Annotated in this window: 60 protein-coding genes and 4 tRNA genes; 48 read left to right on the top strand and 16 right to left on the bottom strand. The window is 69.0% G+C overall.

Annotated features, from left to right (window positions below):
- The first annotated feature begins 84 nt into the window (after nt 1–84).
- A tRNA-Tyr gene (locus ACWGKT_RS29000) sits at nt 85–166 on the top strand.
- A 246-nt stretch (nt 167–412) separates the two neighbouring features.
- Entirely contained in the window at nt 413–625 is a 213-nt protein-coding gene (locus tag ACWGKT_RS28995; RefSeq protein ID WP_453276009.1) for a hypothetical protein, read from the top strand.
- Nucleotides 626–649: 24 nt separating this feature from the next.
- On the opposite strand, the gene ACWGKT_RS28990 is transcribed toward ACWGKT_RS28995, so the two are convergent.
- Both ACWGKT_RS28990 and ACWGKT_RS28985 read right to left on the bottom strand, forming a co-directional pair.
- Nucleotides 650–1306, bottom strand: coding sequence for an NAD(P)H-binding protein (locus ACWGKT_RS28990; protein WP_453276008.1), 657 nt, complete (start codon nt 1304–1306; stop codon nt 650–652).
- Between the two features lie 106 nt (nt 1307–1412).
- Nucleotides 1413–2696, bottom strand: a complete 1284-nt coding sequence (locus ACWGKT_RS28985) for an amidohydrolase family protein (protein ID WP_453276007.1) — start codon at nt 2694–2696, stop codon at nt 1413–1415.
- Nucleotides 2697–3026: 330 nt separating this feature from the next.
- On the opposite strand from ACWGKT_RS28985, the gene ACWGKT_RS28980 reads away from it, so the two are divergent.
- The 6 genes from ACWGKT_RS28980 (at nt 3027) to ACWGKT_RS28955 (ending at nt 5637) form a co-directional block, all read left to right on the top strand.
- Nucleotides 3027–3099: transfer RNA gene (locus tag ACWGKT_RS28980), tRNA-Thr, on the top strand.
- A gap of 46 nt (nt 3100–3145) precedes the next feature.
- A tRNA-Met gene (locus ACWGKT_RS28975) sits at nt 3146–3218 on the top strand.
- 89 nt (nt 3219–3307) lie between these two features.
- On the top strand, nt 3308–3472 hold the full coding sequence (gene rpmG / locus ACWGKT_RS28970) for a 50S ribosomal protein L33 (protein WP_003948671.1): 165 nt from the start codon (nt 3308–3310) through the stop codon (nt 3470–3472).
- An 87-nt stretch (nt 3473–3559) separates the two neighbouring features.
- Nucleotides 3560–4024: a MaoC family dehydratase N-terminal domain-containing protein gene (locus ACWGKT_RS28965; RefSeq protein ID WP_356148745.1), complete on the top strand. Its 465-nt coding sequence runs from the start codon at nt 3560–3562 to the stop codon at nt 4022–4024.
- 5 nt (nt 4025–4029) lie between these two features.
- Nucleotides 4030–4458, top strand: coding sequence for a MaoC family dehydratase (locus ACWGKT_RS28960; protein ID WP_453276006.1), 429 nt, complete (start codon nt 4030–4032; stop codon nt 4456–4458).
- Between the two features lie 123 nt (nt 4459–4581).
- The gene (locus ACWGKT_RS28955; RefSeq protein ID WP_453276005.1) at nt 4582–5637 is read left to right on the top strand and encodes a UDP-N-acetylmuramate dehydrogenase; all 1056 of its coding nucleotides are present in this window, start codon (nt 4582–4584) and stop codon (nt 5635–5637) included.
- A gap of 70 nt (nt 5638–5707) precedes the next feature.
- On the opposite strand, the gene ACWGKT_RS28950 is transcribed toward ACWGKT_RS28955, so the two are convergent.
- On the bottom strand, nt 5708–6340 hold the full coding sequence (locus ACWGKT_RS28950) for an NAD(P)-dependent oxidoreductase (protein WP_453276019.1): 633 nt from the start codon (nt 6338–6340) through the stop codon (nt 5708–5710).
- A 240-nt stretch (nt 6341–6580) separates the two neighbouring features.
- Here ACWGKT_RS28950 and ACWGKT_RS28945 point away from each other — a divergent pair, with 240 nt between their 5' ends.
- Nucleotides 6581–7213, top strand: a complete 633-nt coding sequence (locus tag ACWGKT_RS28945) for a TetR/AcrR family transcriptional regulator (RefSeq protein WP_453276018.1) — start codon at nt 6581–6583, stop codon at nt 7211–7213.
- A gap of 49 nt (nt 7214–7262) precedes the next feature.
- The gene (locus ACWGKT_RS28940) at nt 7263–7964 is read left to right on the top strand and encodes a hypothetical protein (protein WP_453276004.1); all 702 of its coding nucleotides are present in this window, start codon (nt 7263–7265) and stop codon (nt 7962–7964) included.
- Here ACWGKT_RS28940 and ACWGKT_RS28935 read toward each other — a convergent pair.
- A complete protein-coding gene (locus tag ACWGKT_RS28935) occupies nt 7909–8949 on the bottom strand; it encodes an adenosine deaminase (protein ID WP_453276003.1) in 1041 nt (346 codons plus the stop codon). The genes ACWGKT_RS28940 and ACWGKT_RS28935 overlap by 56 nt on opposite strands.
- A gap of 147 nt (nt 8950–9096) precedes the next feature.
- A complete protein-coding gene (locus ACWGKT_RS28930) occupies nt 9097–10323 on the bottom strand; it encodes a pyridoxal phosphate-dependent aminotransferase (RefSeq protein WP_453276002.1) in 1227 nt (408 codons plus the stop codon).
- Between the two features lie 263 nt (nt 10324–10586).
- Here ACWGKT_RS28930 and ACWGKT_RS28925 point away from each other — a divergent pair.
- The 12 genes from ACWGKT_RS28925 (at nt 10587) to ACWGKT_RS28870 (ending at nt 25760) form a co-directional block, all read left to right on the top strand.
- Nucleotides 10587–10659: transfer RNA gene (locus tag ACWGKT_RS28925), tRNA-Trp, on the top strand.
- Nucleotides 10660–10765: 106 nt separating this feature from the next.
- A complete protein-coding gene (secE, locus tag ACWGKT_RS28920; protein WP_235459177.1) occupies nt 10766–11050 on the top strand; it encodes a preprotein translocase subunit SecE in 285 nt (94 codons plus the stop codon).
- An 80-nt stretch (nt 11051–11130) separates the two neighbouring features.
- Nucleotides 11131–12003 (top strand): transcription termination/antitermination protein NusG, encoded by an 873-nt coding sequence (gene nusG / locus ACWGKT_RS28915; RefSeq protein WP_453276001.1) that lies wholly within the window; start codon nt 11131–11133, stop codon nt 12001–12003.
- Between the two features lie 167 nt (nt 12004–12170).
- Nucleotides 12171–12605 (top strand): 50S ribosomal protein L11, encoded by a 435-nt coding sequence (gene rplK, locus ACWGKT_RS28910; RefSeq protein ID WP_055515278.1) that lies wholly within the window; start codon nt 12171–12173, stop codon nt 12603–12605.
- An 81-nt stretch (nt 12606–12686) separates the two neighbouring features.
- The gene (rplA, locus tag ACWGKT_RS28905; protein ID WP_235459175.1) at nt 12687–13412 is read left to right on the top strand and encodes a 50S ribosomal protein L1; all 726 of its coding nucleotides are present in this window, start codon (nt 12687–12689) and stop codon (nt 13410–13412) included.
- A gap of 171 nt (nt 13413–13583) precedes the next feature.
- Nucleotides 13584–14519, top strand: coding sequence for a hypothetical protein (locus ACWGKT_RS28900; protein ID WP_453276000.1), 936 nt, complete (start codon nt 13584–13586; stop codon nt 14517–14519).
- Nucleotides 14520–14688: 169 nt separating this feature from the next.
- Nucleotides 14689–15501 (top strand): hypothetical protein, encoded by an 813-nt coding sequence (locus tag ACWGKT_RS28895; protein WP_453275999.1) that lies wholly within the window; start codon nt 14689–14691, stop codon nt 15499–15501.
- 290 nt (nt 15502–15791) lie between these two features.
- A complete protein-coding gene (rplJ, locus tag ACWGKT_RS28890; protein ID WP_020941659.1) occupies nt 15792–16322 on the top strand; it encodes a 50S ribosomal protein L10 in 531 nt (176 codons plus the stop codon).
- Nucleotides 16323–16436: 114 nt separating this feature from the next.
- Nucleotides 16437–16826 carry a 50S ribosomal protein L7/L12 gene (rplL, locus tag ACWGKT_RS28885; RefSeq protein WP_356148724.1) on the top strand — a complete coding sequence of 130 codons (390 nt, stop codon included), beginning with the start codon at nt 16437–16439 and terminating at the stop codon, nt 16824–16826.
- A gap of 561 nt (nt 16827–17387) precedes the next feature.
- Complete coding sequence (gene rpoB, locus ACWGKT_RS28880) at nt 17388–20873, top strand: DNA-directed RNA polymerase subunit beta (RefSeq protein WP_453275998.1); 3486 nt, start codon at nt 17388–17390, stop codon at nt 20871–20873.
- Between the two features lie 97 nt (nt 20874–20970).
- Complete coding sequence (locus tag ACWGKT_RS28875) at nt 20971–24870, top strand: DNA-directed RNA polymerase subunit beta' (RefSeq protein WP_356148720.1); 3900 nt, start codon at nt 20971–20973, stop codon at nt 24868–24870.
- Between the two features lie 170 nt (nt 24871–25040).
- Nucleotides 25041–25760: a hypothetical protein gene (locus ACWGKT_RS28870; protein WP_453275997.1), complete on the top strand. Its 720-nt coding sequence runs from the start codon at nt 25041–25043 to the stop codon at nt 25758–25760.
- Nucleotides 25761–25772: 12 nt separating this feature from the next.
- Here the strand turns inward: ACWGKT_RS28870 and ACWGKT_RS28865 are convergent, their stop codons facing one another.
- From ACWGKT_RS28865 to ACWGKT_RS28835, 7 genes are all read right to left on the bottom strand, one after another.
- The gene (locus tag ACWGKT_RS28865) at nt 25773–26690 is read right to left on the bottom strand and encodes a hypothetical protein (protein WP_453275996.1); all 918 of its coding nucleotides are present in this window, start codon (nt 26688–26690) and stop codon (nt 25773–25775) included.
- 59 nt (nt 26691–26749) lie between these two features.
- Nucleotides 26750–28030 carry a M48 family metalloprotease gene (locus ACWGKT_RS28860; protein WP_453275995.1) on the bottom strand — a complete coding sequence of 427 codons (1281 nt, stop codon included), beginning with the start codon at nt 28028–28030 and terminating at the stop codon, nt 26750–26752.
- A gap of 84 nt (nt 28031–28114) precedes the next feature.
- The gene (locus tag ACWGKT_RS28855) at nt 28115–28750 is read right to left on the bottom strand and encodes a Pycsar system effector family protein (RefSeq protein ID WP_453275994.1); all 636 of its coding nucleotides are present in this window, start codon (nt 28748–28750) and stop codon (nt 28115–28117) included.
- Complete coding sequence (locus ACWGKT_RS28850) at nt 28747–29910, bottom strand: PE-PGRS family protein (protein ID WP_453275993.1); 1164 nt, start codon at nt 29908–29910, stop codon at nt 28747–28749. Before ACWGKT_RS28850 ends, ACWGKT_RS28855 begins: the two co-directional genes overlap by 4 nt.
- A gap of 27 nt (nt 29911–29937) precedes the next feature.
- A complete protein-coding gene (locus tag ACWGKT_RS28845) occupies nt 29938–32076 on the bottom strand; it encodes a hypothetical protein (protein ID WP_453275992.1) in 2139 nt (712 codons plus the stop codon).
- On the bottom strand, nt 32073–32912 hold the full coding sequence (locus ACWGKT_RS28840; protein WP_453275991.1) for a hypothetical protein: 840 nt from the start codon (nt 32910–32912) through the stop codon (nt 32073–32075). The genes ACWGKT_RS28845 and ACWGKT_RS28840 overlap by 4 nt, the downstream gene beginning before the upstream one ends.
- 124 nt (nt 32913–33036) lie before the next feature.
- Nucleotides 33037–33744 (bottom strand): Crp/Fnr family transcriptional regulator, encoded by a 708-nt coding sequence (locus ACWGKT_RS28835; protein ID WP_453275990.1) that lies wholly within the window; start codon nt 33742–33744, stop codon nt 33037–33039.
- 369 nt (nt 33745–34113) lie between these two features.
- On the opposite strand from ACWGKT_RS28835, the gene rpsL reads away from it, so the two are divergent.
- From rpsL to tuf, 4 genes are all read left to right on the top strand, one after another.
- Nucleotides 34114–34485 (top strand): 30S ribosomal protein S12, encoded by a 372-nt coding sequence (gene rpsL, locus ACWGKT_RS28830; RefSeq protein ID WP_003948652.1) that lies wholly within the window; start codon nt 34114–34116, stop codon nt 34483–34485.
- Nucleotides 34486–34487: 2 nt separating this feature from the next.
- On the top strand, nt 34488–34958 hold the full coding sequence (gene rpsG / locus ACWGKT_RS28825; RefSeq protein ID WP_003992340.1) for a 30S ribosomal protein S7: 471 nt from the start codon (nt 34488–34490) through the stop codon (nt 34956–34958).
- 39 nt (nt 34959–34997) lie between these two features.
- Complete coding sequence (gene fusA, locus ACWGKT_RS28820; RefSeq protein ID WP_235460612.1) at nt 34998–37124, top strand: elongation factor G; 2127 nt, start codon at nt 34998–35000, stop codon at nt 37122–37124.
- 155 nt (nt 37125–37279) lie between these two features.
- A complete protein-coding gene (gene tuf, locus ACWGKT_RS28815) occupies nt 37280–38473 on the top strand; it encodes an elongation factor Tu (protein ID WP_235460611.1) in 1194 nt (397 codons plus the stop codon).
- Nucleotides 38474–39431: 958 nt separating this feature from the next.
- Here the strand turns inward: tuf and ACWGKT_RS28810 are convergent.
- Complete coding sequence (locus ACWGKT_RS28810; RefSeq protein WP_453275989.1) at nt 39432–40016, bottom strand: DUF6434 domain-containing protein; 585 nt, start codon at nt 40014–40016, stop codon at nt 39432–39434.
- 1026 nt (nt 40017–41042) lie between these two features.
- The gene (locus ACWGKT_RS28805) at nt 41043–41471 is read right to left on the bottom strand and encodes an ATP-binding protein (RefSeq protein WP_453275988.1); all 429 of its coding nucleotides are present in this window, start codon (nt 41469–41471) and stop codon (nt 41043–41045) included.
- A 154-nt stretch (nt 41472–41625) separates the two neighbouring features.
- Between ACWGKT_RS28805 and ACWGKT_RS28800 the strand changes: the two genes are divergently transcribed.
- The 3 genes from ACWGKT_RS28800 to ACWGKT_RS28790 are packed head-to-tail and all read left to right on the top strand — an operon-like array spanning nt 41626 to nt 43377.
- Nucleotides 41626–42501, top strand: coding sequence for a helix-turn-helix domain-containing protein (locus ACWGKT_RS28800; RefSeq protein WP_453275987.1), 876 nt, complete (start codon nt 41626–41628; stop codon nt 42499–42501).
- Nucleotides 42498–42728: a DUF397 domain-containing protein gene (locus tag ACWGKT_RS28795; RefSeq protein WP_453275986.1), complete on the top strand. Its 231-nt coding sequence runs from the start codon at nt 42498–42500 to the stop codon at nt 42726–42728. The genes ACWGKT_RS28800 and ACWGKT_RS28795 overlap by 4 nt, the downstream gene beginning before the upstream one ends.
- Nucleotides 42721–43377, top strand: coding sequence for a hypothetical protein (locus tag ACWGKT_RS28790; protein ID WP_453275985.1), 657 nt, complete (start codon nt 42721–42723; stop codon nt 43375–43377). Before ACWGKT_RS28795 ends, ACWGKT_RS28790 begins: the two co-directional genes overlap by 8 nt.
- Here ACWGKT_RS28790 and ACWGKT_RS28785 read toward each other — a convergent pair.
- Nucleotides 43371–43967, bottom strand: coding sequence for a hypothetical protein (locus ACWGKT_RS28785; protein ID WP_453275984.1), 597 nt, complete (start codon nt 43965–43967; stop codon nt 43371–43373). The genes ACWGKT_RS28790 and ACWGKT_RS28785 overlap by 7 nt on opposite strands.
- 113 nt (nt 43968–44080) lie before the next feature.
- Here ACWGKT_RS28785 and ACWGKT_RS28780 point away from each other — a divergent pair, with 113 nt between their 5' ends.
- Nucleotides 44081–44425 (top strand): hypothetical protein, encoded by a 345-nt coding sequence (locus ACWGKT_RS28780; RefSeq protein WP_453275983.1) that lies wholly within the window; start codon nt 44081–44083, stop codon nt 44423–44425.
- 48 nt (nt 44426–44473) lie between these two features.
- On the opposite strand, the gene ACWGKT_RS28775 is transcribed toward ACWGKT_RS28780, so the two are convergent.
- On the bottom strand, nt 44474–44815 hold the full coding sequence (locus ACWGKT_RS28775; protein ID WP_356148690.1) for a hypothetical protein: 342 nt from the start codon (nt 44813–44815) through the stop codon (nt 44474–44476).
- A gap of 96 nt (nt 44816–44911) precedes the next feature.
- Between ACWGKT_RS28775 and ACWGKT_RS28770 the strand changes: the two genes are divergently transcribed.
- The 18 genes from ACWGKT_RS28770 (at nt 44912) to ACWGKT_RS28685 (ending at nt 54310) form a co-directional block, all read left to right on the top strand.
- Nucleotides 44912–45571, top strand: a complete 660-nt coding sequence (locus ACWGKT_RS28770; protein WP_453275982.1) for a hypothetical protein — start codon at nt 44912–44914, stop codon at nt 45569–45571.
- Nucleotides 45572–45595: 24 nt separating this feature from the next.
- The gene (locus ACWGKT_RS28765; RefSeq protein ID WP_453275981.1) at nt 45596–46063 is read left to right on the top strand and encodes a hypothetical protein; all 468 of its coding nucleotides are present in this window, start codon (nt 45596–45598) and stop codon (nt 46061–46063) included.
- Nucleotides 46064–46146: 83 nt separating this feature from the next.
- Nucleotides 46147–46878, top strand: a complete 732-nt coding sequence (locus ACWGKT_RS28760; protein ID WP_453275980.1) for a hypothetical protein — start codon at nt 46147–46149, stop codon at nt 46876–46878.
- A gap of 526 nt (nt 46879–47404) precedes the next feature.
- Nucleotides 47405–47713: a 30S ribosomal protein S10 gene (rpsJ, locus tag ACWGKT_RS28755; protein WP_003948644.1), complete on the top strand. Its 309-nt coding sequence runs from the start codon at nt 47405–47407 to the stop codon at nt 47711–47713.
- A gap of 17 nt (nt 47714–47730) precedes the next feature.
- Nucleotides 47731–48375, top strand: coding sequence for a 50S ribosomal protein L3 (rplC, locus tag ACWGKT_RS28750; protein WP_020135811.1), 645 nt, complete (start codon nt 47731–47733; stop codon nt 48373–48375).
- Between the two features lie 8 nt (nt 48376–48383).
- Nucleotides 48384–49040 carry a 50S ribosomal protein L4 gene (gene rplD, locus ACWGKT_RS28745; RefSeq protein WP_356148675.1) on the top strand — a complete coding sequence of 219 codons (657 nt, stop codon included), beginning with the start codon at nt 48384–48386 and terminating at the stop codon, nt 49038–49040.
- Nucleotides 49040–49459, top strand: a complete 420-nt coding sequence (gene rplW, locus ACWGKT_RS28740) for a 50S ribosomal protein L23 (protein ID WP_235456333.1) — start codon at nt 49040–49042, stop codon at nt 49457–49459. Before rplD ends, rplW begins: the two co-directional genes overlap by 1 nt.
- A gap of 38 nt (nt 49460–49497) precedes the next feature.
- Nucleotides 49498–50334 (top strand): 50S ribosomal protein L2, encoded by an 837-nt coding sequence (gene rplB, locus ACWGKT_RS28735; protein WP_353600330.1) that lies wholly within the window; start codon nt 49498–49500, stop codon nt 50332–50334.
- A gap of 12 nt (nt 50335–50346) precedes the next feature.
- Nucleotides 50347–50628: a 30S ribosomal protein S19 gene (gene rpsS / locus ACWGKT_RS28730; protein WP_003948639.1), complete on the top strand. Its 282-nt coding sequence runs from the start codon at nt 50347–50349 to the stop codon at nt 50626–50628.
- 44 nt (nt 50629–50672) lie between these two features.
- A complete protein-coding gene (rplV, locus tag ACWGKT_RS28725) occupies nt 50673–51020 on the top strand; it encodes a 50S ribosomal protein L22 (protein WP_003974262.1) in 348 nt (115 codons plus the stop codon).
- Complete coding sequence (gene rpsC / locus ACWGKT_RS28720; protein ID WP_055706471.1) at nt 51020–51838, top strand: 30S ribosomal protein S3; 819 nt, start codon at nt 51020–51022, stop codon at nt 51836–51838. Before rplV ends, rpsC begins: the two co-directional genes overlap by 1 nt.
- A gap of 5 nt (nt 51839–51843) precedes the next feature.
- Nucleotides 51844–52263 carry a 50S ribosomal protein L16 gene (gene rplP, locus ACWGKT_RS28715; RefSeq protein WP_004927269.1) on the top strand — a complete coding sequence of 140 codons (420 nt, stop codon included), beginning with the start codon at nt 51844–51846 and terminating at the stop codon, nt 52261–52263.
- Nucleotides 52263–52487, top strand: a complete 225-nt coding sequence (gene rpmC, locus ACWGKT_RS28710) for a 50S ribosomal protein L29 (RefSeq protein ID WP_018564811.1) — start codon at nt 52263–52265, stop codon at nt 52485–52487. The genes rplP and rpmC overlap by 1 nt, the downstream gene beginning before the upstream one ends.
- Nucleotides 52487–52768 (top strand): 30S ribosomal protein S17, encoded by a 282-nt coding sequence (gene rpsQ, locus ACWGKT_RS28705; RefSeq protein ID WP_263211605.1) that lies wholly within the window; start codon nt 52487–52489, stop codon nt 52766–52768. The genes rpmC and rpsQ overlap by 1 nt, the downstream gene beginning before the upstream one ends.
- Before the next feature lie 99 nt (nt 52769–52867).
- Nucleotides 52868–53236 (top strand): 50S ribosomal protein L14, encoded by a 369-nt coding sequence (gene rplN, locus ACWGKT_RS28700; protein WP_003998823.1) that lies wholly within the window; start codon nt 52868–52870, stop codon nt 53234–53236.
- Nucleotides 53237–53238: 2 nt separating this feature from the next.
- Nucleotides 53239–53562: a 50S ribosomal protein L24 gene (gene rplX, locus ACWGKT_RS28695; protein ID WP_003992365.1), complete on the top strand. Its 324-nt coding sequence runs from the start codon at nt 53239–53241 to the stop codon at nt 53560–53562.
- A complete protein-coding gene (rplE, locus tag ACWGKT_RS28690; protein ID WP_235456329.1) occupies nt 53562–54119 on the top strand; it encodes a 50S ribosomal protein L5 in 558 nt (185 codons plus the stop codon). Before rplX ends, rplE begins: the two co-directional genes overlap by 1 nt.
- 5 nt (nt 54120–54124) lie before the next feature.
- Nucleotides 54125–54310 carry a type Z 30S ribosomal protein S14 gene (locus tag ACWGKT_RS28685; protein ID WP_003948630.1) on the top strand — a complete coding sequence of 62 codons (186 nt, stop codon included), beginning with the start codon at nt 54125–54127 and terminating at the stop codon, nt 54308–54310.
- The last annotated feature ends 95 nt before the right edge of the window (nt 54311–54405 follow it).

Here is a 54405-nt window from a genome sequence, read left to right as displayed (position 1 = left end):
CGAAGCACCCCTGTGCATCGGGTATTGTTTACGTCGTTGCCAGGGAGCACCGCCGAAAAGCGGTGCGACGGGGCAGCAAACCCCGGCGGTGTGCCCGAGCGGCCAAAGGGAGCAGACTGTAAATCTGCCGGCTCAGCCTTCCCAGGTTCGAATCCTGGCGCCGCCACTTTGGGGAAGACCCCCTCCACTCTGCGGAAACGCGGACTGGAGGGGGTCTCTTCGTGTGCGCGGACAATCTTTCGGGCGGATTCACGCAGGGTGACCTGCCTCACGCCGTGCCGCCCGGATTCCGGGGCTGTCAGGAGTGGCGCTGACCGGCTTTCAGTGCGCGCACGAGCCTGCTTTTGCCAGTTGCCGCCTGTGCACCTGCGGTGCCTCGCCGGACACCGGCGGCGCGGGGCACACTGGCCTCATGTCGTCCCGTCGTAGGGCCTGTCCGGTGTGTCGTCGTGAAATCGCCGTGGTCGCGGGGCGGTTCGCGCGGCACGATCCGCCCGGGGCGCGGGAGGGCGGGGAACTCGTCTCGTGTGCCGGGTCGCGGCGGCAGGCGCAACTGGGGGCCGTCCAGCCGGCGTTGGACGGATACGCCGTGCCGGCGTTCCCCGGGCAGCTGCCTCTCTTCTGAACGTCCAACGGCCCGGGGGCAACCTCAGTTCCCGGCCACGGACTTCACCGCCACCGACACCGGCGTCGAGCCGCCGATCAGCTCCAGCGTCAGGCCGGCCGTCGCCGAGGTGTCCACCAGTTCCGCCAGGACCGCAGCCACGTCGTCGCGGGTGACCTGGCCGCGCCCGGTGTGCGCCTCCAGACGGACCAGGCCCGTGCCGGGGTCGTTCGTCAGGGCACCGGGGCGCAGGATGGTCCAGTCCAGGGCGTCCAGGCCGCTGACGTACGCGTCGGCCTCGCCCTTGGCGCGCAGGTACACGTCGAAGATCTCGTCGCCCCGGTGCGCGGGATCCGCGCCCATCGAGGAGACCACCACGAAACGGCTTACGCCCGCGCGCACCGCCGCGTCCGCGAACAGCACCGCCGCGGCCTTGTCCACCGTGTTCTTCCGGGCCGCGCCACTGCCCGGGCCTGCGCCCGCCGCGAAGACCGCCGCGTCCGCGCCCCGCAGCCGCTGCGCGACCTCGTCCACGGAGGCCGACTCCAGGTCGAGCACGACCGGCTCGGCGCCCGCCTCACGAAGATCGTCGCTCTGCTCGGACCTGCGGATGATCCCCGCGACCTCGTCCCCGCGCGCGGAGAGCAACCGCTCCAGCCGCAGCGCGATCTGACCATGACCACCAGCGATGACAATGCGCATGAATCCGACCGTACGCCCGAGAAGCCGCATCCGCCGCACGACTTCAGGGCAGTCACCCGGGGGTTGTTCCGGGGGAATTTCCGTCCTTCGCCCGGATGAGTTTCCGTCAGGACAACTCCCCGCGTCCCTGCCGGGGCAGCCCCAGTTCCACCGCCACCGCCGAGTTGCAGTACTCCCGCACCGCGCTGGTACGGGCCACCACGCGCCCCCGGTGCACCACGATGCGGCTGTAGGCCAGGGACAGGGCGCCGGCGAGGCGGTCGCCGCGTACGGCGAGGAGTTCGGCGGGGAAGCCGGCCTCCACGCGTACCTCGGGGAGGGCGAGGGCCGCGCGCGCGGAGGCGCTCACCGCGTCGTAGGAGTCCTCGGGGCGCAGACCGTGGCGCGAGGCGAGGAGGAAGGCCGCCTCCAGGGGGTCGCCGCGACCCACGGGGTTGGAGACGTCGCGCAGGGCGCCGCTGCCGGCGGCGACCCGGACCCCGGCCGCGCGCAGCAGTCGTACCGGCGCGGTACCCCGCCGGTCGACGGCGCCGCAGCCGCCCTGCGGCAGGCACACCACCGTCACCCCGGCGGCGGCGAGCTGGTCGGCGACGCGGGAGGCCGCCTCGGCGGGCAGCCGGGTCAGTCCGGCGCACGGACCGAGCGTCACGCCGGGGCGCAGACCGCCGGCCATCGCCGCGAGCCGGGACAGGCGGGCCGGGTCGGCGGCGTCCGTGTGCAGGTCGACGGGGCAGCCGTGTTCGGAGGCCAGCTCCAGGACCGTCTCCACATAGCCCGTGGGATCGGGGTCCAGATCCGGACAACCGCCCACGACGGAGGCGCCCATCTTCACCGCGTCCCGCAGCATCGCGAGCCCCTCGGCGCCGGCCACCCCGGTCAGCACCCGAGGCATCGCCACCGCCGTCAGCTCGGCGAGCCCGCGCAGCGACCGCCGCGCCTGCAGGACGGCGGAGAGGGCGTCCAACCCCTGGACGTCGCCCACGCGTACGTGTGCCCGCTGCACCGTGGCCCCGTGCCCGAGCTGCAGCAGCGCCGCCTCCGTGGCCCGGCGCTGGACGTGCTCCGGCTCGTACGAGACCGGTCCGGCGCACTCGCCGGACAGCGCGGTGTCGGCGTGGGCGTGCGGTTCGCACGGGGCGGGCAGCAGCAGATAGCCGCTGAGGTCCACGCGGGCCCCCGCGCCGCGGGCCGGTCCCGGCGCCAGGCTGCCCGCCGTACCGACCGCCTCGATGCGCCCGCCGCCCAGCCGTACGTCCACGGTCCGGCCGTCGGTGAGCCGGGCCCCGCACAGCAGGAGCGCGGCCGCGTCGGACCGACCCGAGGAGCCCGGCGAGTTCGAGCCCGGCGAGTTCGGCGACGAGGGGGGCGGCTGCGGCTGACTGTCGGGCATCGCGCTCCAGGGGCTCGGGGGTCCATCGGTCGGATCCACCGGCTCGGGGTCCACGGCCACGGGGGCCACCGGTTCGGGGATCGTGCTCGGGGGACCCAAGATCACGGAGAGTGAGTCGAGCCTAGGGTGGGGAGGCGCGCGGAGCTGGGAGGAGCGCAATAGTCGTACCGGCGTGGTCCGCCGCGCGGTCGAGGCTCGCGCGCAGGTGGGGCGAACCGCCTGCGGGAGGTGCGTACGAGGCTGCCGGGAAGCCTGCTGAAGAGGCCCCGGAGGGCCGCTGGAAACGGATTTGGGTGAACGGCTGCGGACCGTGTAATGTCTTCATCGCTCGCCCCAATAGCTCAGTCGGCAGAGCGTCTCCATGGTAAGGAGAAGGTCTACGGTTCGATTCCGTATTGGGGCTCTGGTGTGTGAGGTTCCCGTCGCGAGGCGGGACTCGATCACATCAAAGCGGTGTAGCTCAGTCGGTAGAGCAAGCGGCTCATAATCGCTGTGTCACCGGTTCAAGTCCGGTCACCGCTACTGACAGTAGCCGATTGCGGGGTCGGTCCTTCGATCGGCTACTCTTTCTTGCGTTGAATTGACCCATCCGTTCGTCAAGGAGCACTCACGTGGCTGCCACCGACGTCCGCCCGAAGATCACGCTGGCCTGCGTGGAGTGCAAGGAGCGGAACTACATCACCAAGAAGAACCGGCGTAACAACCCGGACCGTCTTGAGATGAAGAAGCACTGCCCGCGTTGCAATGCGCACACCGCGCACCGCGAGACGCGATAAATCAGGCTCGTACATGAGGCCGCCCCCGCAGTTGGGGGGCGGCCTCATGTCGTTTCACACACTGCTCAGACCAGGAGGTGCCGAGCCATGGCGCTCGACCAGTCCTTCGTGGGGCGGACCTACCCGCCCACCGAGCCCTATGAGGTGGGCCGGGAGAAGATCCGTGAATTCGCGGAAGCGGTGGGGGACGCCAACCCCGCGTACACCGACGCGGAGGCGGCCAAGGCGCTCGGCCATCCGGATGTGATCGCGCCGCCGACGTTCGTGTTCTCGATCACCTTCAGGGCCGCCGGCCAGGTCGTCGAGGACCCGCAGCTCGGGCTCGACTACAGCCGCGTGGTCCACGGCGACCAGCGGTTCGTCTACACCCGCCCGGTGCGCGCCGGAGACCGGCTCTCGGTCGTCTCGACCATCGAGTCGATCAAGTCGCTCGCGGGCAACGACGTCCTGGACGTCCGGGGCGAGGTGCGCGACGAGGCGGGCGAGCACGTCGTGACCGCCTGGACCAAGCTGGTGGCGCGCGCGGCGGACGCCGAGGGCGGGGAGGGCTGAGACCGATGACGACGAAGATCGCGTACGACGACGTCGAGGTCGGCACCGAACTGCCGGCCCAGAGTTTCCCCGTGACCCGCGCCACCCTGGTGAGGTACGCGGGAGCCTCCGGGGACTTCAACCCCATCCACTGGAACGAGAAGTTCGCCAAGGAGGTGGGCCTGCCGGACGTCATCGCGCACGGCATGTTCACCATGGCCGAGGCGATCCGCGTGGTCACCGACTGGACCGGCGATCCGGGCGCGGTCGTCGAGTACGGCGTCCGCTTCACCAAGCCCGTCGTCGTCCCGAACGACGACCGGGGCGCCCTGATCGAGGTCAGCGGCAAGGTCGCGGCCAAGCTCGACGACAACACCGTGCGCGTGGACCTCACGGCCATGAGCGACGGCAAGAAGGTGCTCGGGATGTCCCGGGCGGTCGTGCGCCTGGCCTGACCCGCTCGTACCGAGTAAGGGGCGTCCTCCCTTGCGGGGCGCCCCTTACACATGCCCGCCCGGTGGCCTCGCGCGGGCCCGCGGTCGACCGGGCTGTCGGTGGCGTCTCGTAGTCTTGGGCGCGTGCAGGAACTCCACGACGCCCCCCTCGCCCCGCTGACCACCTTCCGGCTGGGCGGTCCCGCGACCCGGCTGGTCACCGCCGAGACCGACGCCGAGGTGATCGCCGCCGTCCGCGAGGCGGACGACAGCGGCACACCGCTGCTGGTGATCGGCGGCGGCTCCAACCTGGTCATCGGCGACAAGGGCTTCGACGGCACGGCCCTGCGCATCGCCACGCGGGGGTTCGAGCTCGTCGGCACGCGCCTGGAGCTGGCGGCCGGCGAGGTGTGGACCGACGCCGTCGCCCGCACCGTCGAGGCCGGGCTCGCGGGCGTCGAGTGCCTCGCCGGGATCCCCGGCTCGGCCGGCGCGACGCCGATCCAGAACGTCGGCGCGTACGGCCAGGAGGTCTCCTCGACGATCACCGAGGTGATCGCGTACGACCGGCACGAGGGCAGGACGGTCACCCTCACGAACGAGGAGTGCGCCTTCTCGTACCGCCACAGCCGCTTCAAGGCCGACCCCGCGCGCTATGTCGTGCTGCGCGTCCGTTTCGAGCTGGAGGACGCCGCCGGGCTCTCGGCGCCCGTCAAGTACGCCGAGGCGGCCCGCGCCCTCGGGGTCGAGCCGGGCGAGCGGGTGCCGCTCGGTGCCGCGCGCGAGACGGTGCTGAGGCTGCGGGCCGGCAAGGGCATGGTCCTGGACGCCGAGGACCACGACACCTGGTCGGCCGGGTCCTTCTTCACCAACCCGATCCTCACCCACGAGCAGTTCGCCGCGTTCCACGCGCGCGTGCGCGAGCGGCTCGGCGACGGCGTCGAGCCGCCCGCCTACCCCGCGGGGGACAGCCACACCAAGACCTCGGCGGCCTGGCTGATCGACAAGTCCGGCTTCACCAAGGGGTACGGCACCGGGCCCGCCCGCATCTCCACCAAGCACACCCTCGCCCTCACCAACCGGGGCGGGGCCACCACCGAGGACCTCCTCGCGCTGGCCCGCGAGGTCGTCGCCGGCGTCCACGAGGCCTTCGGGATCACGCTGGTCAACGAACCGGTGACGGTGGGCGCGAGCCTCTGAGGCACCGGGGGCCGGGTTCCGAGGCAGTCGACGTGCCTCCGGCGCACCCGGCCCGAGCCTCCAGCGGCTCCTAATAAGCCACCCCCACCCCCTGCTTGACCGTCCCCGGATCGTCCGCCATCGCCAGCATCGCGTGGGCCACGTCCGTGCGTGCCAGGAAGCGGCCCTTGACGGGAGTGCCGCCGACGACCGTGCGGTACGCGCCGGTGAGGGGCTTGTTCTGCAGGCGCGGCGGGCGCACCGCCGTCCAGTCCGTGCTGCTGCGCGCCAGCTCGGCCTCCATCTCCCGCAGGTCGTCGTAGACGTCCTTGAGGGCCGCGGAGACGATGCGCCGTGCGGTGCGGTCCAGCAGGCCGTCGCCCTCCGGCTCGGGGCCGACGGGCGCGGCGCTGACCACCAGCAGCCGCCGCACCCCCTCCGCCTCCATGGCGGCCAGGATCGTACGGGTCATCCGGGCCGTCACCCCGTCGGCCTTGCGGTTGCGCGAGCCCAGGGCGGACAGCACCGCGTCCCGCCCCGCGACGGCGGGGCGGAGCGCCTGCGGGTCGGTGAGGTCGGCGCGGAACACCTCCAGGCGCGCGCCGGTCACCTCCAGGCGTGCCGGATCGCGCACCACGGCCGTGACCCGGTGACCGGCGGAGAGCGCCTGGCGGACTATCTCCCCGCCGACTCCGCCGGTGGCGCCGAAGACGGTGAGGTTCATGCCGTTCTCCCGGCCCCGGGTGTGCTCCAGCCCCGTGCCGTGCTCAGGGTTCTTGCCGTCCCTGCCGTCCCTGCCGTCCCTGCCGTCCCTGCCGTCCCTGCCGTACTCCCGATCCATGGCCCGCTCCCGGTCTCGGATGTAGTGGGTGAGTACTCACTCACCCTGTCTCTCTCCTAGAGTGAGTAAGTAATCACCCACCCGTCAAGAATGAATGGAGCGGCCATGGGACGCTTGGGCGTCATGGAGCAGAAACCGGCCCGCATCCGCATCCTCGACGCCGCTCACGAGCTGATGCTGACCGTCGGGCTCGCGCGGGCCACCACCAAGGAGATCGCCAGGGCGGCCGACTGCTCCGAGGCGGCGCTCTACAAGTACTTCACCAGCAAGGAGGAGCTGTTCGTCCGCGTGCTCACCGAGCGCCTGCCGCAACTGGCTCCCCTGCTGCGCAGCCTCGCCGCCGAGCCGGGACAGGGCACCCTGGAGGAGAACCTCACCGAGATCGCCCGTCAGGCCGCTCTCTTCTACGAGCAGAGCTTCCCGATCGCCGCCTCCCTGTACGCCGAGACGCAGCTCAAGCGGCGGCACGACGACGCGCTGCGGCAGATGGGCGCGGGACCCCACATGCCGATCGAGGGCCTCGACGCCTACCTCCGCGCCGAGCGGACCGCCGGGCGCGTCCGCCCCGACGCCGACACCTTCGCGGCCGCCTCCCTGCTGCTCGGTGCCTGCGCCCAGCGCGCGTTCGCCTACGAGGCGACCGAGACGGGCGCGCTGCCCGAGGTGGAGGACTTCGCGCGCCGCCTGGCCCGGACGCTGCTGGGCGGAATCTCCGTTGCGGATGCCGCCGCCCGGCCAGCACCCTGGGGTGCGTGAACAACCCCGACCACCCCGACCACCCCGGCCGCCCTTCCGCCACGCGCCCGTGCGGCTGAGACTGAGCGAGTTCCGGCCCAGGACGGGCCCGTACGAGCACCGGGTCGTCCAGCCCCGGCAGCCCCTGTGCCACACCTCGCTGCGCGCCCCCGACCCCGTCGGCCTGCTGCTCGGCGACCACGACGGGCTCAGCCGCCTCGCGGGCCTGTTCTCGTTCGCCGCCTGCTCACGCCACACGATCGTCCATGTGCCGCTGCGGGACGGGGTGTTGCCCGACGAGGGCGTCGGGGAACCGGTCGACCTCGTCCTGGTCCACCACACGTACGGACTGCGCCCCAGCGCCTGGCCCCAGCTGCGCCGCGCGCTCACCACCGGCGCCCCGCTCACCGTCCGCACCGACGAGGCGCGCACGGCGCGGGACGCCGCCGCCCGGCGCCGGCAACACGCGGACTCCCGGGACGAGCTGCGACACGCCACACACGCCCGCACGTTCTTCCTGTTCGGCGGCCGGGACCTCTTCGCCGAGGCGGCCATGTCCTTCGCCCACGCGGCGGGCTGGGGGCCGCGTCACAAGAGGGCCGCCCAAGGGCAGTCGGCGCTGATGGCGGGTCTGCCGAGCCTGGTCCAGCCGCCCGGCGGCGGGCACCCCGTCGAGGTCCTGATCTGCTTCAAGCCCTACCCGCCCTACGCCCACTTCAGGAGACCGGGCGCCCGACCCAGTCGTCCACGCCCTCCAGCAGCTTCGCCTTGACGTCCGCCGGTGCCGCCGAACCCCTCACCGACTGCCGGGCCAGTTCCGCCAGTTCCGCGTCCGTGAAGCCGTGGTGCCGGCGCGCCAGCTCGTACTGGGCGGCCAGGCGGGAGCCGAACAGCAGCGGGTCGTCGGCGCCCAGGGCCATGGGGACTCCGGCCTCGAAGAAGGTCCGCAGCGGGATGTCCTCCGGCTTCTCGTAGACGCCCAGCGCCACGTTCGAGGAGGGGCACACCTCGCAGGTCACGCCCCGGTCCGCCAGCCGCTTCAGCAGCCGCGGGTCCTCCGCGGCGCGCACGCCGTGTCCGATCCGCGAGGCGTCCAGGTCGTCCAGACAGTCCCGCACCGACGCCGGGCCGGTCAGCTCGCCGCCGTGCGGTGCCGCGAGCAGGCCGCCGTCGCGGGCGATCGAGAACGCCCGGTCGAAGTCCCGCGCCATGCCCCGCCGCTCGTCGTTCGAGAGCCCGAAGCCGACCACGCCCCGGTCCGCGTAGCGCACCGCGAGCCGGGCCAGCGTGCGCGCGTCCAGGGGGTGCTTCATGCGGTTGGCGGCCACCAGGACGCGCATCCCCAGGCCGGTGTCCCGGGACGCCGTCTCCACCGCGTCCAGGATGATCTCCAGCGCCGGGATCAGGCCGCCCAGGCGGGGCGCGTACGACGTCGGGTCGACCTGGATCTCCAGCCAGCCCGAGCCGTCCTTCAGGTCCTCCTCGGCGGCCTCGCGGACCAGCCGCCGGATGTCGTCCGGCTCGCGCAGGCAGGAGCGCGCCGCGTCGTACAGCCGCTGGAAGCGGAACCAGCCCCGCTCGTCCGTCGCCCGCAGTCTCGGCGGCTCCCCGCTGGTCAGCGCCTCCGTCAGGGCGTCGGGCAGGCGCACGCCGTACTTGTCGGCCAGTTCGAGCAGGGTGGCGGGTCGCATCGACCCGGTGAAGTGCAGGTGCAGATGGGCTTTCGGCAGCTCAGAGACATCACGTACACGCTCCATTCCAGGATCCTGCCGTACGTTCCCGTCGTCCCGGTAGCTCTTTCCTCGAACGTGGTCTTGCTCGCACGCCCACACGAAGAAGCGGGCCGCCTCCCCGGAGGGAAACGGCCCGCCACGCGCGCGTGCGGCGCGAGGACGCCGGTGGCGTCAGTCGCGCGCCTCCGCGAGCAGCTTCTGGATCCGGCTCACGCCCTCGACGAGATCCTCGTCACCGAGCGCGTACGAGAGCCGCAGATAGCCGGGGGTGCCGAAGGCCTCGCCCGGGACGACCGCGACCTCGGCCTCGTCCAGGATCAGCGCGGCCAGCTCGACCGAGTTCCGCGGGCGCTTGCCGCGGATCTCCTTGCCGATCAGGGCCTTCACCGACGGGTAGGCGTAGAAGGCGCCCTCGGGCTCCGGGCAGAGCACGCCGTCGATCTCGTTGAGCATCCGCACGATCGTCCGGCGGCGGCGGTCGAAGGCCTCGCGCATCTTGGCCACGGCCTCCAGGTCGCCGGAGACGGCGGCCAGGGCGGCGACCTGCGAGACGTTGGCGACGTTCGAGGTGGCGTGCGACTGGAGGTTCGTCGCGGCCTTGATCACGTCCTTCGGGCCGATGATCCAGCCCACGCGCCAGCCCGTCATGGCGTACGTCTTCGCCACACCGTTGACCACGATGCACTTGTCGCGCAGCTCGGGCAGGACCGCCGGCAGCGAGGTGAACGTCGCGTCGCCGTAGACCAGATGCTCGTAGATCTCGTCCGTCATGACCCACAGGCCGTGCTCGACGGCCCAGCGGCCGATCGCCTCGGTCTGCTCGGCGCTGTAGACCGCGCCGGTCGGGTTCGAGGGGGAGACGAAGAGGACGACCTTCGTCTTCTCCGTGCGGGCCGCCTCGAGCTGCTCCACGCTGACCCGGTAGCCGGTGGTCTCGTCGGCGACGACCTCGACCGGGACGCCGCCGGCCAGGCGGATCGACTCCGGGTACGTCGTCCAGTACGGCGCCGGGACGATGACCTCGTCGCCCGGGTCCAGGATCGCGGCGAAGGCCTCGTAGATGGCCTGCTTGCCGCCGTTGGTGACGAGGATCTGGGCCGGGTCGACCTCGTAGCCGGAGTCGCGCAGCGTCTTCGCGGCGATGGCGTTCTTCAGCTCGGGCAGACCGCCGGCCGGGGTGTAGCGGTGGTACTTCGGGTTCTTGCAGGCCTCGACCGCGGCCTCGACGATGTAGTCGGGGGTCGGGAAGTCGGGCTCACCCGCGCCGAAGCCGATCACCGGACGCCCGGCGGCCTTGAGGGCCTTGGCCTTGGCGTCCACGGCGAGGGTGGCGGACTCGGAGATCGCGCCGATTCGGGCGGAGACCCGGCGCTCGGTGGGAGGGGTAGCAGGGCTCATGGGGCCCATCGTTCCAGACCGGAAATGCCCCCGGCACGCGGGTTTCACAGACTGAACAGCATCGGACCGACTCCTGAACAGGCGTCCGGATACGCCCTCCGGCCAGGACGATCTTCCGTTCCGGGTACCGGTACCGGCACTTTCTGTTCGACGACTGGCCCGCAACCACGTACACTCTCACCTCGTTGGCCTTCAGCAGCCGCGGTACAGCCGGTGCACACCGAGCACCCGGTCGGATGCGGTAAGTTGGGGGAAACAGCCAAAGGGTCGTAGCTCAATTGGTAGAGCACCGGTCTCCAAAACCGGCGGTTGGGGGTTCAAGTCCCTCCGGCCCTGCTACACACACCGCCAGGATGTGTGCGCATGTACGTACAGCATTGCACCGCCGTGCGGCTCAGAACCGGGCGCGGCACGGCCATGACCCGGGATCAGGTGAGGAAGCATGACGGACGCCGTGGGCTCCATCGACACGCCTGATGCTCAGGATGAGGTATCGGAGACCAAGAAGGCCCGCAAGGGTGGCAAGCGCGCCAAGAAGGGCCCGCTGAAGCGCCTCGGGATCTTCTACCGCCAGATCATCGCGGAACTCCGTAAGGTCGTCTGGCCGACGCGCAACCAGCTGACGTCGTACACCACGGTGGTGATCTTCTTCGTCGCCATCATGATCGCGCTGGTGACCGTGATTGACTATGGGCTCAACCACGCCGCCAAGTACGTCTTCGGCTGAGCCAGGAGCGAAGGGCGCCGTGGTACCGGCGCCCCTTTTCGCATGTTCCACCTCTATGTATCCAGGAAGAAGCAGCCATCGTGTCTGACCCGAACCTGAACGACGCCATTGAGCCTCGCGGGGAAGCCGCCGAGTCGGCGGATGACGAGCTCGACATCGTCGAGGGCGCGGACGAGCAGGACGAGTTCGAGGCTGCCGAGGCCGAGGCGGGGGAGGCGGCCGAGGAGGCCGCGCTGCACGTCGAGGATGAGGCCGACGAGGTTGCCGAGGACGACGAGGCCGGCGAGCCCGAGGCCCTGGTCGACGAGGCGGCCGAGGAAGAGCCCGCCGAGCCCGTGGACCCCATCCAGGCCCTGCGCGAGGAACTGCGGATCCTGCCCGGCGAGTGGTACGTGATCCACACGTACGCCGGTTACGAGAACCGCGTGAAGACCAACCTGGAGCAGCGCGCCGTCTCGCTGAACGTCGAGGACTACATCTTCCAGGCCGAGGTGCCGCAGGAAGAGGTCGTCCAGATCAAGAACGGCGACCGCAAGACCATCAAGCAGAACAAGCTCCCGGGCTACGTCCTGGTCCGCATGGACCTGACGAACGAGTCCTGGGGTGTCGTGCGCAACACGCCGGGCGTCACCGGCTTCGTCGGCAACGCCTACGACCCCTACCCGCTGACCCTGGACGAGATCGTCAAGATGCTCGCCCCGGAGGCGGAGGAGAAGGCCGCGCGCGAGGCCGCCGAGGCCGAGGGCAAGCCCGCCCCGCAGCGCAAGGTCGAGGTCCAGGTGCTGGACTTCGAGGTCGGCGACTCGGTCACCGTCACCGACGGCCCGTTCGCCACGCTGCAGGCGACCATCAACGAGATCAACCCCGACTCGAAGAAGGTCAAGGGCCTGGTGGAGATCTTCGGCCGCGAGACGCCGGTCGAGCTCTCCTTCGACCAGATCCAGAAGAACTAGTTCCTTCTGGACGAATGCTTCCGCGCAGGTCAGGCAGGCTGTCGCAGCCGGTCTGACCTGCGCGGTTTTTGGCCGCGCATCCATACCCGTTATCGTTGTGCGGTATGCCTGCGTCCGGGTGGTTCCCGGAAGCCGGCAGGACCCGAATCGAAAGGACCCGGAGAGCTATGCCTCCCAAGAAGAAGAAGGTCACGGGGCTCATCAAGCTCCAGATCAACGCCGGTGCGGCGAACCCGGCCCCGCCGGTCGGCCCCGCGCTCGGCCAGCACGGCGTCAACATCATGGAGTTCTGCAAGGCCTACAACGCGGCGACCGAGTCGCAGCGCGGTTGGGTCATCCCGGTGGAGATCACGGTCTACGAGGACCGTTCCTTCACCTTCATCACCAAGACCCCGCCGGCCGCGAAGATGATCCTCAAGGCCGCTGGTGTCGAGAAGGGCTCCGGCGAGCCGCACAAGACCAAGGTCGCCAAGATCACCGAGGCGCAGGTCCGCGAGATCGCCCAGACCAAGCTTCCCGACCTGAACGCCAACGACCTGGACGCCGCGTCGAAGATCATCGCCGGCACCGCCCGCTCCATGGGCATCACGGTCGAGGGCTGAACCCCACCTTCGTAGAACCCCCGTGGTAGGGCCTGCTCGGCCCGTACACCACGACTCCTTCAGAACCCACAGGAGCAAGTTGTGAGCAAGCGCAGCAAGGCTCTCCGCGCTGCGGACGCCAAGGTCGACCGGGAGAAGCTGTACGCCCCGCTCGAGGCCGTCCGTCTCGCCAAGGAGACCTCCACGACCAAGTTCGACGGCACCGTCGAGGTCGCCTTCCGTCTGGGTGTCGACCCGCGTAAGGCCGACCAGATGGTCCGTGGCACCGTGAACCTGCCGCACGGCACCGGCAAGACCGCCCGGGTCCTGGTCTTCGCGACCGGTGACCGTGCTGCGGCCGCAGAGGCCGCGGGCGCCGACATCGTCGGCTCCGACGAACTGATCGACGAGGTGTCGAAGGGCCGTCTGGACTTCGACGCCGTCGTCGCCACCCCGGACCTCATGGGCAAGGTCGGCCGCCTCGGCCGCGTCCTCGGCCCCCGTGGTCTGATGCCGAACCCGAAGACCGGCACCGTCACCCCCGACGTGGCCAAGGCCGTCACCGAGATCAAGGGCGGCAAGATCGAGTTCCGCGTCGACAAGCACTCGAACCTGCACTTCATCATCGGCAAGGCGTCCTTCGACGACGCCAAGCTGGTGGAGAACTACGGCGCCGCGCTGGAGGAGATCCTCCGTCTGAAGCCGTCCGCCGCCAAGGGTCGCTACATCAAGAAGGCCGCCATCACCACCACGATGGGCCCCGGCATCCCGGTCGACCCGAACCGCACCCGCAACCTCCTCGTCGAGGAGGACCCGGCCGCCGTCTGAGCCTGAGCTCACCCTGGTAGCCGCGTCAGGTACGCGTCAGAACAAGGGCGGGTCCCGGAACCTTTCGAGGTACCGGACCCGTCCTTTTCTGTGTCCGGACTCTTCTCGTACGGACACCAGGGGCCCGCGCCCGCGTGCGGGGGCCGCGACATAGACACAGGGGTGGGACGAATGACGAGCACGACCGTGCGCCGGGTGACCCTCTCGATCGCGGTGGTGACCGCTCTGACGGGAGTGGCCGCCTGCGGCACCTCCGGTTCCTCCGGCGGTTCGGACAAGAGCGGCAAGGACTCGGGCCGGACGGTGAACATGAGCCCCGTCGCGGCCCTGCGCAACGCCGAGAAGTCCACCGACAAGGCCGAGTCGGCCAAGGTGCGCTCCACGACCACCATCGGCTCCGTGATGGGCATGTCGGCCGACGGCGCCCTCAGCTGGGGCGACGGCCTCACCGGCAACCTGACCATCACCTACACGGGCGGCACGATGGCCGAGTCGATGCGCAAGCTCGGCTCGTCCTCGATGGAGGCCCGCTACCTGCCGGACGCTTACTACGCCAAGATGAGCGACAAGTTCGCCCAGCAGGCCGGCGGCAAGCACTGGATCCGGTACGACTACGACGCCCTGGCCAAGCTCGGCGGCGGCTCCGGCGCGTTCATGAAGGACCAGATGCAGAACACCACGCCGAACCAGTCGGTGAAGCTGCTGCTGGCCTCCGGTGACGTGAAGAAGGTCGGCGAGGAGAAGGTCTCCGGCGAGAACGCCACGCACTACGCGGGCACCGCCAATGTCGCCGACCTGGCCGGCAAGAGCAGCAACCTCAGCGCCAAGCAGATGGACGACCTGAAGAAGCAGCTCACCCAGGCCGGGGTCACCACGGAGACCGTGGACATCTGGGTCAACGACCAGAACCTGCTGGTCAAGGCGATCGTGAAGGCCGACATGGCGGCCGGCAAGATGACCCAGACCGCGTACTACAGCGACTACGGCACGAAGGTCTCGGCCGAGAAGCCCCCGGCGAGCGACACCAGGGACTTCACCGACCTCATGAAGAGCACGGGAACCGTGGGCTCCGGCGCGGGATCCGTGGGCTCCGGCACCGGTTCCTGAATCCCCGGCGCCGACTCCTGAACTCCCGGCACCGGCAACGGACTTCACCACCAGCGCCCCGGGAATTCAGCGGCACGCGCGAAACCCCCTGGGGTACGCTCCCGATCTTGCCGTGCGCCGACCACGCACCGGCCGAGCGTTTCCTGGGGGGATTCCAATGGGGCATGCCATGCGTGCTCCACTCGCCGTCCTGCTCCTCGCCGCCGGCGCCGCCGGCTGCGCGGACACAGGTGTGGAGCGGTCCTCGGACTCGTCGGCCGCGCGGGCCGTCCTGCGGGCCGTGGCGAAGACCGAGGACGCCCCGTCCCTGCGCTACCGGACGACCGGGAGGCTGCCGGAGGACGGGCGGGTCCGCGCCGACGGGGTCGTCGGCACCGCGCCACGGGTCGCCGCGGTCAAGCAGTCCGGTCTGAGCGGCGCCGACCGCGGCGAGTTCGAGATGCGCCTGGTCGACCGAGTGCTCTACCAGCGCATGGGCAAGCAGCAGGTGCACGGCAGGCACTGGGCCGGCTTCGGCCCGAGAGCCAGGTTCCTCTCCGGCTCCGGCCTGAAGATGGACACCAGCGCGATACGCGACCAGACCGGACGCAACCCGGCCCGCGAGGCCGCCTTCCTGGCCGCCGCCGACGACGTACGACGGGTCGGCGGCGAGAAGGTCGCCGGGACCGCCACCACGCACTACGCGGGCACGGCCACCCTCGACGCCGTGAGCGCCTGGCTCAAGGACCGGGGCGACGCCCCGGGGCGCGGCCAGACGACCCTCAAGATGTACCAGGGCATGGGCGTCGACGAGCTCACCATCGACGTGTGGGTCGGCTCCGACGGCCGCGTCAAGCAGCACCGCACCCGGGGCTTCGGGCGGCACGGCGAGCTCGATCTGACCGTCGTCCTGCGCGACTTCGGCAAGCCGGTGTCCGTCCAGGCACCGCCCGCCGGGGACACGGTCGACCTGAGCAGGCCCGCGAGGAAGGGCCGCGGCTGAGTCCCGTACGGGCCGATTTGCTTGACCGCGTCCGGGTCCCGTACTCTCCTACAGAAGCCAAAGACCGCTGGTCGTTGCCGCACGTTCGCAAGAAGGTGCGGTGGCCGAAGGATCCGCTGAAAAGTGGGCGACCCGCGCAGGTGACAGTGGAAGAACTCCCGGAGCAACACGCGCCCTCGCGTGTGCGGCCGGTCGAGTCCGCCCCGTGCACCTGCGCCGGGGCGTTTGTTTTACCCAGACCTCCTTCGGGTCCGCGCGGTCCGAATCACCCGGAAGGAGGCCGAGGCTCTATGGCGAGGCCCGACAAGGCTGCCGCGGTTGCCGAGCTGACGGACAAGTTCCGCAGCTCCAACGCCGCCGTGCTGACTGAGTACCGCGGTCTCACCGTGGCGCAGCTCAAGACGCTGCGCCGGTCGCTCGGTGAGAACGCCCAGTACGCCGTGGTGAAGAACACGCTGACCAAGATTGCGGCCAACGAGGCCGGGATCACGCTGGACGACCAGCTCTTCGCTGGTCCGACGGCCGTCGCCTTCGTCACCGGTGACCCGGTGGAGTCGGCGAAGGGTCTGCGCGACTTCGCCAAGGACAACCCGAATCTCATCATCAAGGGCGGTGTCCTTGACGGCAAGGCGCTGTCCGCCGATGAGATCAAGAAGCTTGCGGACCTCGAGTCCCGCGAGGTTCTGCTCTCCAAGCTGGCCGGTGCGTTCAAGGGCAAGCAGTCCCAGGCTGCCTCTGTCTTCCAGGCGCTCCCGTCGAAGCTCGTCCGCACCGTGGACGCGCTTCGTGCCAAGCAGGACGAGCAGGGCGGTGCCGAGTAATTCGGCTCGCTTTCTGATCCTCACCGCGTGAGGTGAGGGTCGATGCGGGCCCGACGTACGCCCGCCTTACCCAGTACACCCGGCACCCGCCGATTTAGTGGAAGGACCGCCATCATGGCGAAGCTCACCCAGGACGAGCTGCTTGCCCAGTTCGAGGAGATGACCCTCATCGAGCTCTCCGAGTTCGTGAAGGCCTTCGAGGACAAGTTCGACGTCACCGCTGCCGCTGCCGCCCCGGTCGTCGTGGCCGGCGCCGCTGGTGCCGGTGCGGGCGCCGAGGCCGTCGAGGAGAAGGACGAGTTCGACGTCATCCTCACCGGCGCCGGCGACAAGAAGATCCAGGTCATCAAGGTCGTGCGTGAGCTGACCTCGCTGGGTCTGAAGGAGGCCAAGGACCTCGTTGACGGTGCCCCGAAGCCCGTCCTCGAGAAGGTCGCCAAGGACGCCGCCGAGAAGGCCGCCGAGTCCCTCAAGGGCGCCGGTGCCTCGGTCGAGGTCAAGTAAGACCTCCCTGGAGTCTCCGCGACTCTCTCCGCGCGCTGAATACGGCCTCCTAGGGCTGTAACGCGAACGCACCGAAGGGCGATCATCCATCCGGGTGGTCGCTCTTCGGCGTTCCTGGGAGGTCGGCCACGGTTACCTTGCGGCCGTGACGGCGAGGGGTAAGGTGATCTTCGTCGTGTCCCCGGCGCCTCGGGTTCGGGCTGGGGGGCCTTGACGAACCGCACGCAGCGCGCAATTCTCAGGACGCGTCGTCACAAGGATCCGAATCCGAGGCATGGATCGACGACGAAGAGGGCAGTATCAACGTGCGTTGAGGGCAGGCAGGACGCAGGCGTTTGAGGACAACGAGGGTCTCTGAAAATCGGGACTGGACATCAGTGTGCCAAGTGGCTACACTGACCCTTTGCGCTGCCTGTTAGCTGGCCCCTGCCCGTCACCAGGGGTCTGCCCTCACCCGAGCATCGATGACCAAGTAGTCCCTGACCTGGGATCTTCGTCTCCGTGCGAAGGAGAGGGGCCGGCACGCGCGTAGTGAGTCCGAGCCCTCGGAAGGACCCCCTCTTGGCCGCCTCGCGCAATGCCTCGACCGCGAATATGAACAACGGCGCCAGCACCGCCCCGCTGCGCATTTCCTTTGCAAAGATCAAGGAGCCTCTTGAGGTTCCGAACCTGCTCGCGCTGCAGACCGAGAGCTTTGACTGGCTCCTCGGCAACACCGCCTGGCAGACTCGGGTCGAGGAGGCTCTGGAGAACGGTCAGGACGTCCCCACCAAGTCCGGTCTGGAGGAGATCTTCGAGGAGATCTCCCCGATCGAGGACTTCTCCGGGTCGATGTCGCTGACGTTCCGGGACCACCGCTTCGAGCCGCCGAAGAACTCGATCGACGAGTGCAAGGAGCGCGACTTCACGTACGCCGCGCCGCTCTTCGTCACGGCCGAGTTCACCAACAACGAGACCGGTGAGATCAAGTCCCAGACGGTCTTCATGGGCGACTTCCCGCTCATGACGAACAAGGGCACGTTCGTGATCAACGGCACCGAGCGTGTCGTGGTGTCGCAGCTGGTCCGTTCGCCCGGTGTCTACTTCGACTCCTCCATCGACAAGACGTCCGACAAGGACATCTTCTCCGCCAAGATCATCCCGTCCCGGGGTGCCTGGCTGGAGATGGAGATCGACAAGCGCGACATGGTCGGTGTCCGTATCGACCGCAAGCGCAAGCAGTCCGTGACCGTCCTCCTGAAGGCGCTCGGCTGGACGACCGAGCAGATCCTCGAGGAGTTCGGCGAGTACGAGTCCATGCGCGCCACCCTGGAGAAGGACCACACTCAGGGCCAGGACGACGCGCTGCTCGACATCTACCGCAAGCTGCGTCCGGGCGAGCCCCCCACGCGTGAGGCCGCGCAGACGCTTCTGGAGAACCTGTACTTCAACCCGAAGCGTTACGACCTCGCCAAGGTCGGCCGCTACAAGGTCAACAAGAAGCTGGGTGCGGACGCTCCGCTCGACGCGGGTGTCCTGACCGTCGAGGACGTCATCTCGACGATCAAGTACCTGGTGAAGCTGCACGCCGGCGAGACCGAGACGGCCGCCGACAACGGTCAGACGATCGTTGTCGAGACGGACGACATCGACCACTTCGGCAACCGTCGTCTGCGCAGCGTCGGCGAGCTCATCCAGAACCAGGTCCGCACCGGTCTGGCTCGTATGGAGCGCGTCGTGCGCGAGCGCATGACCACGCAGGACGTCGAGGCGATCACGCCGCAGACCCTGATCAACATCCGGCCGGTCGTCGCCTCCATCAAGGAGTTCTTCGGCACCAGCCAGCTGTCCCAGTTCATGGACCAGAACAACCCGCTGTCCGGGCTGACGCACAAGCGTCGTCTGTCCGCGCTCGGCCCGGGTGGTCTGTCCCGTGAGCGGGCCGGCTTCGAGGTCCGTGACGTGCACCCCTCGCACTACGGCCGCATGTGCCCGATCGAGACCCCCGAAGGCCCGAACATCGGTCTGATCGGCTCGCTCGCCTCCTACGGCCGGGTCAACGCGTTCGGTTTCGTCGAGACCCCGTACCGCAAGGTCGTCGACGGCCAGGTCACCGACGAGGTGGACTACCTGACCGCCGACGAAGAGGACCGCTTCGTCATCGCGCAGGCCAACGCCACCCTCACGGACGACCTGCGGTTCGCCGAGAACCGCGTCCTGGTCCGCCGTCGTGGCGGCGAGGTCGACTACGTCGCCGGTGACGACGTGGACTACATGGACGTCTCGCCGCGCCAGATGGTGTCGGTCGCGACCGCCATGATCCCGTTCCTCGAGCACGACGACGCCAACCGTGCCCTCATGGGCGCGAACATGATGCGTCAGGCCGTTCCGCTGATTAAGTCGGAGGCCCCGCTCGTCGGCACCGGCATGGAGTACCGCTCCGCCGTCGACGCCGGCGACGTGGTCAAGGCCGAGAAGGCGGGTGTGGTCCAGGAGGTCTCCGCGGACTACATCACCACGGCCAACGACGACGGCACGTACATCACGTACCGCCTGGCCAAGTTCGCCCGCTCCAACCAGGGCACCTCGGTCAACCAGAAGGTCATCGTCAACGAGGGCGACCGGATCATCGAGGGCCAGGTCCTCGCCGACGGTCCGGCCACCCAGCACGGCGAGATGGCGCTGGGCAAGAACCTGCTCGTGGCGTTCATGCCGTGGGAGGGTCACAACTACGAGGACGCGATCATCCTGTCGCAGCGCCTCGTGCAGGACGACGTCCTCTCCTCGATCCACATCGAGGAGCACGAGGTCGACGCCCGTGACACCAAGCTCGGCCCCGAGGAGATCACCCGGGACATCCCGAACGTCTCCGAGGAGGTCCTCGCCGACCTCGACGAGCGCGGCATCATCCGCATCGGTGCCGAGGTCGTCGCCGGTGACATCCTCGTCGGCAAGGTGACCCCGAAGGGTGAGACCGAGCTGACCCCCGAGGAGCGCCTGCTGCGCGCGATCTTCGGTGAGAAGGCCCGTGAGGTCCGTGACACCTCGCTGAAGGTGCCGCACGGCGAGATCGGCAAGATCATCGGCGTCCGCGTCTTCGACCGCGAGGAGGGCGACGAGCTTCCCCCCGGTGTGAACCAGCTTGTGCGCGTGTACGTGGCGCAGAAGCGCAAGATCACCGACGGTGACAAGCTCGCCGGCCGTCACGGCAACAAGGGTGTCATCTCCAAGATCCTGCCGATCGAGGACATGCCGTTCCTGGAGGACGGCACCCCGGTCGACATCATCCTCAACCCGCTGGGTGTCCCGTCCCGAATGAACCCGGGACAGGTCCTGGAGATCCACCTCGGCTGGCTCGCCAGCCGCGGCTGGGACGTCTCCGGGCTGGCGGACGAGTGGGCGCAGCGCCTCCAGGCGATCGGCGCCGACTCCGTCGCTCCCGGCACCAACGTCGCGACACCGGTCTTCGACGGTGCGCGCGAGGACGAGCTCGCGGGTCTGCTGCAGCACACCATCCCGAACCGCGACGGCGAGCGCATGGTGCTCCCGACCGGTAAGGCGCGGCTGTTCGACGGCCGTAGCGGTGAGCCGTTCCCGGACCCGATCTCGGTCGGCTACATGTACATCCTGAAGCTGCACCACCTGGTCGACGACAAGCTGCACGCCCGCTCGACCGGTCCGTACTCGATGATCACCCAGCAGCCGCTGGGTGGTAAGGCGCAGTTCGGTGGCCAGCGCTTCGGTGAGATGGAGGTGTGGGCGCTGGAGGCGTACGGCGCCGCCTACGCCCTCCAGGAGCTGCTGACCATCAAGTCCGACGACGTCACGGGCCGCGTGAAGGTCTACGAGGCCATCGTCAAGGGCGAGAACATCCCCGAGCCCGGCATCCCCGAGTCCTTCAAGGTGCTCATCAAGGAGATGCAGTCGCTCTGCCTGAACGTGGAGGTGCTGTCCAGCGACGGTATGTCCATCGAGATGCGTGACACCGACGAGGACGTCTTCCGCGCTGCGGAGGAGCTCGGCATCGACCTGTCCCGGCGCGAGCCGAGCAGCGTCGAAGAGGTCTGACGGGAGTCCGGCGGGGCCCTTACCCACAGGGCCCCGCCGACCCCCAGGCCCCCGTTTCAGACCACAGACTTACGACCCTGAGAGGGATTGACGCATAGTGCTCGACGTCAACTTCTTCGACGAGCTCCGGATCGGCCTGGCCACCGCGGACGACATCCGTCAGTGGAGCCACGGCGAGGTCAAGAAGCCCGAGACCATCAACTACCGCACCCTCAAGCCCGAAAAGGACGGACTCTTCTGCGAGAAGATCTTCGGTCCGACCCGGGACTGGGAGTGCTACTGCGGCAAGTACAAGCGCGTCCGCTTCAAGGGCATCATCTGCGAGCGCTGCGGCGTCGAGGTCACCCGCGCCAAGGTGCGCCGTGAGCGGATGGGCCACATCGAGCTGGCCGCGCCCGTCACGCACATCTGGTACTTCAAGGGCGTCCCGTCGCGCCTGGGCTACCTGCTCGACCTGGCCCCGAAGGACCTGGAGAAGGTCATCTACTTCGCGGCGTACATGATCACGTACGTCGACGAGGAGCGCCGCACGCGCGACCTGCCCTCCCTGGAGGCGCACGTCTCCGTGGAGCGTCAGCAGATCGAGAACCGCCGCGACGCCGACCTGGAGGCCCGCGCCAAGAAGCTCGAGGCCGACCTGGCCGAGCTGGAGGCCGAGGGCGCCAAGGCCGATGTGCGCCGCAAGGTGCGCGAGGGTGCCGAGCGCGAGATGAAGCAGCTGCGCGACCGTTCGCAGCGCGAGATCGACCGCCTCGACGAGGTCTGGACCCGCTTCAAGAACCTCAAGGTCCAGGACCTGGAGGGCGACGAGCTCCTCTACCGCGAGCTGCGTGACCGCTTCGGCACGTACTTCGACGGCTCGATGGGTGCCGCGGCGCTGCAGAAGCGCCTGGAGTCCTTCGACCTGGAGGAGGAGGCGGAGAAGCTCCGCGAGATCATCCGCACCGGCAAGGGCCAGAAGAAGACCCGTGCGCTGAAGCGGCTGAAGGTCGTGTCTGCCTTCCTGCAGACCTCCAACAGCCCCAAGGGCATGGTCCTCGACTGCGTGCCGGTCATTCCGCCGGACCTGCGTCCGATGGTGCAGCTGGACGGTGGCCGCTTCGCGACCTCCGACCTGAACGACCTGTACCGCCGCGTGATCAACCGCAACAACCGTCTGAAGCGCCTGCTGGACCTGGGTGCTCCGGAGATCATCGTCAACAACGAGAAGCGCATGCTTCAGGAGGCTGTTGACGCCCTCTTCGACAACGGTCGTCGTGGTCGCCCGGTGACGGGCCCCGGCAACCGCCCGCTGAAGTCCCTCAGTGACATGCTGAAGGGTAAGCAGGGTCGATTCCGTCAGAACCTGCTCGGCAAGCGTGTGGACTACTCCGCGCGTTCCGTGATCGTCGTCGGTCCGCAGCTGAAGCTGCACCAGTGCGGTCTGCCCAAGGCCATGGCGCTGGAGCTCTTCAAGCCGTTCGTGATGAAGCGCCTGGTCGACCTGAACCACGCGCAGAACATCAAGAGCGCCAAGCGCATGGTGGAGCGCGGCCGCACGGTCGTGTACGACGTCCTCGAAGAGGTCATCGCCGAGCACCCGGTGCTGCTGAACCGTGCTCCCACCCTGCACCGCCTCGGCATCCAGGCCTTCGAGCCGCAGCTGGTCGAGGGCAAGGCCATCCAGATCCACCCGCTCGTCTGCACCGCGTTCAACGCGGACTTCGACGGTGACCAGATGGCCGTGCACCTGCCGCTGTCCGCGGAGGCGCAGGCCGAGGCCCGCATCCTGATGCTGTCCTCGAACAACATCCTCAAGCCGGCCGACGGCCGTCCGGTGACGATGCCGACCCAGGACATGGTCCTCGGTCTGTTCTTCCTCACCACCGACGGCGAGCTGCGTGACACCAAGGGCGAGGGCCGGTCCTTCGGCTCCACGGCCGAGGCGATCATGGCGTTCGACGCCGGCGAGCTCGCGCTGCAGTCGCCGGTCGACATCCGCTTCCCGGTGGGCACCATCCCGCCGCGCGGCTGGACCCCGCCGGCGCAGGAGGAGGGCGAGCCGGAGTGGCAGCAGGGTGACACCTTCCGCCTGCGGACGACCCTGGGCCGTGCGCTCTTCAACGAGCTGCTGCCCGAGGACTACCCGTTCGTCGACTACTCGGTGGGCAAGAAGCAGCTCTCCGAGATCGTCAACGACCTGGCCGAGCGCTACCCCAAGGTCATCGTGGCGGCGACGCTCGACAACCTGAAGGCGGCCGGCTTCTACTGGGCGACCCGTTCCGGTGTCACCGTGGCCATCTCCGACGTCGTCGTTCCCGAGGCGAAGAAGGAGATCGTCCGCGGCTACGAGGCGCAGGACGAGAAGGTCCAGAAGCAGTACGAGCGCGGTCTGATCACCAAGGAAGAGCGCACGCAGGAACTCATCGCGATCTGGACCAAGGCGACCAACGAGGTCGCCGAGGCGATGAACGCGAACTTCCCCAAGACGAACCCCATCTTCATGATGGTTGACTCGGGTGCCCGAGGAAACATGATGCAGATGCGGCAGATCGCCGGTATGCGTGGTCTGGTGTCGAACGCGAAGAACGAGACCATCCCGCGTCCGATCAAGGCCTCGTTCCGTGAGGGCCTGTCCGTGCTGGAGTACTTCATCTCCACGCACGGTGCCCGTAAGGGTCTCGCGGACACCGCCCTGCGTACCGCCGACTCGGGTTACCTCACCCGTCGTCTGGTGGACGTCTCCCAGGACGTCATCATCCGCGAGGAGGACTGCGGCACCGAGCGCGGCCTCAAGCTCCACATCGCGGAGCGCGGCGCGGACGGCGTCCTGCGCAAGGCGGACAACGTCGAGACCAGCGTGTACGCACGTGCGCTGGCCGAGGACATCGTCGTCGACGGCGTGGTGCTGGCCCCGGCCAACACCGACCTGGGCGACGTCCTCATCGACGAGCTGGTCAAGCACGGCATCGAGGAGGTCAAGACCCGCTCGGTCCTGACCTGCGAGTCCGCCGTCGGCACCTGCGCCATGTGCTACGGCCGCTCGCTGGCCACCGGCAAGCTGGTCGACATCGGTGAGGCGGTCGGCATCATCGCCGCCCAGTCCATCGGTGAGCCCGGTACCCAGCTGACGATGCGTACCTTCCACACCGGTGGTGTGGCCGGTGACGACATCACCCAGGGTCTGCCGCGTGTCGTCGAGCTCTTCGAGGCCCGTACCCCGAAGGGTGTCGCCCCGATCTCCGAGGCGGACGGCCGTGTCCGTATCGAGGAGACCGAGAAGACGAAGAAGATCGTCATCACGCCGGACGACGGCAGCGACGAGACGGCGTTCCCGATCTCGAAGCGTGCCCGGCTCCTGGTCAGCGAGGGCGAGCATGTCTCGGTGGGCCAGAAGCTCACCGTGGGTGCCACCAACCCGCACGACGTGCTGCGCATCCTGGGTCAGCGTGCCGTCCAGGTCCACCTGGTCGGCGAGGTCCAGAAGGTGTACAACTCGCAGGGTGTGTCGATCCACGACAAGCACATCGAGATCATCATCCGGCAGATGCTCCGCCGCGTGACGATCATCGAGTCCGGCGACGCCGAGCTGCTGCCCGGCGAGCTGGTCGAGCGCTCGAAGTTCGAGCACGAGAACCGTCGTGTGGTCCAGGAGGGCGGTCACCCGGCCTCCGGTCGTCCGCAGCTCATGGGTATCACCAAGGCCTCGCTGGCCACGGAGTCCTGGCTGTCGGCGGCGTCCTTCCAGGAGACGACGCGAGTCCTCACCGACGCGGCGATCAACGCCAAGTCCGACTCGCTCATCGGCCTCAAGGAGAACGTCATCATCGGTAAGCTCATCCCGGCCGGTACGGGTCTGTCCCGCTACCGCAACATCCGGGTGGAGCCGACCGAGGAAGCCAAGGCAGCGATGTACTCGGCCGTCGGTTACGACGACATCGACTACTCGCCGTTCGGCACGGGCTCCGGCCAGGCCGTCCCGCTGGAGGACTACGACTACGGTCCGTACAACCAGTAAGGCGCACGCCTGAACCACTGAAGGGCGGTCACCCCACGGGGTGGCCGCCCTTCGGCGTTGTTCGGGCGTTCTTTCGAGTGATCGCGTTGCGTGGCCGATCGCGGCCGGCGCGCTCCCGGCAGCCGGTGTGCGAAGTTGAGGGCCCGAGCCGGACCGGAGGTGTCCACGCCATGGTGTCTGTGACGGCCCGCGGGATCGCCGTGGCCGCGACGATCGCCGCGGTGGCGGTGACGGCGGGCTGCAAGGACAAGGATCAGGGCCAGGAGTCCGGCGACGGGGTCACGGCACAGCCGTCCTCGTCGGAGTCGGCGCCGGGCATGCCGACCGAAACCAACGGCGGCGGCTCCCCGGTGGGACACGTCTCCCTCTTCCCGGGCAGCGACTCCGGGGATTCCGCGGACGAGAGCGGTTCGGCGATCGATCTGCCCGGCGCGCAGGTGGGTGAGCCCACGGGCGGAACGGTGTCCATCGAGAACAACACGGACGAGCCCAAGCCCCTTCAGGACGTCGCGGCCGGCGGGGACACCGACGGGACCACGGTGATCACCGAGGACGGCTGTTCCGGGACGACGCTGCAGCCCGGCGAAACCTGCGAGGTGGGGGTCCAGCACACCGCGTCGCAGCCGGGGCCGTACTCCGCTCAGCTGACCGTGACGACCCCGGCGGGCACCATCACCGTCCCCGTCTCCGGCAGGGCGACCGGGCCCACGACGACCACCCCGGACACGACCGCCGCCACGGAGACGGGGACGCCCACGGACACGCTCACCACCTCGTCCCCGCCCACGACCACGACCTTCGGGCCCACCGACTCCGACACCACGGTCGGCCCGACGCCGGCGCCCGATGAGTCCGGTGAGTCCGATGACACGGACCTCGGTACCCCCTGAGATCCGCCGCTGTCACGACCCCCGGATCTCCACCCAGAGGTTGTCGTTGTCGGGCAGGACCACCACGTCGCGGTCGTCGTAGGAAGAGGAATAGGAGACCAGGTAGTAGCGGGTCTGCGACTTCGCGACGATGCGGAAGCCGCGGTATTCGTACCGGTAGGGCCCACTGCGGCTGCCCAGGTCGAAGGGGGTGATGTTCTTGGCGTGGTGGGGGAGGGGGACGCGCGAATGCACCACCACCCACGGGCTGTCCCGATAACCCCGCTTCGTCTCGGCGATGGCATTGCCCCGCCCGACCGCTCTCGCGTACCGCGCCATGTCGAAGAACAGGCTCATCGTCAGCACCCCGATGAGCAGGGCGCCGCCCGCCAGCCACAGCCGATCGCTGGTGCGCGCCTGCGGATTCCCCATTCCCGTGCCCTGGCCGAGGCGCAGTTGCACGGCGAAGAAGGCCAGCGTGGCGCCGAGGGCCATCACCAGGCACGGCGCGAACTGACGCGGACGGCCCTCGGGGAGCGGGAACAGCAGCCGATCCGAGTAGAAGACCGGGGAGCTCAGCAGCACCATGACCAGTCCGACGGCGCCCAGCCAGCGGATCGCCGTACGGCGCCGGGCCGCGTGCGCGGGCAGGGCCAGCCGGTGCCCCACCCAGCCGAGCGCCAGCAGCACGATCAGGCCGCACATCAGCAGGAGCCACAGCGGGAAGAAGATCGCGCTGGCGCTGTTGGCCAGGATGCTCTGGACGGAGAATCCGAGGTCCTCCGGGAGCACGCCGAGGGCGGTGTAGTACGCCTTGGTGTAGACGCTGCCGAAGTAGTAGAGCAGGCCGACGACGACGGTCCCGGGGGCCAGGATGTACGCCGCCTTCTCCAGCGAACCGAACATCGGCGGGCGTGACGGCGGTCGTGCGGGCTCCTGCGGCGCGGGCATGGCCCCAGTCTGTTCGCCCGGGACCGGGCCCGCACGCGCGGTGGCTCCGCCCGGCTGACTCAGCGGCCGAGCCGCAGATACGGCTCCAGCCGGGACAGCCGGGTGGCGTGGTCGGGGTGGGTGGACAGCAGGCGGGCCATCGGGCCCGGCCGTTCCAGGCGTTGGCCGGCCGCGGTGGCGCGGGCGACCTCGGCGTCCTCCTCGGCCTGCAGATGGTGGAGCACCTCGGCCATCGGCCGGGCGAAGCCGAGGTCGGCCGCCTGCTGGTCCGCCCGCAGCTCGCCCTGCCGTCCGGCGTAGGCGAGCAGGTACGGCGCGAGGAGCAGCGGCAGCGTCACGTACCAGACGCCGACCACGGCGAAGATCACGACCGTGCCCATGAGCAGCACCAGGAACCCGGTCGCGAGCAGGGAGAACCGGCTGGCCACGTACACCGCGAGGGCCGCCAGGGCCTTGGTGACGGCCCAGGCGATCCGGCCGGGCAGCGAGTACCAGTAGCCGAGCAGCCCCGCCCAGGAGTGACCACCGGTGTGGTGGCCGAGTTCATGGGCGAGTACGGCGGCGAGGTTGGCGCTCGGGATCTCGTTCAGCGCGTACGTCGTGACGCCGACGACGTGTCCGGCGACCGCGGCCGCGTTCAGGTCGTCGCTGTTCTCCACCATCAGCTCGTACGAGCGGGCGTCTATGCCGGCCCGGGCGGTGACCTCGCGCCACACCGGCTCCAGCCGGGTCAGCTCGTAGGCCGTCGGCGTCCTGAGCTTCAGCACCTTGCGGGCGAAGAGGAGTTCGGCGGGCCGGTAGAACACGAGCCCTCCACTGGCCAGCCAGCCGAGCACGGCTGTCCACCCGACGACCGTGCCGCCGAGCCACGCGGCCACGGCCCCCACCACGACCCCGCTCACCAGCGCCCCCGGCACATGCACGATCAGCCGCCCCACGGCGGTGGCGTCCGCCCCGCGCTGGTGCGCGGCGACGTGGACCCGGGAGCCGCGGTGCCGGTAGTCGAGGTCGTCCGGGGCGTGCGTGGGGGCGGGGGGCTGCGGTGCCGCGGGGGGTGGGGCGTAGGCCGGCGCGGTGGGCTGGAACTGCGGGGGCGTGGGGTACGACGACGGGGCGGCCGGGTAGTGCGGGGCCGCGTCCGTCGGGTACTGCGGGGGAGGGGGCGTCGGGTAGGTGGGCGCGGTCGGCGCCGTGGGGTATGAGGGTGCCGGGTACGGGGGTGCGGGGTACGTGGGCTCCGCAGGCTGGGGAGGCTCGGAGTACTGGGGCGGTGGGGAGTAGTACGGCGGCTGGTGGGGCTCGGGCGGCTGCTGGGGATAGGGGTCCGGCGTGCTGGGCATGGGGACGGTTCCTTGTCTTGGCGTCTTGGCGTCTTGGCGTCTTGGCGTGAGCGTGTGCGGGTGAGCGTCGGGGCGTGAGCGGGGTCAGCCGATCAGGAGCGCGGTGGGGAGCAGGACCGTTCCGGTGCAGAAGGCGATCAGACCGGTGCGGATCCACTGGTGCTTGCGGGCGGCGATACGGCTGGTCTCGACGAGGGCCGCGGTGAGTCCGGCGGCGGGGTCGCGGTCGGTGTCCGCGAGCGCGTCGGCCAACAGGCCCGCGCGTACGGCCTGTTGGACGTCGCCGAAGTAGCAGAGGGGCTGACCCGGGGTCCAGACGCCGGAGCGGTACCGGGGCAGGACGGCGAGCAGCAGCGCGAACAGGGACAGGGCGAGCGCGAGCGCGCCGGCCCACCACACCCAGGTCCCCGGGGCGGACAGTTCCTCCGGCCCCCAGTTCCGCCCCGCCACCAGCCCGGTGAACACACCCGCGGTCATCCCCAGGGCCGCGACCAGCACGGACGCCTTGCTGTCCGCGCGCGCGATCTCCCCCCGCATCTCGACGAGCAGCCGCTCGGCGGCACTCGCACCGGCCGCGGTGCCGGGCGCCTGGGGTGGGACGCCCGGCGTGGGCGTGGGCGTGGGCGTCGGTGTCGGTGTCGGCGGGTTGGTCCGGTTGGTTCCGTTGGCTCCGCCGGCCGGGTTCCCCGGTGTGTTCGGCGTACCGTCGGGGGTCCTCATGCCGGCTCCGGGCCCGAACCGTCGGGCGGCGGCGGGACGTCCGCCCGGGGCGGTGCGGACGGCGAGGGCATCGGCGGGGTGACGGGCACCGGCCCCGATATCGCGCCCCCGTACGGCGCGGCTCCCGCCGTCCCCTGCCCCGCCTCCCCCGGATAGGACGGCCCCGGCACCGCCCCCGGCGGCAGTGCTCCCGGTGCCTGCGCGCCCGGAGTCGTCTCGCGCATGCGCAGGATCGTGTCGACCTCCTGGCGGATCTGTTTCAGGGACTCCGCCTTCTGGTAGTCCTCCAGGCCGTCTCCGCCGATGAGCTCCAACTGGGCCTTGATGAAGGTCAGCTGGTCCTTGTGGATGCTGTCGATGACCATCCGCGTGTCCTCGGGATGGGCGGCGAGATGCAGGGCCCAGGCGCCGACCCCGCCGTACTGGAGATGGTGCTGGTAGAAGTGGAGCTTCTCGGCGACCAGTTGCTGATGCTGCCGCTGCCGCAGCACCTCCAGCTCGTACTGCTGATGCGCCTGCCGCAGCCGGAACTCGTGCTCCGGATCGAGCATCTCCGACTCGTAGCGCAGCGTCCGCCGCCGCTGCCGATGGGCGATCGCCTCGTCGTCGAGACGTAACCGCACCACGCAACTGACCGCGAGCCCGGTGCCCGCCGCGAACCCGCCCGTCTCCACGACCTGTTGGACCGCCGACTCCGCCGAGGAGCTGTCCTCGATGGGGAAGCGCCGGCTCACCGGCCGGGCCAGCTGCTGCAGCTCCCGGGTCAGCCGGGTCGGCACGTCCCGCTCCCCGCTGCGCACGTACGCCTCCGGGTCCCGCACCCGCCAGGTCAGATCCGCCGTCGCGCCGAAGGAGAACGCGTCGTCGTCACTGGGCAGGAGGAGGTCGAGCTGCACCGGATGGCTGCCCATGTCGACCTCGTACACGGAGGTGTAGCGGCGGGTCGCCGCGTCCGTACGGCTGGGCCGGTGCGGCGGGATGTACGCGTCGTACGCGCCCCCGGCCGTGGCGAAGACCAGCGCGTGGTCGATCGCGCCGACCGGCCGGCGCGTGGTGTAGTCGAAGCGCGAGATGGGCCGCACGGTGAGCACCGGGTCGATCAGTGTGCTGTGCCGGTCGGCCTGTTGCTGCCACTCCGGCTGACGGCGGAAGTCCGCCATGGGTCAACTCCTAGGGAAAGTACGACATCAGTGAACCGTTGACGCTGACGCGGGCGCGGCCGCGGCCGGCCACAGCAGCTCCAGCAGCCGGTCGGCGACCGGCGGCCGCGGCCCCCCGTCCTCCGCCCGCATCGACCGCAGCTCGTGGTCGAGCCGGTCGCGGTCGGCCGCCTCGACGATCAGCGCGGGCAGCAGCAGCTCCAGGGCCTGGGCGGCGTCCGGGCGGCGCTGGGCGACATGCACCCAGGTGTGCAGGGCGTTGAGCGCCTGCCGGGTGTGGGCGCGGTCGCCCAGCGCGGTGCGCCACAGGGTGGCCAGGTCGCGGGCGGAGTCGGCCTCGTACATGCCGGTGTCGGCGTACCACTCCACCAGCGCGCCCTCCTCCGCGTTCTCGCAGGCTCGCACGAAGGCGTTCAGGGCGAGGGCGCGCACCGCCGGGGTGGCGTCGTACAGCAGCCCGACCAGCTCGGAGAGCATCTCGCCGCGGCGCGGGCCCACCGACAGCAGCAGCGCCGTCGACTCGATCAGGTTGTCCGCCTCCGCCCCCGTCGCGCCGCTGATGTCCGCGCGGGCCCGGCCCGCCAGCGCGCCGAGCGCCGGGCTCGCCAGCTCCGGGCGCAGCGGGGCCAGCAGGCCGAAGGCGCGGATCGCGGTCCAGCGGCGGGCCCAGTGCCCGTCCGTGCACCACTGGGTGAGCAGCCGCAGCACGGCCGGCGCGTCCAGCAACTGGGCCAGGGTGAGCGCGTTCGCGGCGGTGACGCGCGGACCGAACGCCTTGGCGACCGCCCAGCCGTCGACCAGCAGCGCGATCGTCGAGAGCAGGTCGGCGGTGGCGAGCAGCGCCGCCGCCGCGGCGGCCCGGGTGCGCACCACCGGCCGCCCGTCCCGGGCCAGCTCGCGCAGCCAGGCCACCAGCGCGGGGCGTGCGGAGGGATGGCCCGTCCACACCTCCGTGAGCAGCACGCGCGCGGTGCGTTCCTCGCGGAACCGCGCCATGAACTGCGGTACGGGCCCCCAGTCGGTCGGCTCGTCCCGTAACTCCCCCTCGGCCCGCGCCCGCTCCAGCCGGTCCGTCGCCGAAGGACCGAACACCGGGATCTCCGGCGGCTGTTCGGGGTGCTGCAACTGCTGGAAGTGCACGAAGAGCCGGTCCGCGAGCTCGGCGGCCAGCACGTACGGGGCCTGGTCGAACACGGCGAGCGAGATCAGGAACGCCTTCTCGCGCAGATCGCTGTCGGGCGCGCTCAGCCAGCTCCGGCACTGCTTCTCCACGGCCGCCTGCCCGAAGTCCGCGAGCCGGGCGTCCGCCTCCGCGCCCCCGTCGTACTGGGCGAGCTCCCGCGCGAACTCGGCCGCCTCGGCGGGCCGCCGCCCGCGCGCCAGGAAGTCCCGCACCGGCGCGAGCGCCAGCAGCTTCGTCGCCTCGCCGGGCCGCCGTACGGACAGATGCGCCCGTACGACGTCCTCGGCCGCGGGCGGCGCCCAGCGCGCCGGGGTGACCCCCAGCAGGAACGGCGAGTTCTCCACGGTCACCACCAGGTGCCCGTCGGTCTTCTTGAGCTGGTCCACGGCCGCGTACAGATGGGTGTCGCGCAGCGGCCGGTTGCGGGTCAGCGGCAGGTCGCGCAGCACATGGCCGCCCGGCCGGGCCAGCTGCGCGGGCAGCGCCGCCGGCGTCGTCTCGGCGGGCAGGGCGTGTACGGCGGGCACCCCGAGGCGGTGCAGGAGCATCTGAGCGGCCGCGTACCGCCCGGCGGCGTGCGGGCCGGAGAGGACCAGCACGCGCTCCTCCCGGAGCCGCGCCAGGGCGGCTTCGAAGCCCGGGCCCTCGACGAAGACGGCGGCCAGCGCGTCGAGGCGGCCCCGCGGTATCTCCCCGGAGGCGTGGCCCGTCGCCGCCGGGCCGTGGTGGTGGATCTCCGTCTTGCCGCCCAGGAAGACGTCCCCGGTGACCTGCCCGCCCGACACCCCGTGCTGTGCCCCGCCGACCAGGCTGCCGCCGAAGGAGGCGGCCGAGCCGAGGATGAAGCCGGGCGTGTGGGCGAACAGCTCCCGCTGGGCCGCGCGGGCCTCCTGGGTGCGCTCGGCGGCGTCCTCGGGTCTGTCCGCCTCCGGCTCCGCCACCGGGTCGGTGGGCGGGGGGTCCTGCTCCGGCGGAACCGTCACGCCGCGTCACCCCCGGTCCCGCCGAGGTGCACGTTCCCGGTGAACCGTCCTCCGGACACACCGTGCTGGTCACCGGCGACGAGGCTGCCGCCGAAGGTCGGGGAGCCGCCGTTGAAGTTGAAGACCACCCCACCGGTGGAGGCGGAGGTGCTGGTGGAGGGTGCCGGGGGTGATGTCCGCCCCGGTGCCGGGCCGTCCCCCGAAGCACCCGGCACCGGGGCTCCCCCCTCCCCCGTTCCACTGTGGTCGTCGGGCCCGGCCGCCCCGTCCGGCACCGGACCGTGCAGCCACGCCGTCAGCGGGCCGTTCTTGCTGTCCACGCTCATCCGGTGGAACTCCGCCGCCGGGATCCCCGTGTGGTCGTGCCGCACGATCCCCCCGTACACCCCGTCCGAGACACACAGGGCGAAGTCGTCGGGGCGCTCGCGCAGCGCGGCGCGCAGCAGCTTGGCGTCGAGGAGGCGGCAGGCGTGGTTGAGGTCCGAGCCGACCCAGCCGTGCGGGTCGATGGCGACGTATCCCGAGGCGACGACCGCCCGCAGCCGGATCTGCGCCGAGCTGGACGCCATCCGGTTGACCCCCCGCAGTTGCGCCGGCACCTCGGTGAGCAGGGCCCGCAGCAGCGCCGGCACGGAGGCATTGGCGTCGATCAGCTCCATCACGGAGTCGCCGCGGTCGGCCCGCAGCCGCAACGTCTCGTCGATGCCGGCGGTCTCCAGCGCGCGGTCGGTGATGTCGTAGAGCATCCGGCGTAAGTAGGCCTGCTCGACGTCGTCCCGGTCGCTGTAGCGCTCGATGTCGAGCAGCAGGATCGTCCGGCTCACGGGATCGCTCATGGTCGCCCTTCGGTGATGGAGGCCTTGCGCCAGGTGAGAAGCGTGGCGTGTGAGGCGGCGCGGCGGAGAGGTCGGATGACGCACTCGGACTGTGACGGTGTGCACAGAACGCGGGTCGGGGCCCTCAGGGCTCGGTTCGCGCGATCCTTCGTAGGACGTCCATCCGTACGATCCGCAGCGTCCGTCTGCCGGTCACCACCACACCCTTGTCCCGCAGCTCCTTCAGCAGCCGCTGGACCATCTCCCGCGAGGCCCCGACCGACCCGGCCAGCTCCTGCTTGCTGAGCGGTACGAGGAGTTCCACGCCGGTCTCGGTGTAGCGGGCGTTGGTGCGGGCGAGGTCCAGCAGAAGGGTGGCCAGGCGCTCGCGGACGTTCATGGAGGCGAATTCCAGACGGCGCTGGTCGGCCGCGCGCATGCGGTCGGAGGTGAGGCCGAGGAGGGCGTAGGAGACGTCGGGGGAGCGGCCGAGGAAGGCGGTGAAGCGCTCGCGGTCGACGGCGACGGCGCGGACCGGTTGCAGCGCGGTGACCGTGGCCGAGCGCGGGCGTCCGGTCAGCGCGGCCGACTCGCCGACGACGTCACCGGGGCCGCGCAGCGCGAGCAGCGCCTCGTAGCCGTTGACGGCGGCCGCGGTGACCTTGGTCCAGCCGTGGATGATGAAGAGGACGTACGAGGAGGGTTCGTGCTGGTGGAGCAGGACGTCCCGGGAGCGGAAGGCCAGCTCGCGGCCGAGCCCGAGCAGCGTTTCGCGGTCCCCCTTCTCCAGCCGCGCGAGGAAGGGCACCCGGTCGTCGAGACCGACCCCGTCCGGTAAGCCGTCGGCCGTCATGTGTTCCCCCGTCCCCCCGATCGCCACAGCGACCGTTCAACGTACTGAACATGTCGTTGTCATGGGCACCAAACGGGTCGACCTTCACTCCGGAGCCTGGATTGCAAGGGCGACATGTCCGGCGTGTCGGGGCAGGCTCCATTTGTTTTGACCGAAGTCCGTGAGGTAGGTACGCTCAGACCTTGTGCCTGGGGTGTGCCCTGGCTCTCGTGCGTGCCTTCAACCGCATAGCGAGCTGTGACCGGCCACCGTAATCTGCGCCCTTTCCGCTTAGCGGCGGGAGTCTGCGGGATTCGACACACCCGACCGCGTGGGTCGGCGAAGTTCCAGGTTAGCTGTACCTATCGGCACACAGAAACCGGAGAAGTAGTGCCTACGATCCAGCAGCTGGTCCGTAAGGGCCGGCAGGACAAGGTCGAGAAGAACAAGACGCCCGCACTCGAGGGTTCCCCTCAGCGTCGTGGCGTCTGCACGCGTGTGTTCACGACCACCCCGAAGAAGCCGAACTCGGCCCTGCGTAAGGTCGCGCGTGTGCGCCTGACCAGCGGGATCGAGGTCACCGCTTACATTCCGGGTGAGGGACACAACCTGCAGGAGCACTCCATCGTGCTCGTGCGCGGCGGCCGTGTGAAGGACCTGCCGGGTGTTCGCTACAAGATCATCCGCGGCTCCCTCGACACCCAGGGTGTCAAGAACCGCAAGCAGGCCCGCAGCCGCTACGGCGCCAAGAAGGAGAAGTAAGAATGCCTCGTAAGGGCCCCGCCCCGAAGCGCCCGGTCATCATCGACCCGGTTTACGGCTCCCCTCTGGTGACCTCCCTGATCAACAAGGTGCTGCTGAACGGCAAGCGCTCCACCGCCGAGCGCATCGTCTACGGCGCCATGGAGGGTCTGCGTGAGAAGACGGGCAACGACCCGATCATCACGCTGAAGCGCGCGCTGGAGAACATCAAGCCGACCCTTGAGGTCAAGTCCCGCCGTGTCGGTGGTGCGACGTACCAGGTTCCGATCGAGGTCAAGCCCGGTCGCGCCAACACGCTCGCGCTGCGCTGGCTCGTCGGTTACTCCCGCGCCCGTCGCGAGAAGACCATGACCGAGCGTCTGCTCAACGAGCTTCTCGACGCCTCCAACGGCCTTGGTGCCGCTGTGAAGAAGCGCGAGGACACGCACAAGATGGCCGAGTCCAACAAGGCCTTCGCGCACTACCGCTGGTAGTCGCTACCCCATCGAGAACCGAGAGAAGACTGAAGCCTTATGGCTACCACTTCACTTGACCTGGCCAAGGTCCGCAATATCGGGATCATGGCCCACATCGACGCGGGCAAGACGACCACCACCGAGCGGATCCTGTTCTACACCGGTGTCTCGTACAAGATCGGTGAGGTCCACGACGGCGCTGCCACCATGGACTGGATGGAGCAGGAGCAGGAGCGTGGCATCACGATCACCTCTGCTGCCACCACCTGTCACTGGCCGCTTGAGGACGTCGACCACACCATCAACATCATCGACACCCCGGGGCACGTCGACTTCACCGTCGAGGTGGAGCGCTCCCTGCGTGTGCTCGACGGTGCCGTGACGGTGTTCGACGGCGTCGCCGGTGTCGAGCCCCAGTCCGAGACGGTGTGGCGTCAGGCGGACCGCTACGGCGTTCCGCGCATCTGCTTCGTGAACAAGCTCGACCGCACCGGTGCCGAGTTCCACCGTTGCGTCGACATGATCAGCGACCGCCTGGGCGCGCAGCCGATCGTCATGCAGCTCCCGATCGGTGCCGAGGCCGACTTCAAGGGCGTCGTGGACCTGGTCCGCATGAAGGCGTTCGTGTGGTCCGCCGAGGCCACCAAGGGCGAGATGTACGACGTCGTCGACATCCCGGCCACGCACACCGAGGCTGCCGAGGAGTACCGCGGCAAGCTGATCGAGGCCGTGGCCGAGAACGACGAAGAGATCATGGAGCTGTACCTGGAGGGCGACGAGCCTTCCGAGGAGCAGCTGTACGCCGCGATCCGTCGTATCACCATCGCGTCCGGCAAGGGCACCGGCACCACCGTGACCCCGGTGTTCTGCGGCACCGCGTTCAAGAACAAGGGCGTCCAGCCCCTGCTCGACGCGGTCGTGCGCTACCTGCCGTCGCCGGTCGACATCGAGGCCATCGAGGGCCACGACGTCAAGGACCCCGAGGTCGTCGTCAAGCGCAAGCCGTCCGACGAGGAGCCCCTCTCGGCGCTGGCGTTCAAGATCATGAGCGACCCGCACCTCGGCAAGCTCACCTTCGTCCGGGTTTACTCGGGCCGCCTGGAGTCCGGCTCTTCGGTGCTGAACTCCGTCAAGGGCAAGAAGGAGCGCATCGGCAAGATCTACCGCATGCACGCCAACAAGCGTGAGGAGATCGAGTCGGTGGGTGCCGGCGACATCGTCGCCGTCATGGGCCTGAAGCAGACCACCACCGGTGAGACGCTGGCCGACGACAAGAACCCGGTCATCCTGGAGTCCATGGACTTCCCGGCGCCGGTCATCCAGGTCGCCATCGAGCCCAAGTCGAAGGGCGACCAGGAGAAGCTCGGCGTCGCGATCCAGCGCCTGGCCGAGGAGGACCCGTCCTTCCAGGTCCACTCCGACGAGGAGACCGGCCAGACCATCATCGGCGGCATGGGCGAGCTGCACCTCGAGGTGCTCGTCGACCGTATGCGCCGTGAGTTCAAGGTCGAGGCCAACGTCGGCAAGCCGCAGGTCGCGTACCGCGAGACGATCCGTAAGGCCGTCGAGCGCGTGGACTACACCCACAAGAAGCAGACCGGTGGTACCGGTCAGTTCGCCAAGGTGCAGATCGCGATCGAGCCCATCGAGGGCGGCGACGCCTCGTACGAGTTCGTGAACAAGGTCACCGGTGGCCGTATCCCGAAGGAGTACATCCCTTCGGTGGACGCCGGTGCTCAGGAGGCCATGCAGTTCGGCATCCTCGCGGGCTACGAGATGACCGGCGTGCGCGTCATCCTCATCGACGGTGGCTACCACGAGGTCGACTCCTCCGAGCTCGCCTTCAAGATCGCCGGTTCGCAGGCCTTCAAGGAGGCCGCGCGTAAGGCCAGCCCTGTGCTCCTTGAGCCGATGATGGCCGTCGAGGTCACCACGCCCGAGGACTACATGGGTGAGGTCATCGGCGACATCAACTCCCGCCGTGGCCAGATCCAGGCCATGGAGGAGCGGGCCGGTGCCCGCGTCGTCAAGGGCCTCGTGCCCCTGTCGGAGATGTTCGGCTACGTCGGCGACCTCCGCAGCAAGACCTCGGGTCGCGCAAGCTACTCGATGCAGTTCGACTCCTACGCCGAGGTTCCGCGGAACGTCGCCGAGGAGATCATCGCGAAGGCCAAGGGCGAGTAACGCACCGCGTTCACACGCTTTAGGCTTGACTCCGGAGCCTCAAGGGGCATTCAGCCACATTCCTGGATGAATGCCCCGGGTTCCGGGCTATCCAGCAAAGATCACCTGGCGCCGATGAAGTAAGGCGTACAGAACCACTCCACAGGAGGACCCCAGTGGCGAAGGCGAAGTTCGAGCGGACTAAGCCGCACGTCAACATCGGCACCATCGGTCACATCGACCACGGTAAGACGACCCTCACGGCCGCCATTACCAAGGTGCTGCACGACGCGTACCCGGACCTGAACGAGGCCACCGCGTTCGACAACATCGACAAGGCGCCCGAAGAGCGTCAGCGCGGTATCACCATCTCCATCGCGCACGTCGAGTACCAGACCGAGGCGCGTCACTACGCCCACGTCGACTGCCCGGGTCACGCGGACTACATCAAGAACATGATCACCGGTGCCGCGCAGATGGACGGCGCGATCCTCGTGGTCGCCGCCACCGACGGCCCGATGCCGCAGACCAAGGAGCACGTGCTCCTGGCCCGCCAGGTCGGCGTTCCGTACATCGTCGTCGCCCTGAACAAGGCCGACATGGTGGACGACGAGGAGATCCTGGAGCTCGTCGAGCTCGAGGTCCGTGAGCTCCTCTCCGAGTACGAGTTCCCGGGCGACGACCTGCCGGTCGTCAAGGTCTCCGCGCTGAAGGCGCTGGAGGGCGACCCGGAGTGGACCCAGACCGTCCTCGAGCTGATGAAGGCCGTCGACGAGAACATCCCGCAGCCCGAGCGTGATGTCGACAAGCCGTTCCTGATGCCGATCGAGGACGTCTTCACGATCACCGGTCGCGGTACGGTCGTCACCGGCCGTATCGAGCGTGGTGTCCTGAAGGTCAACGAGACCGTCGACATCGTGGGCATCAAGCAGGAGAAGACCACCACCACGGTCACCGGCATCGAGATGTTCCGCAAGCTGCTCGACGAGGGCCAGGCCGGTGAGAACGTCGGTCTGCTCCTCCGTGGCATCAAGCGCGAGGACGTCGAGCGCGGCCAGGTCATCATCAAGCCGGGCTCGGTCACCCCGCACACCGAGTTCGAGGCGCAGGCCTACATCCTGTCCAAGGACGAGGGTGGCCGCCACACGCCGTTCTTCAACAACTACCGTCCGCAGTTCTACTTCCGTACGACGGACGTGACCGGCGTTGTGACCCTCCCCGAGGGCACCGAGATGGTCATGCCGGGTGACAACACCGAGATGAAGGTGGAGCTCATCCAGCCCGTCGCCATGGAAGAGGGCCTGAAGTTCGCCATCCGCGAGGGTGGCCGCACCGTGGGCGCCGGCCAGGTCATCAAGATCAACAAGTGAGCCCAGCTCTCTTGAAGGTCTGACCCTCCGGGGTCGCCTGACCTGAAGAGACCCGCACGACTTCGGTCGTGCGGGTCTTTTCGCATGTACGGGGGTTGGATTCGGGGGGTGGGTTTGCGGGGTTGGTTACGGGCGGTGCGCTTGCGGTGTTGTGCATACGGGGCCGTGCTTACCGGGCGTGCTGTGCTTACGGATGCTGTGCTGGTCGCCGTGGGGCCGCCCGCTTCTTGTCCAGTGTCGTGCTTCCGCGCCCCGAGTAAAGGGCGCTGCGCTGTCGCTCCGCGTCGCCTGCGGCGATGGCCCTGCGGGCCACCCTTGACTAGGGCCGCTCCAGCACGGGTGAGAAGCGAGCGGGCGGCCCGGAGAAAGTGGCCGGCTTGGGCGGGTTGGGCCCTGGGGCGGGCTGCGTTCCGGGCCGGGGTGAAGGGGGTGCGCGGTCGCGCCTCGCCTGCACGCCGGGTGAGCTTGGCGGCGAACGGTGGGTGGGGTGTGGGGCGCGCGTCGGCTGGGCGGGGGGCACGCCGGGCAGGCTCAGCGGCGCGCAGTCGGTGGGTGGCTGGGGCCGCATTGGCTGGGTGGGGGCATGCCGGGCAGGCCTAGCGGCTTGAGGCCGGTGGGTGGCGAGGGCGCATCGGCTGGGTGGGGGCATGCCGGGTGGGTTTGGCGGGGGTCGGCTGGTGGGCTGCGCGCGGTGGCTGGGCCAGGCCCGCTGACTGGGCTGGCGGCTCACGAACGGTGGGCGGATGGGGGTGCGCCCGTCCACAGGGAGGGGCGGCTAGCGGCTGCCTGCCGTGGAGAAGGTGATTGGACGGAATAGGACAGCCACCCCACCACCGACCTGGCCCTTTGCGGGCCCGGCTGTCCGTCATCGTCCACTTGCTTCCCGGATGCGTGATCGGTGGACCTCTTCCGTGGGACCGGTTGGATCCATCCGTTCTCGTCCGGGGCGCGGGTGTCGTCACGTGGCGCTGGGGGGCTTGGGGAGTGCTCGGTGGGCGTACCAGGCTTCGAGAGCCTGGGCTCGGGTGCCGGACGGGTTCTGGCGGTGCCAGGCGCTGGTGAAGCGGTTGAACTCGAACTGCGCCTCTATCTCGCGGGGGCGGGCCGCGTCCGGGCGGGTGGCGTGCCAGTGGGTGACCGCGTCCGCCAGGGTTCGGCCAGGGTTCTGAGCGATGAAGTCGCGCATGAAGGCGTCGAAGTGGAAGCCGGGGCCGATCACCTCGACGAAGTACCTCCGCAGAACCTGGCTGCACCGCTGGCCGGCCGGGATCACGGTGTCGCCGTCTACAGGCTCGGCCAACTGCGCGGTCGCCGGGCCACGGCGGGCCGGGGAGGCAGGCAAAGGGCGGCCGTCCAGCGCCGCGGCGAGGCGGACGGTGAGCGCCCCCTTGCCGCCGTTGCGCGCGACGCCCATCGTGCGGGCGAGACCGGTGAGTTCGTCCAGCGTCCAGTACCAGCGCAGCAGCTCAGCGCCTGTGAGGCCAGCCGTCAGCGGCGGCCTGGACTCGGCAGCGCTCGCACTGGTGTTCAAGTTCTCGTTCATGACCGTCATTCTGCAGGTCTCCGGTCCACGGGCTCGTCCATTCTGGCTCTGCCCGTTCTGATCCTGACTGGGTGGGCTGCTCCCGGGGCCACTCCCCGGCCGATCTCCGTCAAGCCCAGCTGGCGTGCCGCTTTTCGGCCCACGCGCACCCCGCCCCACCCGAAGCGGGGCCACCGATCACGCATCCGGGAAGCAAGTGGATGATGACGGACAGCCGGGCCCGCAAAGGGCCAGGTCGGTGGTGGGGTGGCTGTCCTATTCCGTCCAATCACCTTCTCCACGGCAGGCAGCCGCTAGCCGCCCCTCCCTGTGGACGGGCGCACCCCCATCCGCCCACCGTTCGTGAGCCGCCAGCCCAGTCAGCGGGCCCGGCCCAGCCACCGCGCGCAGCCCACCAGCCGACCCCCGCCAAACCCACCCGGCATGCCCCCACCCAGCCGATGCGCCCTCGCCACCCACCGGCCTCAAGCCGCTAGGCCTGCCCGGCATGCCCCCGCCCAGCCAATGCGGCCCCAGCCACCCACCGACTGCGCGCCGCTGAGCCTGCCCGGCATGCCCCCACCCAGCCGATGCGCCCCCAGCCACCCACCGGCCTCAAGCCGCTAGGCCTGCCCGGCATGCCCCCGCCCAGCCGACGCGCCCCCAGCCACCCACCGGCCGTTCGCCGCTGAGTCTGCCCGGTGTGCCCCCCTCCTAGCCGACGCGCGCCCCACACCCCACCCACCGTTCGCCGCCAAGCTCACCCGGCGTGCAGGCGAGGCGCGACCGCGCACCCCCTTCACCCCGGCCCGGAACGCAGCCCGCCCCAGGGCCCAACCCGCCCAAGCCGGCCACTTTCTCCGGGCCGCCCGCTCGCTTCTCACCCGTGCTGGAGCGGCCCTAGTCAAGGGTGGCCCGGAGGGCCATCGGCGGAGCCGACGCGGAGCGCCCTTTACTCGGGTCGTGGAGGCACGACACTGAGGAAGAAGCGGGCGGCCCACCTGCGCTTGTTGTACCGCCCGGCCCGACTCACCCTCACCCTCACCCTCACCTGCCGCACCGCGAGACCGTCAGCTCGGCCCAGACCGTCTTGCGGGGGCGTGGTCCCGGGGCAACACCCCACCGGTCGGCGAGCGCCTCGACAAGGACGAGCCCACGGCCCGTCTCCGCCTCGGGGCCCGGTTGTCGCGGGCACGGCAGCCCGTCACCGCGCGTGTCCGTCACCTCGATACGCAGGGTGCCGCCGACGACGTACAGCGACAGCCGGAAGTCACGCCCCGGCACCCGCCCATGCGTGGCCGCGTTGACGGCCAGCTCCGCGATGACCTGCGCCGCCTCCTCCGACGGCAGTCCCCAAGTGCGCAGTTGCTCGACAGCGAGGAGCCTGGCGAGGCGAGCACCGCGCGGCGTGGGTGACAGCAGCACGCTGAAGTTCCTGACGCCGCAGTCGAGTTGGGTGGAGTTTTCCTGGTTCACGTCACTCAGCGTGGTCGCCTGTGCGCACCGTGACCAGTGACGCAGTCGTTGCGTACGGTTACTGTCCGGAGTTTGTCTGGTCGTGTCCGGGCTGTCGAGGACGGCCGTACGGGTAGGGGCGTCGCGGCACGGTCGTACGACGGAGGGGTGCGGAATGAGTGTGGACGGCGAGGCGGTACGGCTCAAGAGCGAGGCCGACGAACCGGGTTGGGAGGTGGACCCGGACGATGACTGGGGTATCGCCGTCATCGCAACCGTCGGGCGCCAGCTCAAGCTGCGGCGCGAGGCTGTGGGGATGCGGGCCGCCGTCTTCGGGGAGGCCCTCGGGTACGGCGAGGACATGGTCTACAAGATCGAGGGCGGGAAGCGGATCCCGAGGCCGGAGTATCTGGACAGGGCGGACGAGGTGTTGGGGGCGGGTGGCCTGCTCGCCGCGATGAAGGAGGACGTGGCCAAGGTCCGGTACCCCAAGCAGGTACGGGACTTGGCGCAGATGGAGGCCAGGGCGGTCGAGCTGGGTGTGTACGTCGGGCTGAGCATCCACGGTCTCTTGCAGACACCGGATCATGCGCGCGCGTTGTTCGAGGCCTGGCAGCCCGCGTACTCACAGGAGGAGGCGGAGCGCATGGTGGCCGCCCGCATCGCGCGGCAGTCGATCTTCGAGCGCACACCCGCCCCCACCCTCAGCTTCGTCCAGGAAGAGGCCACACTCCGCCGTCCGGTCGGAGGCACAATGGTGTGGCGCCAGCAGCTCGAACGCCTGCTGGAGGTGGGGCGATTGCGTAACGTCACGCTGCAAGTGATGCCTACGCACTCGGACGCCCACCCGGGCATGGACGGGAAGATCGAAGTGCTGAAGTTCGCGGACGGCACCGCAGTGGGCCGTGCCGACGGGGCGTACGGCGGTCGACCGACCTCCGATCCGAAACAGCTGCGGATCCTTGAGCTGCGGTATGGCACCATCCGGGCGCAGGCTCTCACGCCCCGGGAGTCGATGGCCTTCATCGAGCAACTGCTGGGAGAGACATGATCCGCAAGGCTTCTGCCGGAGACAGTACCGAGCTGGAGTGGTTCAAGAGCAGCTACAGCGACGGCCCCGACGGCAACTCCTGCATCGAAATCGCCCCCACCCCCACCACCATCCACGTCCGAGACTCCAAGAACCCCACCGACGCCCCCCATCTCACCTTCCCGCCCACCACCTGGACCACCTTCGTCTCATACGCGTCATACGCATCTCGTGTGACCGGTGAGTGAGATCCATCCCCTGCGATTCGTCCGCGAGGTCTTCGCGCCCTTCGGGTGCGTGGTGGGGGTCGGGGCGGTGAACGTCACCGGTACGTGGTCGCTCGCCGACGTCTCCGTGGGCGCCTTCCTGGACAGCAGGCGTGCGGACGTGGATCGCGTCCTCGCCGGGATCTGTTCGATCTGCGGTTTCGGTGACGGGGCCTTGGCGATCGCTGACGAAATGGGATACTTCCGCGACTACACGGTGGCGTCGGCGGACCTGCTCCTGTGGTCCCGGGGTGTCACCGGGGTCCCTGATCCCCTCGCGAGGCTTGAAGAACCGCCGACCGTGCGCCGTATGTGCCGCATGGCGGCGGACGTTCAACTGGTCGACTTCCTCGCCGAGTTGCTCGGAGTGGCCGTCGCAGCCGGCACCGAGGCCCGCGAGGGAGCGCCCCAGGTCGCCGAAATCCTCCGCATCGCCTCCGACCTGGCGGACCCCACCGTCCGCAGCGCCCCGGACCAGGTCTTCCGAATGTGGCGAGTGGCCTACCTGCCGCGCGTCCTCGAACCCCATGGGGGTGCGTCCGAGACCGGAAAGGCGGGCTTCCGGGCCTACGACGAGGGACTGGAGGAGTTGCTGTCGGAGCCTGTTCACCCTGCTCAGCCCGTTCAGTAGGAGTGGCGCATACAGCCCCCGTCGGCGCGCACGACGGGGTCGCCGGAGTACCAGTCCGGGCGGAGGGCGAGCTCGATGCCCTGGTCGTCGGTGGCAGTGATACCCGGCAGCCCCGCACCGGGCTCACCCTTGCCGGGGGCCGGCACGTCCTTCACCGTCAGCCCCTGCCGCTTCCACTCCCGCCGGAGGTGATCGACGGCGGCGAGGTAGTCGCTACGCCCGGTGAAGCTCAACTCCCAGGAGAAGATGGGCTCGTCGCGGGTCACGCCGGTGTCGTCGACGCCGAAGTCGTCCACGCAGGACGTACTGCTGTCCTTCTGGGCGATGTCGTCGAGCGTCCTCCCCGGGGGCTCCGCGGCCTCCTCCGGCGCCGGGGTCAGGCTACGGACCGCCTCCATGCCCGCCTTCTTCGTCTGCGCCACCCGCGCCCGGTACTCGACGTCCGACCGCACGGGCCCGCCCTCCAGCGACTGACAGGCGTAGGCGCCGAAGCCGATGACGGCCAGGAAGAAGACGCTGATCAGGGTGATGGCGCGGTACCCGTGGAGAGGGGGACGCGGAGAGGTGGCCGCCGAGGAGTCCGTATGCATACAACCGATCCAAGCCACCGACCACGGAAGTCGGCAGTCGTCGGCCTACTCATCTCAGCCGGATCATGTGAGTAGCTGCACTCACGACGCGGCGGCCGTCATAACCTCTCACCATGAAGTCGGAATTCTTGGCCCGCCTGAGCGAGGAGATGCTGGAGTATTACCGCGACATGGCGGAGGTGCTGGTCGAACACTGCGGGATCGGGCGGGCGGAAGCCGTCGCCAGGATCAATCAGGCGTTCGGGGACGAGGACGCACCCCCCGAGGACCACGAGATCATGGGCCACGAGTTCCCGGAATTCTGGGCCTACGGCGCGTACTACCTTGCGGACGACCAAGGCCGCCTGCCGATCGGGGACCCGGACGTGGACGCGTACATCGACTTCGCGAAGTTGCCGATCCGGCCCGCGCCGCCCAAGGGCTCGCCGTGCTGGACGCTCGGTGAAACCGACGCCTGACCGGCCGGGGCCGCTGTCGCGCTACCACTGAGCCCCCACCGGCAGGCTTCAGTCCGCCTTCTTCTGCGCCTTGCTCCGCTTGTCCTCCGTCTTCACCGCGTCGTTGACCTTCTTGGCCAGCTCGTCGTCGAGCTTCTTGAACTCGCGGACGACGGTGTCGGACATGTCGGCGAGGGCGTCGAGCTGCTGGGTGATGTCCTCGCGGCCGTCCTCCCAGTTGGACTCGAAGTCGTCGAGGGCGTCGTTGACCTTGCCGCTGCCGATGTCGTCCTTGTACGACTCGAAGAGCTTCTTGGTGTGGTTGAGGCGGGTCTTGATGGACCGGAGCCGGCGGCCGTAGTCCTCCAGCTCGGTCAGCGGGAGTGAGAGATCACTCTTGCCCTTGCCCATGAGTCCGTCCCCCGTTCTCGTAGTCTGGCCGCACCGTACCTCAGCATGGTGCGCGAACACGTGCTCGACGAAACATGAAACGGGGACACGACAGCCATGGCCCGCTACATGGAGGCGCTCACCATCGAGCGCGGCGGATTCCGCATCAAGGTGCCGGAGTCGTGGTGGGAGTTCGACGTGCGGCCGGAGTCGCGGGACGACTCGATCCGACGGATGGTGAACGAGCGGATCGAGGCGCACCCGGAACTGGCCCAGTACCGCGACACGTACACCACCTTCCTCCAGAAGGCCGCGGCCGACGCCTGGAAGTCCGGTGCGATGTACTGCGGTTGCATGGCGGAGAGCTTCGGCGGCGACACCCCGATCACCGGCTCCGTCACCGTCTCTCTCGTCGGTGGCCGTACGCGGGACGGCGCGCCCCTGTCGAACGACCCGGCTGCCATAGCCGCCCAACTCGCCGTCAAGGAAGCGAGGAAGGAGGGCGACTCCTGGCGCAAGGTCACGACCGTCGACATCCCCGGCGTCGGACCCGCGGCCCGCACCTACGGCATCGAGGACATCCCGGTCCCCGGCGACAGCCTCAACCGCACCATCCGGGCCGTACTGGTGCAGACGTACATCCCCGTCCCCGGCCAGGAGGGCAAGGTGGCCCTGGTCGCCGGCAGCAGCCAGGTCCTCGACCTCGCCGACTCCTTCTTCGACATCTTCGACGCGATCACGTCGACGTTCCGCTTCGCGGAGGGGTCCGGACGATGACGGGCGGAGAGGGAAGGGCAGCCAATGGCGTCCGAGTGGGACTGGGAGAGCGGCGAGGGCCTGCTGGGCATCGACGACCCCGCCGAGTGGGACGCCGCGTTCGAGCGTGGCGAACAGCATCTCGGCACGGCAGTGATCGGGTTGGCCTTCCAGTGTTCGTTGGATGAAGCATCACCTCGGATCGTCCGGGCGATGCAGTTGTCAGACCGTGATCAGCGGGGGTACGCGTTCACTGCCGCGGGCACCGCGGCACGGCTCAACGGTGAGGTGACCCCGGAGCTGTACGCCGCGCTGCGTGCGGAGGGCCATCGTGGTCTCGCCGAGAACGCCATCGACGACACCCTGACGTTCGTGCCGTTCCGGCAGTTGCCGCCGTGGTTCAAGTGGCGGATGGCCGCGTCAAGGGCGTGGGACAAGCTGGAAACCTGGCGGCTGAGTGCTGCATACGCGGCCGAGGACGCCTGGAAGGCCCTGCGCGGGCGCCGCACCTGAGTGGCTTCGGGAGGGAGCGCCGACTGACAAGGAAGGAGCTGCGCTCCACGGAGTTCGAGTTCTCCGTGGACCCGGAAGGAACCATGGACCTGCAAGCCACCGTCACCGGATTCCCCCACGCCACCCCCCTCGACGGCCTGGACCGAGCCTGGTGGTGGAGTCTCGTTCCAGTCCTGAACTTCGCGGGTGCCCTGACCTCCGACGGCACGCGGCTCCTTCAGATGAACCAGCGCGGCAAACACGACCCGGAGCTCGCCGCAGCGGTGTTGGCCTTCGCCCGCGAGCACGAGAAGGAGCTGATCGTGGAGGGTCGGCTGCTCACCTCCGTGGCCGGGTTCGGTGTGCCCGGATACACCTTCGACTCCGTCGCGGCCGTCGTTCCCGAGGTGCACGGGCACCACAAGGTGCAGCACCCTGACCTCACGCCGCTGACGTACATCGTCTTTCCCGGGTACGCGTGCGAGTTCTCCGGGCGCGAGACGTTGCCGGAGGCGGAGGCCAGGTATCACAAGATGCTGCCCACCGCGGAGATCGAGCGCGGGCCCCTGCCGTTCCTGAAGATGCGCTTCGACAACCCCCGCACCGGCGGCGGCAGCACCAACCCGGAACGCGCCCTCACCTACCCCGAGGTCCTGCTCAACGAGCTTCCGGAGCTCGAGGACACCCCTGAGGCGTTCGTGGAGTACGAGAACCACGAGGGCAAGGTCTGGCGGGTGCAGTGGAGTAACGGGGCATGGGCCGTCACCGGCGATTCGGAACTCCGCGCCACCGGCTTCGAGGAGCTGCGCCGGTTCGTGGAGGGGACCCTTTGTTGAAGCTCGGTGTGCCGGCCGCGGCCCCGATCGATGGTGACGCAGCGGGATCCACCCACCACATGGAGTGCCGGGCGTCGGGGCTGGGACGTCACCTTGGGGGCAACGATCCCGGGCTGCTGTTTGACCTACGTCACCCTGGGGGTATTCTCTCCGGCTCGATTGGCGGACCCCCCGCCCCATATGGCAGACTGTCCGAGTTGCTCGGTCGAGTGTTGATGCTGCGCGCCTCCCGCCGGGAGGACCGGAAGCGAGTCCCACAGTACTCGTCGTCCTAACTGCCACCACGGCAGCACTGGGGCGGACGTACGGGAATCTTCCGGGAAGCGTGGGCGCGGCACCGGCCAGGCACCCGGTGGGCCTTCCGCCCCCGGCCTGCGGTTCCGGAAGGGCCGTGTGCATTCCCGCAGGGATGTTCGAACAAGGGGCATCTCTGTCAGCGGGAGCGCGACACGCCCGACCGCGTGGGTCGGAGGGGGAGACGGGAACACCGGGTTCCAGAGCGAAGAGACAGGACTATTGAGTAGCCATGGCGGGACAGAAGATCCGCATCCGGCTCAAGGCCTACGACCACGAGGTCATCGACTCCTCGGCGAAGAAGATCGTCGAGACGGTGACCCGCACTGGTGCGTCGGTCGCGGGCCCGGTGCCGCTGCCCACTGAGAAGAACGTGTACTGCGTCATCAAGTCGCCGCACAAGTACAAGGACTCGCGCGAGCACTTCGAGATGCGCACGCACAAGCGCCTGATCGACATTCTCGACCCCACCCCCAAGACCGTTGACTCTCTGATGCGACTCGACCTCCCGGCCGGTGTCGACATCGAGATCAAGCTCTGAGGGTCGGTGAGCTGAGAATGGCTAAGCAGATCAAGGGCATCCTGGGCGAGAAGCTCGGCATGACGCAGGTGTGGGACGAGAACAACCGCGTTGTTCCGGTCACCGTCGTCAAGGCCGGCCCCAACGTCGTCACCCAGGTCCGTACGAACGATGTCGACGGCTACGAGTCCGTCCAGATCGCTTTCGGCGAGATCGACCCGCGCAAGGTGAACAAGCCCCTCAAGGGCCACTTCGCCAAGGCCGACGTCACTCCCCGCCGCCACCTCGTCGAGATCCGTACCGCTGACGCCAGCGAGTACACCCTCGGCCAGGAGATCACCGCCGAGGTGTTCGAGGCCGGCATCAAGGTCGACGTGACCGGCAAGAGCAAGGGCAAGGGCTTCGCCGGTGTCATGAAGCGTCACAACTTCAAGGGCCTCGGCGCCGGACACGGCACCCAGCGCAAGCACCGCTCGCCCGGTTCCATCGGTGGCTGCGCCACCCCGGGCCGCGTGTTCAAGGGCCTCCGCATGGCGGGTCGCATGGGCAACGAGCGGGTCACCACCCAGAACCTGACCGTCCACGCCGTTGACGCGGAGAAGGGTCTGCTGCTCATCAAGGGCGCGGTTCCCGGTCCGAACGGCGGCCTCGTCCTGGTCCGCACCGCGGCCAAGGGGGCCTGAGGTAACCGATGAGCACTGTTGACATCCTTTCGCCGGCGGGCGACAAGGCCGGTTCCGTCGAGCTCCCCGCGGAGATCTTCGGTGTAGAGAAGATCAGCGTTCCGCTGCTTCACCAGGTCGTCGTCGCGCAGCTGGCCGCTGCCCGTCAGGGCACGCACAAGACGAAGACCCGTGGCGAGGTCCGTGGTGGCGGCAAGAAGCCGTACCGCCAGAAGGGCACCGGTCGCGCCCGTCAGGGTTCGACCCGCGCGCCGCAGTTCGCCGGCGGTGGCGTCGTCCACGGCCCGCAGCCGCGTGACTACTCGCAGCGCACCCCGAAGAAGATGAAGGCTGCCGCTCTGCGTCACGCCCTCACCGACCGGGCGCGTCACAACCGCATCCACGTCGTCTCCGGCGTGGTCGAGGGTGCGAACCCGTCCACCAAGGCCGCGAAGAGCCTGTTCGGCAAGATCTCGGAGCGCAAGAACCTGCTCCTGGTCGTCGAGCGCGCCGACGAGGCCGCGTGGCTGTCCGCCCGCAACCTGCCCCAGGTCCACATCCTGGAGCCGGGCCAGCTGAACACGTACGACGTTCTCGTCTCGGACGACGTGGTCTTCACCCAGGCCGCTTTCGAGTCCTTCGTCGCCGGCCCGAAGGCCAACGACACCGAAGGGACCGAGGTCTGATGGCTACCCGTCACCCGAGCATCGCCTCGAAGGCCGCCAAGGCCGCCAAGGCCGCGCGCGTCGCCAAGGCGAAGCGCCACGCCACCGAGGGCAAGAACACCGTCGAGACCCCGCTGAGCAAGTCGTACACGGACCCCCGTGACGTGCTGCTGAAGCCGGTCGTCTCGGAGAAGAGCTACGCGCTCCTCGACGAGAACAAGTACACGTTCATCGTCGCCCCGGACGCCAACAAGACCCAGATCAAGCAGGCCGTCCAGGCGGTCTTCTCGGTCAAGGTCACCGGGGTCAACACCCTCAACCGCCAGGGCAAGCGCAAGCGCACCAAGACCGGTTTCGGTCAGCGCGCGGGCTCCAAGCGCGCGATCGTGACCCTCGCTGAGGGCGACCGTATCGACATCTTCGGCGGTCCGACCGCGTAAGCGGGTCGGATCGTCCGATATCGGACGAGGACTGAGAAATGGGAATCCGCAAGTACAAGCCGACTACGCCGGGCCGTCGTGGCGCCAGCGTCGCCGACTTCGTCGAGGTCACGCGGTCCACGCCGGAGAAGTCGCTGGTCCGCCCCCTGCACAGCAAGGGCGGCCGTAACAACGCCGGTCGTGTGACCGTTCGCCACCAGGGTGGCGGACACAAGCGCGCCTACCGTGTGATCGACTTCCGTCGTCACGACAAGGACGGCGTGCCGGCGAAGGTCGCGCACATCGAGTACGACCCCAACCGCACCGCGCGCATCGCGCTGCTGCACTACGCCGACGGCGAGAAGCGCTACATCCTCGCCCCGCGCAACCTGCAGCAGGGTGACCGCGTCGAGAACGGTCCCGGGGCCGACATCAAGCCGGGCAACAACCTGGCCATCCGCAACATCCCGGTCGGTACCACGATCCACGCGATCGAGCTCCGTCCCGGTGGCGGTGCCAAGTTCGCCCGCTCCGCCGGTGCCTCCGTGCAGCTGCTCGCGAAGGAGGGCTCGATGGCCCACCTGCGCATGCCGTCCGGTGAGATCCGCCTGGTCGACGTCCGCTGCCGCGCCACCATCGGTGAGGTCGGCAACGCCGAGCAGAGCAACATCAACTGGGGTAAGGCCGGCCGCAAGCGGTGGCTGGGCGTTCGCCCGACCGTCCGTGGTGTCGTCATGAACCCGGTCGACCACCCGCACGGTGGTGGTGAGGGCCGGACCTCCGGTGGCCGCCACCCTGTGTCCCCGTGGGGCAAGAAGGAAGGCCGTACTCGTTCGCCCAAGAAGGCGTCGAACAAGTACATCGTCCGCCGCCGCAAGACGAACAAGAAGCGCTAAGGACGGGTTGAGATGCCTCGTAGCTTGAAGAAGGGACCCTTCGTCGACGACCACCTGATCAAGAAGGTGGATGTCCAGAACGAAGCCGGTACCAAGAACGTCATCAAGACCTGGTCCCGTCGCTCGATGATCGTCCCGGCCATGCTCGGCCACACGATCGCGGTGCACAACGGCAAGACCCACATCCCGGTGTTCGTCACCGAGTCGATGGTCGGCCACAAGCTCGGCGAGTTCTCGCCGACCCGCACCTTCCGGGGCCACGTCAAGGACGACCGGAAGTCGAAGCGCCGCTAACAGCGGATCGCATTCAGACACGTAAGTAACTGAGAGGGACAACCATGGAAGCCAGGGCCCAGGCGCGGTACATCCGCGTTACGCCCATGAAGGCCCGCCGCGTGGTGGACCTTATCCGTGGCATGGATGCCACGGAGGCTCAGGCTGTTCTGCGATTCGCTCCGCAGGCAGCCTCCGTGCCGGTCGGCAAGGTGCTCGACAGCGCCATCGCCAACGCCGCGCACAACTACGACCACACCGACGCCGACAGCCTCTTCATCTCCGAGGCGTACGTCGACGAGGGCCCGACCCTGAAGCGGTTCCGTCCGCGCGCCCAGGGCCGTGCCTACCGGATCCGCAAGCGGACCAGCCACATCACCGTGGTCGTCAGCAGCAAGGAAGGAACCCGGTAATGGGCCAGAAGGTTAACCCGCATGGGTTCCGGCTCGGTGTCACCACGGACTTCAAGTCCCGGTGGTACGCCGACAAGCTGTACAAGGACTACGTCAAGGAAGACGTCGCCATCCGTCGGATGATGACGTCCGGCATGGAGCGCGCCGGTATCTCGAAGGTTGAGATCGAGCGCACCCGTGACCGTGTGCGTGTGGACATCCACACCGCTCGTCCGGGCATCGTCATCGGCCGCCGTGGCGCCGAGGCCGACCGCATCCGCGGCGACCTCGAGAAGCTCACGGGCAAGCAGGTCCAGCTGAACATCCTCGAGGTCAAGAACCCCGAGACCGACGCTCAGCTGGTTGCGCAGGCCGTCGCCGAGCAGCTCTCCTCCCGCGTCTCCTTCCGCCGCGCCATGCGTAAGAGCATGCAGTCGGCGATGAAGGCCGGCGCCAAGGGCATCAAGATCCAGTGCGGTGGCCGCCTCGGCGGCGCCGAGATGTCCCGCTCGGAGTTCTACCGCGAGGGCCGCGTGCCCCTGCACACGCTCCGCGCGAACGTGGACTACGGCTTCTTCGAGGCCAAGACGACCTTCGGCCGCATCGGTGTGAAGGTCTGGATCTACAAGGGCGACGTGAAGAACATCGCCGAGGTCCGCGCCGAGAACGCTGCGGCCCGTGCGGGTAACCGCCCGGCCCGTGGTGGTGCCGACCGCCCGGCCCGTGGTGGCCGTGGTGGCGAGCGGCGCGGTCGCAAGCCGCAGCAGGCTGCCGGCGCCGAGGCCCCCAAGGCCGAGGCCCCCGCCGCTCCGGCTGAGAGCACCGGAACGGAGGCCTGACCGACATGCTGATCCCCCGTAGGGTCAAGCACCGCAAGCAGCACCACCCGAAGCGCCGTGGTCAGGCCAAGGGCGGTACGACTGTCGCGTTCGGCGAGTACGGCATTCAGGCCCTCACGCCGGCATACGTGACGAACCGCCAGATCGAGGCGGCTCGTATCGCGATGACCCGCCACATCAAGCGTGGCGGCAAGGTCTGGATCAACATCTACCCGGACCGTCCGCTGACCAAGAAGCCCGCCGAGACCCGCATGGGTTCCGGTAAGGGTTCGCCGGAGTGGTGGATCGCGAACGTTCACCCGGGTCGGGTGATGTTCGAGCTGTCCTACCCGAACGAGAAGATTGCGCGTGAAGCTCTGACTCGTGCGGCCCACAAGCTGCCGATGAAGTGCCGGATCGTCAAGCGCGAGGCAGGTGAAGCGTGATGTCGGCCGGTACCAAGGCGTCCGAGCTGCGCGAGCTGGGCAACGAGGAGCTTCTGGGCAAGCTCCGCGAGGCCAAGGAAGAGCTGTTCAACCTCCGCTTCCAGGCGGCGACGGGTCAGCTCGAGAACCACGGCCGTCTGAAGGCGGTCCGCAAGGACATCGCGCGGATCTACACCCTGATGCGCGAGCGTGAGCTGGGCATCGAAACGGTGGAGAACGCCTGATGAGCGAGAAGAACGTGACTGAGCAGACCGAGCGGAACGCACGCAAGACCCGTGAGGGTCTGGTCGTCAGCGACAAGATGGACAAGACCGTCGTCGTCGCTGTCGAGGACCGCGTGAAGCACGCGCTGTACGGCAAGGTCATCCGCCGTACGAACAAGCTCAAGGCGCACGACGAGCAGAACGCTGCCGGCGTCGGCGACCGCGTCCTCCTGATGGAGACCCGGAAGCTGTCGTCCAGCAAGCACTGGCGCGTCGTCGAGATCCTCGAGAAGGCCAAGTAATTCTCCTGCGGGGCATCCCTCGCAGGACAGTTCCGCCAGGCTCCGGGGGCCGCTCGCTGAGCGGCCCCCGGGGAACCGGCAGACAAACAGGAGATAGACGTGATCCAGCAGGAGTCGCGACTGCGCGTCGCCGACAACACTGGTGCGAAGGAAATCCTTTGCATCCGTGTGCTCGGTGGCTCCGGTCGCCGCTACGCGGGCATCGGTGACGTCATCGTCGCCACCGTCAAGGACGCGATCCCCGGTGGCAACGTGAAGAAGGGTGACGTCGTCAAGGCGGTCATCGTTCGCACCGTCAAGGAGCGCCGCCGTCCGGACGGCTCGTACATCCGCTTCGACGAGAACGCCGCCGTCATTCTGAAGAACGACGGCGACCCTCGCGGCACCCGTATCTTCGGCCCGGTCGGCCGTGAGCTGCGCGAGAAGAAGTTCATGAAGATCATCTCGCTCGCGCCGGAGGTGCTGTAAGCATGAAGATCAAGAAGGGCGACCTGGTCCAGGTCATCACCGGTAAGGACAAGGGCAAGCAGGGCAAGGTCATCGCGGCCTTCCCCCGCGAGGACCGCGTCCTGGTCGAGGGTGTCAACCGGGTCAAGAAGCACACCAAGGCCGGTCCGACCGCTCGCGGTTCGCAGGCCGGTGGCATCGTCACGACCGAGGCCCCGATTCACGTGAGCAACGTTCAGCTCGTCGTGGAGAAGGACGGCAACAAGGTCGTCACGCGTGTCGGTTACCGCTTCGACGACGAGGGCAACAAGATCCGCGTTGCCAAGCGGACGGGTGAGGACATCTGATGGCTACCACCACCACTCCGCGTCTGAAGCAGAAGTACCGCGAGGTGATCGCGGGCAAGCTGCGTGACGAGTTCAAGTACGAGAACGTCATGCAGGTTCCCGGCCTCGTCAAGATCGTGGTCAACATGGGTGTGGGCGACGCCGCCCGCGACTCCAAGCTGATCGATGGCGCCATCCGCGACCTCACCACGATCACCGGTCAGAAGCCGGCCGTCACCAAGGCCCGCAAGTCCATCGCGCAGTTCAAGCTGCGTGAGGGTCAGCCGATCGGTGCCCACGTCACGCTCCGTGGCGACCGCATGTGGGAGTTCCTGGACCGCACCCTGTCGCTCGCGCTGCCGCGCATCCGCGACTTCCGCGGCCTGTCCCCCAAGCAGTTCGACGGCCGTGGCAACTACACCTTCGGTCTCACGGAGCAGGTCATGTTCCACGAGATCGACCAGGACAAGATCGACCGTGTCCGGGGTATGGACATCACCGTGGTCACCACGGCGACCAACGACGCTGAGGGCCGCGCGCTCCTTCGTCACCTCGGCTTCCCGTTCAAGGAGGCGTGAGCGAGATGGCGAAGAAGGCTCTGATCGCTAAGGCTGCTCGCAAGCCCAAGTTCGGTGTGCGTGGCTACACCCGCTGCCAGCGCTGCGGCCGTCCGCACTCCGTGTACCGCAAGTTCGGCCTGTGCCGCGTGTGCCTTCGTGAGATGGCTCACCGTGGCGAGCTGCCGGGCGTGACCAAGAGCTCCTGGTAGTCCCCGCTTTTAGGGATTCCAGAGGCTCTCGGTAAGCAATGGGCGTGTCAGGTGCCCTCCTCTCCATGGCTTAGGCTTGGAGGGTTGGGCGCCTG

The sequence above is a fragment of the Streptomyces sp. NPDC054794 genome (genome assembly GCF_053611585.1).
This window is presented reverse-complemented; position numbering and strand designations above follow the sequence as displayed.

Coding starts and splice junctions, on each gene's coding strand:
- fusA (WP_235460612.1), top strand. CDS start 34,998: ATGGCTACCACTTCACTTGACCTGGCCAAGGTCCGCAATATCGGGATC.
- ACWGKT_RS28835 (WP_453275990.1), bottom strand. CDS start 33,744: ATGACGGCCGACGGCTTACCGGACGGGGTCGGTCTCGACGACCGGGTG.
- ACWGKT_RS28800 (WP_453275987.1), top strand. CDS start 41,626: ATGAGTGTGGACGGCGAGGCGGTACGGCTCAAGAGCGAGGCCGACGAA.
- rpsQ (WP_263211605.1), top strand. CDS start 52,487: ATGAGCGAGAAGAACGTGACTGAGCAGACCGAGCGGAACGCACGCAAG.
- ACWGKT_RS28860 (WP_453275995.1), bottom strand. CDS start 28,030: ATGCCCAGCACGCCGGACCCCTATCCCCAGCAGCCGCCCGAGCCCCAC.
- ACWGKT_RS28840 (WP_453275991.1), bottom strand. CDS start 32,912: ATGAGCGATCCCGTGAGCCGGACGATCCTGCTGCTCGACATCGAGCGC.
- ACWGKT_RS28865 (WP_453275996.1), bottom strand. CDS start 26,690: ATGCCCGCGCCGCAGGAGCCCGCACGACCGCCGTCACGCCCGCCGATG.
- ACWGKT_RS28685 (WP_003948630.1), top strand. CDS start 54,125: ATGGCGAAGAAGGCTCTGATCGCTAAGGCTGCTCGCAAGCCCAAGTTC.
- ACWGKT_RS28850 (WP_453275993.1), bottom strand. CDS start 29,910: ATGGCGGACTTCCGCCGTCAGCCGGAGTGGCAGCAACAGGCCGACCGG.
- secE (WP_235459177.1), top strand. CDS start 10,766: ATGACGGACGCCGTGGGCTCCATCGACACGCCTGATGCTCAGGATGAG.
- ACWGKT_RS28990 (WP_453276008.1), bottom strand. CDS start 1,306: ATGCGCATTGTCATCGCTGGTGGTCATGGTCAGATCGCGCTGCGGCTG.
- ACWGKT_RS28900 (WP_453276000.1), top strand. CDS start 13,584: ATGACGAGCACGACCGTGCGCCGGGTGACCCTCTCGATCGCGGTGGTG.
- ACWGKT_RS28855 (WP_453275994.1), bottom strand. CDS start 28,750: ATGAGGACCCCCGACGGTACGCCGAACACACCGGGGAACCCGGCCGGC.
- rplJ (WP_020941659.1), top strand. CDS start 15,792: ATGGCGAGGCCCGACAAGGCTGCCGCGGTTGCCGAGCTGACGGACAAG.
- ACWGKT_RS28780 (WP_453275983.1), top strand. CDS start 44,081: ATGAAGTCGGAATTCTTGGCCCGCCTGAGCGAGGAGATGCTGGAGTAT.
- ACWGKT_RS28775 (WP_356148690.1), bottom strand. CDS start 44,815: ATGGGCAAGGGCAAGAGTGATCTCTCACTCCCGCTGACCGAGCTGGAG.
- rpsS (WP_003948639.1), top strand. CDS start 50,347: ATGCCTCGTAGCTTGAAGAAGGGACCCTTCGTCGACGACCACCTGATC.
- rplC (WP_020135811.1), top strand. CDS start 47,731: ATGGCTAAGCAGATCAAGGGCATCCTGGGCGAGAAGCTCGGCATGACG.
- rpsG (WP_003992340.1), top strand. CDS start 34,488: ATGCCTCGTAAGGGCCCCGCCCCGAAGCGCCCGGTCATCATCGACCCG.
- rplL (WP_356148724.1), top strand. CDS start 16,437: ATGGCGAAGCTCACCCAGGACGAGCTGCTTGCCCAGTTCGAGGAGATG.
- rplV (WP_003974262.1), top strand. CDS start 50,673: ATGGAAGCCAGGGCCCAGGCGCGGTACATCCGCGTTACGCCCATGAAG.
- ACWGKT_RS28945 (WP_453276018.1), top strand. CDS start 6,581: ATGGAGCAGAAACCGGCCCGCATCCGCATCCTCGACGCCGCTCACGAG.
- ACWGKT_RS28935 (WP_453276003.1), bottom strand. CDS start 8,949: ATGGAGCGTGTACGTGATGTCTCTGAGCTGCCGAAAGCCCATCTGCAC.
- rplK (WP_055515278.1), top strand. CDS start 12,171: ATGCCTCCCAAGAAGAAGAAGGTCACGGGGCTCATCAAGCTCCAGATC.
- ACWGKT_RS28770 (WP_453275982.1), top strand. CDS start 44,912: ATGGCCCGCTACATGGAGGCGCTCACCATCGAGCGCGGCGGATTCCGC.
- ACWGKT_RS28765 (WP_453275981.1), top strand. CDS start 45,596: ATGGCGTCCGAGTGGGACTGGGAGAGCGGCGAGGGCCTGCTGGGCATC.
- rpmC (WP_018564811.1), top strand. CDS start 52,263: ATGTCGGCCGGTACCAAGGCGTCCGAGCTGCGCGAGCTGGGCAACGAG.
- rplD (WP_356148675.1), top strand. CDS start 48,384: ATGAGCACTGTTGACATCCTTTCGCCGGCGGGCGACAAGGCCGGTTCC.
- ACWGKT_RS28795 (WP_453275986.1), top strand. CDS start 42,498: ATGATCCGCAAGGCTTCTGCCGGAGACAGTACCGAGCTGGAGTGGTTC.
- rplB (WP_353600330.1), top strand. CDS start 49,498: ATGGGAATCCGCAAGTACAAGCCGACTACGCCGGGCCGTCGTGGCGCC.
- ACWGKT_RS28995 (WP_453276009.1), top strand. CDS start 413: ATGTCGTCCCGTCGTAGGGCCTGTCCGGTGTGTCGTCGTGAAATCGCC.
- rplE (WP_235456329.1), top strand. CDS start 53,562: ATGGCTACCACCACCACTCCGCGTCTGAAGCAGAAGTACCGCGAGGTG.
- rplP (WP_004927269.1), top strand. CDS start 51,844: ATGCTGATCCCCCGTAGGGTCAAGCACCGCAAGCAGCACCACCCGAAG.
- ACWGKT_RS28985 (WP_453276007.1), bottom strand. CDS start 2,696: ATGCCCGACAGTCAGCCGCAGCCGCCCCCCTCGTCGCCGAACTCGCCG.
- ACWGKT_RS28785 (WP_453275984.1), bottom strand. CDS start 43,967: ATGCATACGGACTCCTCGGCGGCCACCTCTCCGCGTCCCCCTCTCCAC.
- rpsC (WP_055706471.1), top strand. CDS start 51,020: ATGGGCCAGAAGGTTAACCCGCATGGGTTCCGGCTCGGTGTCACCACG.
- rplX (WP_003992365.1), top strand. CDS start 53,239: ATGAAGATCAAGAAGGGCGACCTGGTCCAGGTCATCACCGGTAAGGAC.
- ACWGKT_RS28965 (WP_356148745.1), top strand. CDS start 3,560: ATGGCGCTCGACCAGTCCTTCGTGGGGCGGACCTACCCGCCCACCGAG.
- rplW (WP_235456333.1), top strand. CDS start 49,040: ATGGCTACCCGTCACCCGAGCATCGCCTCGAAGGCCGCCAAGGCCGCC.
- ACWGKT_RS28810 (WP_453275989.1), bottom strand. CDS start 40,016: ATGAACGAGAACTTGAACACCAGTGCGAGCGCTGCCGAGTCCAGGCCG.
- ACWGKT_RS28950 (WP_453276019.1), bottom strand. CDS start 6,340: ATGAACCTCACCGTCTTCGGCGCCACCGGCGGAGTCGGCGGGGAGATA.
- ACWGKT_RS28930 (WP_453276002.1), bottom strand. CDS start 10,323: ATGAGCCCTGCTACCCCTCCCACCGAGCGCCGGGTCTCCGCCCGAATC.
- rpsJ (WP_003948644.1), top strand. CDS start 47,405: ATGGCGGGACAGAAGATCCGCATCCGGCTCAAGGCCTACGACCACGAG.
- ACWGKT_RS28960 (WP_453276006.1), top strand. CDS start 4,030: ATGACGACGAAGATCGCGTACGACGACGTCGAGGTCGGCACCGAACTG.
- ACWGKT_RS28895 (WP_453275999.1), top strand. CDS start 14,689: ATGCGTGCTCCACTCGCCGTCCTGCTCCTCGCCGCCGGCGCCGCCGGC.
- ACWGKT_RS28760 (WP_453275980.1), top strand. CDS start 46,147: ATGGACCTGCAAGCCACCGTCACCGGATTCCCCCACGCCACCCCCCTC.
- ACWGKT_RS28870 (WP_453275997.1), top strand. CDS start 25,041: ATGGTGTCTGTGACGGCCCGCGGGATCGCCGTGGCCGCGACGATCGCC.